We start from the raw sequence: 57,671 nt of genomic DNA, 5'->3' as shown, positions 1-57,671 counted from the left end.
GCGACTGGTCGCCAAGTCATCGGAGAGCGGCACCAGCGTGTGCGCGCTGCCGGCGTATACGACGATCGCGGTCTGCGCATCGCTGCGCGCCTGCAACAGGTCGAAGAGCTTGCGCCGCGCCTGTTCCAGTCGCGTCGGCGGCGAGTCGGTGGCGAGCATTTCCGGGGTCAGTTCCAGTACCACCACCAACGGATCGGCGGGCTTCTGGCTGGTCTGTTCGACCCGTTCCCAGCTAGGCCCGAGCAACGCCAGAACCGTCAGCAGCCAGGCCACGCCAAGGGCAACCCACGGCAGTTTGCTGTCGCGACCGCTACCGCCGCTGAGCAGGGTGGCATGAAACGCCGGCGGCAGAATCATCTGCCAGCGCCCGGCACGCTTCTGCCGGTGCCAGAGTTGCCAGATCAGCCAGCCGAGCAGCGGCAGCAACAGCAACCACCACGGACGGAACCAGTGCGGCCAGAGCGCGATCATCGGCGCCTCCGCAGACGCAGGCGCTTGAGACGCTCGCGCCAGTCAGGTAGCGGACTTTGCAGATACAGCTCCTTGCTGAACAGCCGTTGCAGCGGGTTGTCCGGCCACAATTCACGGGCGACCAGCAACAGGCTCAACCACAGCGCCAGCGCCAAAGGCCAGTGATACAAGGCTTGCGCCGGACGGGCCTGGGTCGGTTGTTGGGTCACCGGTTCGAGTTGATCGAGGGTGTCCTTGATGGCTTGCAGTTCCTTGCCATCGTGGGCTCGGAAATACTGGCCGCCGGTGACCTCGGCGATGGCTTTGAGCGCCGGTTCGTCGAGATCCAGACTCGGGTTGACCCCAAGCAGACCGGTCGAACCGCTGTCCTCGGGATTGGCGCCGATGCCGATCGGGTAGATTTTTACGCCTTCGCTCGCAGCGAGTTTTGCCGCCGTCAGCGGATTGATTTCGCCGCCATTGTTGGCGCCGTCAGTCACCAGAATCAGCACACGACTTTGCGCCGGACGCAGGCGCAGGCGTTTAAGCGCCAGACCGATCGCGTCGCCGATCGCAGTGTTCTTGCCGGCAATGCCGATCCGCGCCTCGTCGAGCCAGACGCGTACGGTGTGGCGATCAAAGGTCAGTGGCGCTTGCAGATACGCCTGACTGCCGAACAGGATCAGGCCGACCCGGTCACCATCACGGCTTTCGAGGAAGTCGCCGAGCAAATGCTGAACCAGCGACAGACGACTGACTTCTTCGTCCTGCCATTGCATATCGGGGAAGTCCATCGAACCGGACACGTCCACCGCCACCAGCAGATCACGCCCGCTGGCAGCAATCGGCAGCGGTTCGCCGAGCCATTGCGGGCGGGCGGCGGCGGTCAGCAGCAACAGCCACAACAGCATGAACGGCGCTTGCTGACGCCACGCCGGCAGATTGGCGCGGGCGCGACGGCGGGCGAGGCCTTCCAGATCGGCGAGGAAGCTGACTTTCAGGGCGGGCTCGCCACTGTCGGCCACCGGCAGCACCAGACGCATCAGCCACGGCAGCGGCAACAGCACAAAGATCCACGCCCAGGCGAACTCAAACATGTTTGCGAATCCACGTGTCGACCGCTTGGGTCAGGCCAGCGATGGCTTTGTCGTCGAGTTTGCATTCCGGTTTGTACGCGCCTTCAACCAGTACCATCCATCGCGTCAGGCCGGCCGCCGGGCAACGGTTGTCGAGAAAGGCCAGCCATTTACGCCCGTTGAGAGTGTGGCTCTGGCTGTAGGGGTAGTGGTTGCGGCACAGCCGTTTGAGCAGGCCGTTGAGTTGTTGCAGCCAGGCACCGGCCGGGGCGCCGTCGTAGGGTTTGGGCATCTGCGCCAGTTCGGCGAGCGCGGCGATACGCACGGGGTCCAGCGGTTGTTCGGCGCGCACGATCGGGCGTTTCTTCATCGGAATGAAACGCCGCAGCTTCCACACGGCGAAACCCAGCAGCGGCAACAATAGAAGCAGCAGCCACCAACCCGGCGCCGGTGGCCAGAAGGCAATCGGTGGCGGCGAGATCAGTGGTTGCAGTTGTTCGAGGCCGTTCATCGACCTTTCCCCGGACGCTGCGGATTGAGGAATTCGCGCATCTGCTCGACCATTTCACTCTGCGTGCTCAGCGGCATCAGCAGTACCCGCAGCTTTTGCGCGAGCAATTCCCAGCGAGCGATGCGTGCTTCGGCCTGGGCGCGGTAGGTCTGGCGCAGGTCGAAGTTGAGGGTGTCGAGTTCAAGCTGCGCGCCACGCTCGGCGAACCTGAGCAGGCCAGCGGCGGGGAGGGCGTGATCGAGTGGATCGGACAGCGGCAGCATCAGCAAATCGCAATGGCGCGAGAGCAGGCTCAGTTGCTGTTCGGCGCTGTCGGACAGCGCGCGTTCATCGCAAATCACAATCACCAGACTGCCAGGACGCAGCACTTCACGGGCGCGGCGCAGCGCCACGCCAAACGCATCGCGATCCGGTTCACGCTCGCTGTGCAGCGACTGATTGACCTTGACCAGACGATTGAGCAATTGCAGCAGGCTTTGTTTGCTGCGCCGTGGCTTGATTTCGTAGTGCTCGTTGTCGCCGAATACCAGTCCGCCAACCCGGTCGTTATGCCCGAGCGCAGCCCAGCCGATCAGCGCCGCTACTTGCGCTGCCAGTACCGATTTGAACATCAGCCCCGAGCCGAAAAACAGCCGTGTGCTTTGCTCGACCATGATGAAAATCGGCCGCTCGCGTTCTTCATGGAACAGCTTGGTGTGCGGCTCCTGCGTGCGCGCCGTGACGCGCCAGTCGATGGTGCGCACGTCGTCGCCAGCCTGATAGACCCGCACCTGATCGAAGTCGACGCCACGGCCACGGAATTTCGAGTGATGCAGGCCGATCAGCGGGCTGCGCTGGCTCGGCGTGGAAAACAGCTGCACCTCGCGCACGCGGTGACGCATCTCGATCAGCTCGGCGAGGCTGACGCGGATGCCCGGTTCGGACGGCAGGGGGGCGTTCATGGGGGTCAAGCGACGGCTACGACGTCGAGAATCCGCTGCACCACCCGATCCTGATCGATGCCGGCGGCTTCGGCTTCAAACGACAAAATGATGCGGTGACGCAACACATCGAATAGCACGGCCTGGATGTCTTCCGGGCTGACGAAGTCGCGGCCGGCCAGCCAGGCGTGGGCGCGTGCACAGCGGTCGAGGGCGATCGAGCCGCGCGGGCTGGCACCATAGGCGATCCACTCGGCCATTTCCGGGTCGAACTTGGCCGGGTTGCGCGTGGCCATGACCAGTTGCACCAGGTATTCCTCCACGGCGTCGGCCATGTACAGGCCGAGGATTTCCTTGCGTGCGGCGAAGATTGCCTGCTGGCTGACCCGGCGTTCGGGTTTGGTTTCACCGTTCAACGCTTCGCCACGGGCCTGCTGGAGGATGCGGCGTTCGACGGCGGCGTCCGGGAAACCGATTTTCACGTGCATCAGGAAGCGGTCGAGCTGGGCCTCCGGCAGCGGGTAAGTGCCTTCCTGCTCGATCGGGTTTTGCGTGGCCATCACCAGAAACAACGGCGACAGCTCATAAGTGCTGCGGCCAACACTGACCTGACGCTCGGCCATGGCTTCGAGCAGCGCCGATTGCACCTTGGCCGGGGCACGGTTGATTTCGTCCGCCAGCACCAGGTTGTGGAAGATCGGCCCTTGCTGGAACACGAAACTGCCGGTTTCCGGGCGATAGATCTCGGTGCCGGTGATGTCGGCTGGCAGCAGGTCCGGGGTGAACTGAATGCGATGGAACTGGGCTTCGATGCCCTCGGCGAGTTCTTTGATCGCTTTGGTCTTGGCCAGACCCGGAGCGCCCTCGACCAGCATGTGGCCGTCGGCGAGCAGGGCGATGAGCAAACGCTCGATGAGTTTTTCCTGGCCGAGAATCTGCGTTGAAAGAAAGGTTCGCAGCGCCAGCAGCGCTTCACGATGTTCCATCGGTGACTGTTCCTGGAAAGGGGTGGCCACAGGCGTTCGGATAACGCCGGGGCTGGGGGCGTTACTTTAATCCATCGCGGGGGGTGGCGACTAACGGCATTTTGCGCAAAGTGCGGGAAATGACTGGGGGAATTGTTGGGTTTTTGTAGTGGGGGAGTGTTGAGGTGGCTGTTCTGGCCTCATCGCTGGCAAGCCAGCTCCCACAGGTTCAGCGTTGTGCATGCGAATTGTGCAACACATCGATCACTGTGGGAGCTGGCTTGCCAGCGATGGGGCCAGCCCAGACGCGATCAAGCTTCGTTAATGAAGGTGCCAGTTCCATCAAGGATGTTCTTCAGGGTCTCGACCACCTCATCCAGATCAACCATATCCGGGTTAAAGCTGATCTCCAGCACATCATCCCCATTCAACGCATCGGCATCCGCCGCACCAATCTCGATCTTCAGCAGCGTCTTGCTCAGGGTGACTTTCACCCCGTCCAGCGTAGAAGGCTCGCCATCCAGAGTGATCTCCAGCTCATTCTCATCCGGATAGCGGCTCATCAGAAACATGTCGCCCTTGTCGCTGTGGCAGCAGAGCATGGCCATGTTGTCTTCTTCGTCATCGCATGGGTTGACGATCAGTAGGGCGGTGGTCATTTGCATGGTCAATTCCTGCCTCAAGGGGCGTATCGGTCGCTAATGGGCGCGATTCTGCCAGCCCTCGGGAATTTCTGCATGTGAGAGTGTCAGAGGATGTGTCGTGAACGCGACATGGGTCAACGGTCATTTCTGGCACGGATGTACCGTAAATCCGGGCATTCAGGCCGCCGTTTTCCGCCACGAGTGCTAGTGTTTAGCGGTGCGAAACCCTCGGTTTACGTGCCAATGACCGAATATGTCGCAGCACCGCAAGCAGACACATTGTCGCACCCTTTAAGCTGCGCAACGGATGAGCACCCGTAAAGGCATTGTCGGCACCGCTGGCAGTCGCTTTTGCAGATGCCCATTCAATGGAAGGTGAATGTGACCTGAGTGTCCCGTCCAGCTTCACCCACCTGTCACCCTGTTTCCTCTGCCCGAGAATCAGGAACAGGGCGACACAGGCCCCGAAAGGGGTGTTGCACGCGACGCTTTCCATCAATAACAAGCTTAAGCGGAGTACCACAGATGGCGTTCTTCACCGCAGCCAGCAAAGCCGACTTCCAGCACCAACTGCAAGCGGCACTGGCGCAGCACATCAGTGAACAGGCACTGCCACAAGTGGCGCTGTTCGCTGAACAATTCTTCGGCATCATTTCCCTGGACGAGCTGACTCAACGTCGCCTCTCCGACCTCGCTGGCTGTACTCTTTCCGCGTGGCGCCTGCTTGAGCGCTTCGATCACACGCAACCGCAGGTGCGCGTCTACAACCCTGATTACGAGCGTCATGGCTGGCAGTCGACCCACACCGCGGTCGAAGTGCTGCACCACGACCTGCCATTTCTGGTCGACTCGGTCCGCACCGAGCTGAATCGTCGCGGCTACAGCATCCACACCCTGCAGACCACCGTGCTCAGCGTGCGTCGTGGCAGCAAGGGCGAACTGCTGGAAATCCTGCCGAAGGGCAGCACCGGCGAAGGCGTGCTGCACGAGTCGCTGATGTACCTGGAAATCGACCGCTGCGCCAACGCGGCCGAACTGAATGTTCTGAGCAAAGAGCTGGAACAGGTTCTCGGTGAAGTCCGCGTTGCGGTCGCCGATTTCGAGCCAATGAAAGACAAGGTGCAGGAAATCCTCGCCAAGCTCGACAACAGCGCGTTTGCCATCGATGCCGACGAAAAGAACGAAATCAAAAGCTTCCTGGAATGGCTGGTGGGCAACCACTTCACCTTCCTCGGCTACGAAGAATTCGTGGTCACCGATCAGGCCGACGGCGGCCACATCGAATACGACCAGAACTCCTTCCTCGGCCTGACCAAACTGCTGCGCACCGGCCTGACCTACGAAGACCTGCGCATCGAAGACTACGCCGTTGCCTACTTGCGCGAACCGACCCTGCTGTCGTTCGCCAAAGCTGCGCACCCGAGTCGTGTACACCGTCCAGCCTACCCGGACTACGTGTCGATCCGTGAAATCGACGCCGACGGCAAAGTCATCAAGGAACACCGCTTCATGGGCCTGTACACCTCGTCGGTGTATGGCGAGAGCGTGCGGGTCATCCCGTTCATCCGCCGCAAGGTCGAAGAAATCGAGCGTCGCTCCGGCTTCCAGTCCAAGGCTCACCTGGGCAAGGAACTGGCGCAGGTTCTCGAAGTATTGCCGCGTGATGACCTGTTCCAGACCCCGGTCGACGAACTGTTCACCACCGTGATGTCGATCGTGCAGATCCAGGAACGCAACAAGATCCGCGTATTCCTGCGCAAAGACCCGTACGGTCGCTTCTGCTACTGCCTGGCCTACGTGCCGCGCGACATCTATTCCACCGAAGTTCGCCAGAAGATCCAGCAAGTGCTGATGGAGCGCCTGAAGGCCTCCGACTGCGAATTCTGGACCTTCTTCTCCGAGTCCGTGCTGGCCCGCGTGCAGTTGATTCTGCGTGTCGATCCGAAGAACCGCATCGACATCGACCCGGTTCTGCTGGAAAAAGAAGTCGTACAAGCGTGCCGCAGCTGGCAGGACGATTACGCCGCACTGACCGTCGAAAGCTTCGGCGAAGCCCACGGCACCAACGTGCTGGCCGACTTCCCGAAAGGCTTCCCGGCCGGCTACCGCGAGCGTTTCGCTGCGCATTCGGCCGTGGTCGATATGCAGCACCTGCTGAGCCTCAACGAAAAAAATCCGCTGGTGATGAGCTTCTATCAGCCGCTGGGCCAGGTCTCCGGCCAGCGCGAGCTGCATTGCAAGCTGTACCACGCCGACACCCCGCTGGCGCTGTCCGACGTGCTGCCGATTCTGGAAAACCTCGGCCTGCGCGTGCTGGGTGAATTCCCGTACCGTCTGCGTCACACCAATGGCCGCGAGTTCTGGATTCACGACTTCGCGTTCACTGCCGCTGAAGGCCTGGACCTCGACATCCAGCAACTCAACGACACCCTGCAGGACGCTTTCGTCCACATCGTTCGTGGCGAAGCCGAGAACGATGCGTTCAACCGTCTGGTCCTGACCGCCGGCCTGCCATGGCGCGACGTGGCGCTGCTGCGTGCTTACGCGCGTTATCTGAAGCAGATTCGTCTGGGCTTCGATCTGGGTTACATCGCCAGCACCCTGAACAACCACACCGACATCGCTCGCGAACTGACCCGGTTGTTCAAGACCCGCTTCTATCTGGCACGCAAACTCAGCGACGACGATCTGGAAGACAAGCAGCAGCGTCTGGAGCAAGCGATTCTGACTGCACTGGACGATGTTCAGGTGCTCAACGAAGACCGCATCCTGCGTCGTTACCTCGACCTGATCAAAGCCACGCTGCGCACCAACTTCTATCAGACTGACGCCAACGGCCAGAACAAGTCGTACTTCAGCTTCAAGTTCAACCCGCACGCGATCCCTGAACTGCCGAAGCCAGTGCCGAAGTTTGAAATCTTCGTTTACTCGCCACGGGTTGAAGGCGTACACCTGCGCTTCGGTAACGTTGCCCGTGGTGGTCTGCGCTGGTCCGACCGTGAAGAAGACTTCCGTACCGAAGTCCTCGGCCTGGTAAAAGCCCAGCAAGTGAAGAACTCGGTCATCGTGCCGGTGGGCGCGAAGGGCGGCTTCCTGCCGCGTCGTCTGCCACTGGGCGGCAGCCGTGACGAGATCGCGGCCGAGGGCATCGCCTGCTACCGCATCTTCATCTCGGGCCTGTTGGACATCACCGACAACCTGAAGGACGGCGCGCTGGTTCCGCCGGCCAACGTCGTGCGGCATGACGACGATGACCCGTACCTGGTAGTGGCAGCGGACAAGGGCACTGCAACCTTCTCCGACATCGCCAACGGCATCGCCATCGACTACGGCTTCTGGCTGGGTGACGCGTTTGCGTCCGGTGGTTCGGCTGGTTATGACCACAAGAAAATGGGCATTACCGCCAAAGGCGCGTGGGTTGGCGTACAACGTCACTTCCGCGAGCGCGGCATCAATGTTCAGGAAGACAGCATCACCGTAGTGGGCGTCGGTGACATGGCCGGTGACGTGTTCGGTAACGGCCTGTTGATGTCCGACAAGCTGCAACTGGTCGCGGCCTTCAACCACATGCACATCTTCATCGACCCGAACCCGAACCCGGCGACCAGCTTCGTCGAGCGTCAGCGCATGTTCGACCTGCCGCGTTCGGCCTGGACCGACTACGACACCAGCATCATGTCCGAAGGTGGCGGTATCTTCTCGCGCAGCGCGAAGAGCATCGCGATCTCCCCGCAGATGCAGGAACGCTTCGACATCAAGGCCGACAAGCTGACCCCGACCGAACTGCTGAACGCCTTGCTCAAGGCACCGGTGGATCTGCTGTGGAACGGCGGTATCGGTACTTACGTCAAGGCCAGCACTGAAAGCCATGCAGACGTCGGCGACAAAGCCAACGATGCACTGCGCGTGAACGGTAACGAGCTGCGCTGCAAAGTAGTGGGCGAAGGCGGTAACCTCGGCATGACCCAACTGGGTCGTGTGGAATTCGGCCTGAATGGCGGCGGTTCCAACACCGACTTCATCGACAACGCCGGTGGCGTGGACTGCTCCGACCACGAAGTGAACATCAAGATCCTGCTGAACGAAGTGGTTCAGGCCGGTGACATGACCGACAAGCAACGCAACCAGTTGCTGGCGAGCATGACCGACGAAGTCGGCAATCTGGTGCTGGGCAACAACTACAAGCAGACTCAGGCCCTGTCCCTGGCGGCGCGCCGTGCTTACGAGCGCATCGCTGAGTACAAGCGTCTGATGAGCGACCTGGAAGGCCGTGGCAAGCTGGACCGTGCCATCGAGTTCCTGCCGACCGAAGAGCAACTGGCCGAGCGTATTGCTGAAGGCCACGGTCTGACCCGTCCTGAACTGTCGGTGCTGATCTCGTACAGCAAGATAGACCTCAAAGAGCAGCTGTTGGGCTCCTTGGTGCCGGACGACGATTACCTGACCCGCGACATGGAAACGGCGTTCCCGCCGACCCTGGTCAGCAAGTTCTCCGAAGCCATGCGTCGTCACCGTCTGAAGCGCGAGATCGTCAGCACCCAGATCGCCAACGACCTGGTCAACCACATGGGCATCACCTTCGTGCAACGACTCAAAGAGTCGACCGGCATGAGCCCGGCGAACGTGGCTGGCGCTTACGTGATCGTGCGTGACATCTTCCACCTCCCGCACTGGTTCCGTCAGATCGAAGCGCTGGACTATCAGGTTTCCGCTGATGTGCAGCTGGAGCTGATGGACGAGCTGATGCGTCTGGGTCGCCGTGCCACGCGCTGGTTCCTGCGTGCCCGTCGCAACGAGCAGAACGCTGCCCGTGACGTCGCGCACTTCGGTCCGCACCTGAAAGAGCTGGGTCTGAAACTCGACGAACTGCTGAGCGGCGAAATCCGTGAAAACTGGCAGGCGCGTTATCAGGCGTACGTCGAAGCCGGTGTGCCGGAATTGCTGGCGCGTATGGTGGCGGGCACCTCGCACCTGTACACGCTGCTGCCGATCATCGAAGCTTCCGACGTGACTGGCCAGAACCCTGCCGAAGTGGCCAAGGCCTACTTCGCCGTGGGCAGTGCGCTGGATATCACCTGGTACCTGCAACAGATCAGCGCACTGCCGGTTGAAAACAACTGGCAAGCCCTGGCCCGTGAAGCGTTCCGTGATGACGTCGACTGGCAGCAACGTGCGATCACCATCTCCGTCCTGCAACAGGGCGACGGCACTCAGGACGTGGAAGCACGCCTGGCGCTGTGGATGGAACAGCACGAAAGCATGATCTCGCGCTGGCGCGCCATGCTGGTGGAAATCCGTGCGGCGAGCGGCACGGACTACGCCATGTATGCGGTGGCCAACCGTGAGCTGCTGGATCTGGCGTTGAGCGGGCAAGCGGTCGTGCCTGCAGTCGCTGCGAATGCCGAGCTTGAATTGGCGTAAGTAGTGGCTGAATGAAAAAGCCCCGGTGTCGTGAGATGCCGGGGCTTTTTTATGTCTGTTGCGGTCAACTTACTGGACGTATCGCAGTATTACGGAGGAGGGAGAACCGTTGTCTTGTGCCATCCTGCCGCCTGCGATAATGCGGCCATCCTTTTGTAGGATTACGAGCCTTCCAGTGCCCACGCTGGGGAAATAGCGGAAGCCGTTATTGCCAAAACCAATATCGAGCGTTCCATCTGGATGATAACGGGCTAACACACCGGCTTCACCCCACCGAGTGCCCACTACAATGACCTTTCCGTCTGCCTGAATGGCACCAGACATCCATTCACCTTGAAAGTCCGTCAGTACCGGATCACCGTTGTTGAACTCTATGTCTTGCGATCCGTGCGTATCAAGCCGCGTCAATACACCGTGCTCGGGAACCGGATCTCCCATCCAGGGTGATGGTCCCGTTCTTCCGACTACCCAAAACTTCTGATCCGGTAATGGGTGCAAATCCCAGACCTCGAGGCCGCCCTGTTCCTTGGCTGGTTTTTCCAGCACGCAATACCCGCCTTTACCGAAAGATCGGTCTGGAAGACCTTTGGAATCATAAGCGATCAAAAAACCCTGGCTGATGCGGGAGTCGTCTGGACGTAGAGCTGCACCGACGATAAGGCGTTCGCCTTTGATGACCCGCAAACAAGTCTGGTAAATCGCCTTGCCCTCATAAGCTAGCTGGACATACCCCTTACCGTTGAATGTCTTGTCCACTGCCCCGTTTTCTTCAAGTTTGAAGAGGTAAGGATTTTCTCCTTTATACAACGAGAGGATAAGCAAAATCTTGCCGTCACTGAGCACTGTACATGTGCCCGATTGCGAGTTTGCATTACTGGTTTGAGTACACTCGTTGGGATAGCGTTCGGCTGCGCGCTCTGGAGGTACTATGACTTCGCCGTCCTTACCAAATGTCTTGTCCGGTTTGCCGTCCGGCATGAAGCGTGCGAGGCAGACTCCGGTGCCAGTCCCGTACTGATCACCCGTAACCAGGATCCGGCCCTTCGGATCGATATTGATCGTCAAGGCTTGTGATTTGCTCGCGCCACCGAACGTGGATGAAATGTACCCGACGCCCGCAAAGCGTTTATCAAGCAGTCCATCGGGAGTGAGACGAGCCACATAATATTTATTGTCCAGCGTCCTTCCCGCGGCGTAGACGTTGTCATGCTCATCCGTTGTCAGTGCAAAAAAATAGTCGACGTCGGCAAAAGCGGTAGAGCCTTTTTTGCCGAATGTGGGATCGAGATCTCCTGCGTTGTACTCTTCAGTTTTCATTGTTTGCTCCCTGAGTTGACGCTCCGTCAGGCACCAGACCATTCGAGGAGCGGTCATGCATTAGGGGGCGGGTGAGCAGGGCTGTCTACTGTAAGACCTTACAGTAGACAGGGCGTGGATTACATGCTCGTAGCGTCGCCAATGGAGTGAGCCTGCTCGCGATGGCGTCCTTTATATCAATGCAACTTCTGATCTTGGTTGCTCTCGAGCATCGACACTTTGTCCGCAGACCGCGCGACTAAACAGCCATCAGTTTTTCAGCGGGATCAACACTTGCTCATCCGGGGCCAGCACCATGAACACCAGCAACTTCGCCGGTTTGCTCTGGCTGGCATTTTTCGACACCAGATGCTCGGACCCGGCCGGTTCGTACCAGAACTGGCCCTTCTTGTAGGTGATCGCTTGTTCACCTTTGACCTGGGAAATCACTTCACCTTCGAGCACGTATGCCATCGCCGTACCGTCATGTTTGTGAGCGATGGAGGACTGGCCGGGTTTGTAGTCGACTTCGATCATCATGGCTTTTTTGCCGGGGGCGTTTTTCAGCATCTGCTCTTGCAGGACGGTGACTTTTTCTGACGGATCGTGGGCGAAGGCGGCTGAGGTGCAAAAGCTCAGGGAGAGGGCGGCGGCGAAGCAGGGCAGGGCTTTCATGGCGGGTTACCTGTGATGATCGGGGGGTTGGACATCACAGTAGTCCGCAAGGCTAGGCATTCAAACGGCCAATATTCGGGAAGATCAGGTGACCAATTCGGGTGTTCCCAAAACCAAAAGATCGCAGCCTTCGGCAGCTCCTACACCGATCTCTGTAGGAGCTGCCGAAGGCTGCGATCTTTTGATCTTGCTTCTAAACGATGGGGAAACTGTTGAAGTCGACGCTATTGGCCAACCGACTATCGATCAAGTCAATAAACCCCTGCGCCTCGGGCCGGTTGAAATGCGCCTGCATCGCCGCTTCCGACTGCCAGCGGGCACTGACCGTCCAGCGGTGGCCGTCCTCGGGGCAGCGGTCGACCAGGTAGGAATCGCAGCCCGGCGTTTCGCGCAGGGTTTCGACGATCTTCTGCAGTTGCCTGCCCAGTTCATCCGAGCGGCCGGCCGCAGCCTGCACCTGGACCGTATTGATCACTTCGTTGGACATTGCTCACACTCCTGAATCAGGCCGGACGAATCCTGCTCATTGAGGGATAACGCCTGTGCAGAATAGGCCTGCACCTGTCGATCACCAATAACCAATCGGCAGTTAATCGCCCAGACCAATCATTCAGGCAACTTGTTGCAGAATGTCGCGCAGCCGATCCAAGGCGATATCAATGTCGAGGGTTTCGATGGCGCCAAAGCCGAAGTACAGCCCGTTTTTCGGCGTTTGCTGGTAATAGAAACCGTTGATCGCATACAGGCCGACTTCGACCTTTTTCGCCAGTTCGATCACCAGCGGCAGGTCGATCGGCACCTTGCAGAACACCGTCATGTGGAACCCGGCACTTGGTGGCACCGCTTGCAGCCACGGCGAAAGATCGTCGGCCATGCGCGCCAGAATGCGTTCGCGGCGCTGCGCGTAAATGGTGTGGCAGCGGCGGATATGCTTGAGCAGGCAACCTTCGGCGATGAACTTGGCCAGCGCCCACTGCGGCAGGGTCGAGGCGTGCAGGTCGGTGAGTTGCTTGGCGCGGATCACCGCTTCGAGAATCGCTGGCGGCAGAATCGCATAACCCAGGCGCAGCTCCGGCAGCAGGGTTTTCGAGAAGGTGCCGACGTAGGCGACGATGCCGCGCTGGTCGAGGTTGAACAGCGAATCGGTGGGCCGGCCCTCGTAGCGAAATTCACTGTCATAGTCGTCTTCGATGATGATCGCGCCCAACTCATGGGCGCGAGCCAGCAAGGCTTCGCGGCGTGCGTGGCTCATCGGCATGCCCAGCGGGAACTGGTGCGACGGCGTGACATAGATGAGCCGCGTGCCATCAGGAATGTGTTCAACCTGGATGCCCTCGGCATCCACCGGAATCCCGACCACCTCGGCGCCATGTGTACCGAACAACAGGCGCGCGGGCGGATAACCGGGATCTTCCATCGCCACCCGGCTGCCGGGGCTGATCAGCACGCGGGTGATCAAATCCAGCGCCTGTTGCGCGCCGTTGCACACCACGATGTCTTCATCCTGACAGTTGATCCCCCGGGAAAAAGCGATGTGCCGGGCAATCGCATTGCGCAGCGCCGGCAAGCCCTCGGGCAGGCTGTAGAAACCCTTGGACTGCGTCATCTGCCGCAACGCGTGGGAGACGCAGCGGCGCCAGTCATCCTGCGGGAACTGACCCTTGCTGGTGGCGCCACCGATAAAGTCATAACGCAACGAACCTTCCAGCGTCGGGTGACGCAGAAACACCGGCAGATTGCGCCAACGCTCGATCACCTCGGCGCCGGCCAGTTCGCTGTGGCTTTGTTTGCGCTGGATCTGCGCCGGACGTGCGTTGACGTAGGTGCCTTTGCCAATCACCCCGGAGAGGAAGTTTTCGTAGGTCAGTTGCGCGTAGGTGTCGGAAATGGTCTTGCGCGAGATGCCCAGTTGCTCGGCGAGCAGGCGGCTCGGGGGCAGTTGCGTGCCCGCCGCCAGACGTCCGGATTCGATGGCGCCGCGCAGCTGTTGGTACAACTGACCGGCCAGATCCTTGCGGCCGTTGATCACGACGTGAAGTTCCATACCGACGAGGCTCCCGAGGCTGTTTGACGTGCCCGCCAGATTACCGCTGTTGTTTGATTGGCAATAGTTGCCTACCCGAAAAACCCCAAATTGGCCCCAATCCCTGTAGGCGCTGCCGAAGGCTGCGATCTTTTGATCTGGCTTTTGTTTATAAAAACCAAAGTCAAAAGATCGCAGCCTTCGGCAGCTCCTACAGGGGGATTTATGTTTGGCAGGGGGGCAGTGGTGTAGCGGTTTTCCGTGCAATTGGGGCTGTAATGCATCGCTGTCGGGGTTTACGGTGAAGTCATTATTCCGTCTACAGAGACCTGCCCATGTCCCCGCGCCTGGATTACTACAACGCTTCGCCCAAAGCGATGAAAGCGATGATTGCCATGGAGGCGCTGACCGCCAACCTCAGTATCGAGCAGCCGCTGCTGCAACTGATCCGCATCCGTGCCTCACAGCTCAATGGCTGCGCATTCTGCACCGACATGCACTCGGTGGACGCGCGACGGGCTGGGGAGAGTGATCGACGTTTGTATGCGATTGCGGTGTGGCGCGACAGCAACTTCTTCAACCCGCGCGAACGTGCGGCGCTGGCCTGGGCGGAGGCGGTGACGCTTTTAGCGGAGAGCCGTGTGCCTGATGACGTTTATGAGCAAGCGCGCGAGCAATTCAGCGAAGGCGAACTGGTCGACCTGACCATGGCCGTGACCACCATCAACAGCTGGAATCGCCTTGCGGTGAGCTTCCGCCAAACCCCAAGCGATTGAAGATCAAAAGATCGCAGCCTTCGGCAGCTCCTGCAGGGAAACGCTCAAAATCCCATGTAGGAGCTGCCGAAGGCTGCGATCTTTTGATTTTGACGTTGCCCTAATTCGGCGGACGTTGCGGTTTCACCGAGGTGCCAAAGGTATTGCCCATCCGCGTGCTGGTCGCCGCCGGGGTCGCGAGGCCAACCTGATTCGGCGGCCGCTTATTCACCGGTACATTCAGCGCCTCCTGATTCTTTTCCGCCGCCGCCGCGCCTTCCGGGTTGTTGCCCATCTGCTGGCTCAAACAGTCGTAATTCGGCGCCCTGTAGCCGCCGACTGTCACCTCGACACAGCCCAAGGGTTCCTCGGCATAAGCGCCCGACAGCGCCATCAACAACAGCCCGCCAAGGCTGAATCGCCACAGTGTATTCATGCTCGCCTCCTGGCCGGCCCGGAAGGGCCGCGCTATGGCTTGAGTCTAGTGCAAGCCTTGCGCAATTCCCGTGATGGTTTTTTTGCACCGCCCGTCACACCAGATTCATAAACAGCCCTCAGGATGACGATTTCCAAGGATTCGTCAGCCGTGCAGCGAGGCAGTTCCAGGGACGGTTTTCAGCGTTCAACGAGGCTTGTACGCCGGATGTGTCTGGGGTGGCTGCTTGGCTGTGCGGCGGGCCACGCGATGGCCGATGCGATGCCGGCGGACCTGCGCATGACGCTGCACATTCCGGCACAGGATCTGGCGCACGCGCTGGACCAGTACAGCCACGCCACTGGCGTTGCGGTGCTGGTCGACAGCCAGTTGAGTCGCGGTCGTCGCTCGCTGGCGGTGGACGGTGAATACACCGCCGCCGATGCCCTGCGTCGATTGCTCGGCGGCAGTGGTTTGATGGCGCGTTATGCCCGCGACGATGCGTTTACCTTGCAAGTGGCGCAGGTCGAAGACGTGCCGGCGCCGCCACAAAAACAGACGCCCGAGAGCGTCGCGGTCAACCGCAGTTACGCCACGGCGGTGCAGGCGGCGATCGAGCGCAACCTGTGTCGCTCGCCGCTGACCCGTCCGGGCAGTTATCGCGCGGTGTTGCAGGTCTGGGTCGGCCGCGATGGCGTGGTGCAACACAACCGGTTGGTCACCTCGACCGGCGATGTACGGCGCGACAACGCGTTGGTGGAGAGCTTTCGCAATCTCAGGATCGACCGGCCGACGCCCAGTGCCTTGCGTCAGCCGGTCACGTTGCTGTTGTTACCGGAGTCGTCAGGGAAACGCATGGAATGCACCAAATGGGAAGGAGTTTCCGGGGGATGAAAGACACCGGACAAGGTTCGATGGTCCAACTGTTCCTGACGTCCTACGAGGACTTTCGGGTGCGCCTGCGCAGGCGTCTCGGTTCGGAAGATCTGGCCAACGACGTGCTGCACGAAACCTACCTGCGGGTCGACCGCATGGAGACGCCGCCGAATGTCCTGCGGCCCAATGCCTACCTCTATCGCATGGCCCTGAACATCGCCGCCGACCGCCGCCAGGCCGATGCGCGCCTGCTCACCGGCGAGGAAGTCGAGGAGCTGCTGCAAATCGGCGACGAAGCCCTCGATCCGGCGCGGGTGGTGGGTGGGCAAAAGGAAATCCAGTCGCTGCTCAGCGCCCTCTACGAACTGCCCGCACGGCGTCGCCGAATCTTCATCGCGGCGCGTCTGGAAGAGGCGCCGCACCTGGAGATTTCCCAGCGCTTCGGCATTTCCACGCGCATGGTCGAGAAGGAAATCAAAGCCGCGTTGGGCTTCTGCGCCGCGAAACTGGAAAGAAAAGTGTTTCAGCGGTTCGGTCGCGGGGCCGGAAAACCGTCTTCTGAATAGTGCCCGATCAATTCGTTGAGAATCTGCGCGTTTGAACATCTTTCGACTGACACCTGCCGAGCCCTCGGCGGCCGACAATCTGCACAGCGAAGCCCGCGACTGGCTGGTCTTGCTGACCTCCGGCCGCGCCACCGTGGCCGACGCCCGCGCCCTGCGCGAATGGTGCGCGCAGAGCGCCGAGCATGCCCGTGCGTTCGAAGAGGCCAAGCGGTTGTGGCAGCAGCTGCAACCGGCCATGGAGCAAATGCAGGCGCCACGGCGTTTCGGTCGCCGTGCCTTTCTCGGTGGGGCGATTGCCGCATCGGCGGCATTTTTGCTGGTGCGCGGGACGATTCCTGGTGGTTTTGAAGGGCTGGGCGCTGACTACATCACTGAGGTCGGTCAGCAGCGTCGTTTCGAACCGGCGCAGGGTGTGAGCCTGGAGCTGAACACGCAGACGCGGATCAATCAGCGTGCAGTGTCTGACGGTGTGCAGGGGTTTGAGCTGGTCAGTGGTGAAGTTGAGGTGCAGACGGCACGGTTGCCGCTGGCGATGCAGGCTGGGGGAGGGTGGTTGCGGGCCAGTCAGGGGCGTTTCAACTTGCGTAACACTGATCAGCAAGTTTGCGTGACTTGCCTTGATGGTGCGGTTGAAGTGGATGTTGAGGGTCGTAGCCTGCGTCTTGAACCGGGGCAGCAGGTGACCTATGACGCGCGGCAGGTTGGCAGTGTGCAGAGTGTCGACACGGCGGCGGTGATGAATTGGCGTCAGCAGGTGCTGGTGTTTAACGGCGCTACGCTGAGCCAGATGATTGATGAGATCAATCGGTATCGGCCGGGGATGTTGCTGTTGCTTAATCGTGAGCTTGGGCAGCGGCGGGTGCAGGCGCGTTTCAGCCTTGATCAACTTGCTGGCGTTGCATTGCTGATTCGTGACGCTTATGGCGTTAAGTGCACCGAGTTGCCGGGTGGTGTCGTTGTTTTGAGCTAGTGGGTTTGATTGGGTACATATCCGTTGCTGCGGTTATGGCTGCTTAGGGTTCCGCCCTTACGGCGGGTCACCTTTTCCAAACGCCGAAAAGGTAACCCAAAAGGCTTGCTCCTGCGTGCGGCCCGCTCGCTGAGGCTCGGGGTTCCTTCGCTGCGGGATCCATCCGGGCGCATCGCCTACGGTTTGCTTCGCTGCACCTCCTCTCGATGCATTTGGCTGCGCCAAACGGTCGCTGCGCTCCCACCCCCGGATGAATCCCTCCACTCAGCCTTCCGACGTCGCCCGTGGATCAAGATCAAAAGCTTTCGGCGAGCTGACACTCGGCCATTGAGTGGGGCGGCTTCGCCGCATGCTGTGCTCGCGAGTCGAAATTTTGGGAGCTGGCCTGCCAGCGATGGCGGCCTGTCAGCGGACCAATACTACCGGCTGCACTCAGTCTTTGTGGGAGCTGGCTTGCCAGCGATGGCGACCAACCAGACAACCAACCCCTGACTGACTTCACCCAATTCCTGTGGGAGCTGGCTTGCCAGCGATGACGGCCTGCCAGCCAACCACCCCCAACTGACTGCACCCAATCCCAATGTAGGAGCTGCCGGAGGCTGCGATCTTTTGATCTTCAAAGTCAAAAGATCGCAGCCTTCGGCAGCTCCTACACGGATATCCACATTGCAGCCAGTATCACTCCAGCGGTCCAATCACCTGCCGATACTTCTCCACCCCCTGCGCCGTTCCCCGACTCAACCGAATCTCCAACCCCAACGGATCCTCCCGCCGATTCCCGCTCAACTGCCGCCACCCCTTATCCACCTCCCAAACCCGCACCTGCACATCACTGACATCACTCAAAACAGCAACCCCATTCCCAGGCGCCGGCAACGGATACCGACTCCGCGCCTCAGCCACCGCCCGATACAACGTGTCGCCCTTGACCCACCAGCGCACCCGCTGCAAAGCCCCAGGCTGATCCGCCGCCGTGCGAATGATGTCCAGACGAAAACCCTTACTGTCGCTACTGCGCACAGTCAGAGCGGGCGGGGCGCTCGGCGGCTCATCATCCACGCCAACCTTCTTCGGCTCGGTCAACTCAATCCCCGCCCGCATCTCCACATCCCGCTGCAACTGATTCAGCGCCCGCAACAAACCGTCACTCTGCTCACTGCTCGCCTGCAAATGACTGTCCGCCCGCGTCACACTGTCCAGCCCCCGCCAGGCAATCAAACTCACCACCGCCATCAACAAAATCGCGACCATCACCTCAATCAGCGTAAACCCTTGTTGGCGCTTCATTGCAGGCTGATCCTTCCACTGCCATCACGCAGCACACTCAAGCGATTCAACCCATCCGACAACGTCAGTTGCAGCGGCGGATTGATCCACTCAGCGTTCAGCACAACCCTCTGTTTCGGCTCCACCCGCACCTCCATCTTCGGACTCTGCCAGGCACGCGGCCGCAACTGCGGGTCCTGCGCGAAATGATCAAACCCCTTGCCACTGTCACTGCGCCGACTAAAGCGAAACCCCTTGGCATCACTCACCCACACAATCGGCCGGCCATCCGCGCGGGCTTCCGCCTGCGCCACCTGCAGCAACTGCGCCACACGCTCGGCATCCTTGCGCAGCAACTGCAACGGATCGGGCTTGATACTCAAGCTGATCGCCGCACTGGCGATGCCGATGATCACCAGCACCACCATCAACTCGATCAGCGTAAAACCCTGTTGCCTGTTCATCGCGCGCGCTCCTTTGCGTCCTGCGCCATCGTGCACGGCCAACATGTAAGGCGTGTGAAATAAAACGGAGAGAATTGCCGCGTAGGCTGACAGCAGGGATAAAAAGGAGATTCAACCCATGACCTTCACCGCACGCGTTTCCCCACCCCAAATGGCCCAGGCCCTCGCGCTGCTCGCCGCGCTGGTCGGCGTGGCGACGTGGTCGTCGCTGCTGCTGACCTCCGCCGAATCCCACACCCCGGCAGCGGCCCCGCAATTGCTGGCCGCGCGCAGTGATAGCCCGGCGTTGCAGTGGTTTTCCAATCAAACGGCGCCGATGGACATCAAGGTGAGCGGGGTGATGGCGGGGAGTCGGGGGGCGGTGGCGATACTGAGCTTGAACGATGGGCCGCCGAGGAGTTTTTTGCAGGGGGAGAAGGTGGGGCCTGGGGTGAAGTTGGTGGCGGTGGAGGGGGATGGGGTGGTGATTGAGCAGGGTGGGGAGAGGGTAAGGTTGGGGGTGGAGAGGTTGGTGGAGGGGGTGGTGTTGCCTAGGTTGACTAGATAGAAATTGCAGAATTGAAGTGATTTTGCTTCGTCGTTTTAACTGGGGAAGACCTTACTAGAACACCGCTTTAAGCTCTCCGGCACTCAGAAAGAAACTGACTAAAATAATCGTTCGTGGGTGTCGAAGAGCAGGTGCCTTCTGTTGTCAATGCTTTGTGATCTCAACCGCAAATTTACTAAGCCGCGACCTTTCAAGCGATTTTTCAAAAGTGATTATTTAGTCATAAACCTCCGAGTTTTCTCACGTCCCTCGAGCCGCTTTTGCTTGGCAGCGTGGTCGCAAAAAGCGACCTGTTCCAATCTGTGTGCGCATAGCAGGGGCTCCTGTGTGAGAAGAAAAAAACCGCACGTCTGCAAATTGCGTGAGGGCGTAGACATTCGCTTCAACAAGGCAATACTATAATGCCATTACGGTGACAAATTTCGGTATATTTTGGTTGATTGAAAGTGAAGGATAGGAAATGGATTTCGTACTTTTTTCTCGCTGTACACACTCACTGTTCTCCCGACGCGCAGATTGGCATTTTCAAGCTGACACGAGCGTAGTCGTGATCAAATCCGACCATGGTGGAAACTAGGTGCCAGTTTAGAGCCCCAATTTTTCCTTAAAAACTTCATGATTTTTAAGTGTGGTGTTATATGGATATAAACAGGATTAAATCTCTTATCGCTTCATCCCCTCCTGCCTCCGCTTTGTTTACAGGTGTTAAAACCAATACGACCGGCAAAAGCATATCTTTTCAACTTTTGCATGGTTGGGATATTGCGTTGGCCAGTAAGTGTGATAAGGAATGGACCGCGAAAAATATTGAAATACTCCATTGTATAAAGAGTTCTGCGACATGCGAGGCGGAGCTTTTGCAAAAAATATCGGAATTACAGATGGAGGACGCTCACTGGCGATGGACGGCTAAAGCTATCCATCATAGTGCACAGGAGTATAATTGGTTTTTTTACTTGGCCGAGGATGCTGTTCAGGCTGCCTGCCTCATATATCACCCCAAGGACAGTATAATTGATGGTCAAGGGATCTTTTATATAGAGTATGTCGCGGTTGCACCATGGAATAGACCTAATCCGCTGAGTACTGCACGTTTTAAAGGTGTGGGATCTGATCTTATTAAATATGCGTCTAAATTTGCCACTGAAACCTTAGGCTTACGTCCAGGGTTTTCGTTGCATGCAGTGCCAAAAGCAGCCGCTTACTACAATAAAATCGGTATGACGTGTTTTCCAGAAAGAAAAAAAGAAAGCCTTGATTATTTCGAGATGGCTAAAGAAGCCGCTCAAAAATTCGGAGCTGCTGCTCATGGATGATAAAGATGAGTTCGAAGATTTTTTCGTCTCAACGTCTGACTGCTCTCCTGAAAGTCTTTTGGGTGCGCTTAAAGCCTACAACGAGATCGTAGATAAACTGGGCTCTGATGACCCCCTTATTTTTAAAGATTTACTTTCTGGGGTTGCGAGTAGTGCTCTTTTTCGTCGAAGTGGGACAGATAAAGAGACTGAAGTTTTTTTATGGCTTTCTCAGGTGCAGCGCTACGCTGAGATCGTGATTTCTAACGGGAAAGTTCAGAAGTTTAATGGTCTGTCCCGAGAGTCGCTAAAGGAGATCGCTAGATATTCTCTGGATGTGGAAAATATAACGAATATATCCAGTCTGCTTTGGCAATATGGTGTTGTACTTATCTATTTGCCACAGTCTGCCGGAATGAAGACTGACGGGGTTTTCTTTAAGCTCCCATGTGGAGCTCCGATAGTCGGTATGACACTGCGATATGATAGATATGATTATTTTTGGTTTACACTAATGCATGAGCTTGCTCATGTCTCAATTCATTATGATCAACTGGAAGAACCTCACTTTGATTGTCTCGAAGATGTCGGTGAAAATCTTATTGAACTCGAGGCGAACCAGCTAGCTAAAGAAACATTTATCAGTCGTAGCGATTGGCGATCTGCCTCTGTAAGGAGGCATCACAGTGCGCAGGATCTATTTAAGGATGCGGAGAAGCTGTCTATACACCCTGCAATCTTGGCAGGCTTCGTGAGGCATGATTTAGGGAATTATACTCTCTTCAATACTATTATTCATGAGATTAGCGTCAGAAGGATGATCAGCGCAAATGCATAAGTACATGCCGTTTCTTAAAGCTAAGGCCAATGAGTTTGGGGCGATTAAGTCTCTTAGCAAGGAAAGAAAAAAACTCGTGATTCCTTTTTTCGATCTTCCTATGAAAAAGGATATGGATGCCTCGACTTTAAAGCAAAGTATGGAGAAAGTCTCTCGAAAATTCTGCTTGAATATGAAGGGCGTACCTGAGTATTTTGTAGACGACTACGATATTCCAAACTCAATCCTCATCGGAGGGCGTCCGAGCTATGAATATTTTGCAGCATGCATGTTTGCTCAGGATCTTTGTTTTAATCCAGTTGTTGGTATAGATCGCACAACTGATCGAAATGCTTGTGTATTCACGCCTGCAATTACTGAAGTTGTAAAAAGTAGACGAATTGCTCTGCGTGTCTCAGGTGAAGATCTCATTAGCTACAATTTAATTCGATCAGATATTTTGCGTCTCTTAGCGATGGGGGATGGGATTTATGATAGATGGGTACTTGTCATAGATAATAGGGTCTGCAAGGGTGTTGATGCGATGGCTCGTTCTTTACAGATAAAAGCTTTTTGTACGGCGGCTCTTGCTGATTACGCATATGAATCAATTGTGATTACAGGTTCTACACTTCCTCCTGCGGCGGGTGATGTACTTTCAACTAATAGTGAAATACATTTGGTTCGCAACGAAATTGCTATCTATAACAATGCTATTTCAGCCTTTTCTGGTCGTCATGTGATTTTTGGTGATTATACTGTTGTAAGTCCTGATTACTCGGACTCTGATATTGATCCGCGTAATATGCTCAACGTGACTGCGCCTAAAGTGGTCTACTCCTACGAGGGCAAACACTATATTGTGCGCGGCGGTGGCATTAAGACGCATAAAAGAGGTTTCAAGCAATATAATGATATTGCTTCAATTATCATAGCAAAGCCTTTTTTTCGACACGGCAACTCTGCAGGGGATTTGTATTTGGTTGAAAAAGCAGCTGGGCTGGGATCGACGGTGATGCCTGGCAGTATTTTAAAACCTACAATCAACTCTCATATATCTTTCATGCTTGATCTTTTATAAGGCTTCTAAGTACAAGGGCTTTGCCTATTGTCAGGCTGAGCTCTTGTGCTCCGAAGGCCCGAGAAATCAGAGAGGATAAAGAGTCCCTATTTGTTTTGCTCTGAACTTTTTCTTCTAGTTCGAGTGCGATATCAAGCAGTTCGTTTCGCCATAGGGTTAACAACGCTATCTGCTTGTTAAATGCTGCACTCTTCTTGACTTGTCGTACTGATTTAAAAACAATTCTATTTGATGAGTTGCATTTCGCCTCAAGAATGCCCCAATGACTTGGGGCGATTTTAATGGCTTTTACTATGTGCTTTGAAGTGGTCACTAAGGTGACTTTTCGAAAAGCAAGATCGTAATATAAGCCTTGCTGAGCAATTCTTTCGATTTTGTCACCATCACCTTTGATCTCATAACAATGAGCTTCACTATGGATGGCGACTACGTCAGCAATAGCGTTGCCATTATGAACCCGCAATTCTTCAATAAGTGCTTTAGGCTTAGGGTGAGCGTTCCTTAGCCGAGTCAATAATGCAGCGCGGATTAATGAGTCATTTAACATGTTTGTTAGATGCTCCCATAAATTCTAAACTCAATTAAAAAAAACAAGTACAATATCCAATTCCCGTGTCGCGTGTAACGGTTAACCTCAAATGCTGCTCTAAGGTGCCGTTTGGTGGTAATTAACAGTTTGATCAATCCGCGCGACTTCATATATATGGCACAGACACCTCAGGCCGTGCTAGGTCGATTGTATCATTGACATCAAAAAATCGCTTCAGTGTCGCTAATGGAATCTCAGGTTCTGCGGCCGACAGGTCATCCCGGTGCTTTCTCGAGGTCTCAGCATTTTGGCGCAAAAAAAAGCCTAGTCATGAGCTAGTCAAGTCATGAAGTCGACTTGGAAAAGTGATCGCGTGTTTTTCCTGTGAATAAAGGGGACGGATCTATTTTGTTGAACGTGACGGAATGAAGCCTCGATAAACGCCAACGTTTAAAAAGACATCTCCAGTCACTCTCTGAGGCTACATATCCTTGCGCCTTTGCCTACAGCTACGCCAGAATCCGCCGGCTTGTGCGCTTTGTACCTGGTCTTTATCGTCTACGTGTCGCTGGCAACCCAGCGACCGGGTTTAGCGACCTGACCAGGTATAAGTACAACGACGCTCCAGTTTGTCGCAGACGTTTGCGACGACGATACGGTGGCTGTGCGTGGGAGACCTTCGGGTCTGCCGGGTCTTATACCTCTCGGTTCGCTAACCCGCGTACAGCTGCCACCCTTACTTGTTTAGCGACAGGTGTTGGTGGTTCCACCAGGTATAAATTTGGAGCTTCACCATGATCAAACCAACACCCAACCCGCCCGAAACCGCCTCGGTTTCCCCCTACGAATCCATCGATTCCAAAAAACTCCACGAAGCCGCCGACCGCGCGCTCGACCATTACCTCTGCCCACCCGGCTCCACGCCGCCTCCACGTAAAAACCGTGGGATGTACGCCGTGACGGCGGACAACAAAACCGAAGAACTGCTGGTCGATGCCAGTGCAACACTCGCTTCGGCCAAAACCATCGCCCAGAACGTCTCCAGCCTGTTGCCGGCATCGCAGCGCCATGCGCTGGCGGGGATTGCGCAGTTGATCATGCTCGGGGAGCTGGCTGTGAATCGGGCGTTGGATAATTTGCAGTTGCCGGAGTGATGCGGGTGTCGGGATCACCTGCTGATTGATCAGGTGTGAACTCTGGCGCCTTCGCGAGCAGGCTCGCTCCCACAGGGTTTTGTGCTGATTGCAGATGTTGTGTACGACGCTGACACCTGTGGGAGCAGTTGATTATTACCGTGCCATTTTCGTGTGGTTATTGAGGCGCTTCAGGACATTCGCGGGTCCATCGCGTCACCGTCATGTCATTGAACTGCTCTCCGATGGTATCGACGCGTAGGCAAGTTCCTTTCTTCGCGTAGTACAAGATGCAGCGCGAGCTATCAAACGAGCAGGTATCCAGTTCGAAGAACTTGCGTGTAGCCAGCTCCTTCTCCACACCACTGTATTCATAACCATCGCTGGTATGCATCCGCGTCGGCTTCCATCCTTGTTTGACTAGCTTGGACTTGGCCGCCACCAGAAGCTCACCGACGCCGATGCCTGCTGGCCCTCGCTGGTCGTTTGGCGCCTGTGAGGCATCGGCAAACGTTGCGCTGATACCCATGCAATAAAGTGTGGCGAGTATGAGAATCGAAATCTTCATTTGACTAAAAAATGGCACGGCTCTATTTACTTGAAAAAAATCCAACCCAAAGGTAGGTCTGCCAGCTGTTTGATAAGCCTTAATACCGACACGGTGCGCTATTGGAAGGTTATTTACTTGGCTGAAGGAGCATCGCCGCCAGAAAGCGCTTCTGTAAGCTTGCACAAGAATTTTGGCATTTGTCGCGTTGGCTTGCTGGCGGCGTTGTTCCTGACATCCATTTTTGTAAAAAGGTTAGGCTGTTGCATCTTGTTGCTGTGAGAGTGAAGGCAAGTGCACTGGGTCGGAGGTAAATTTCACAAGTGCTCTATCAACGGGAGGTAAGAATGAAGATTCTTTATGTATAGCTCGTTTGAGGATTGCATCCCCAAACTCCAGAAGTTTTTCACCAGTATCATCGAGCCTGTTTTTCACACCATGAACGATTTTCGAACGAAGTGTGTAGAGGTCTTTAAAGTCATTTATGATTCTGGTCCGTGCCTCATGGCTGTCAGCAAGTAAGAAAGCGCAACGATCAGAGAGCGATTTCGTCAGTCCCGTCGTGCAATCGTCGTCACCGAATATGGATTCCAGACCTATACAAACCTTAACCAGGCGCATGGCGGGTGAGGGGTCGGCCAATGAGTCGAGTCTCCATTCGCTTGCCGAGCGAATGGCTTTGGCGGCATCAATTTGGGCAAGTGCTATCTGCAAGTAAGACTGAAGAGGGATCGCGTAATCGCGAACTGACGGCTGCCGGGTGTAGCCTGCCGTAATCTTTTTTATCAGGGCACACAAGTCTTGCGGTAAATCTATTGAAAACTTCTTCTTGATCGTATGCTCTGCTTCATATTGGTGCACATATATGAGCGGGCGCAATTCTTTGAAGCTGCCCCACATGTCTAGTTTGTTTTTGAAGCGAAATACATCCATGGACAGGGCGCGTTCGACGAAATTTTTGACATTACCTTGAGCTTTCGTCACCGCTTCAGCCTGTGCCAAACTGCCATCTGGTGAAATGTAACCCTGCGTCAATGTGGAGAAAAACAAAGCTTTGTCTTCTTCACCTTCCCTCAAGCCCAATGTTGATTTTACGTCTGCAACGTTGAGGGTAGTAAATAAAGTGCTATTTGCGAGCTGCATGTTGAAACGTTGAGCTGAGTAGCCAAGATCAAACTCGAAGAAAACCCTGTAATCATAGGGAACTCCTTCGATCGCGCGGAATACTCTTTCCGAGGCTTCTGCAATATCTATACGCTCTGAAAGCATGCCTCCTTTTCGCTCAAGGATAGCCGGGTAGATTTCGTTTAAAGTATCTAGCAGTAAGGCACGTGCCGAGCTACTGTCCAACCATTCGCTTTTTTGCTTTTTGACTGCGGCTTCAAGTCCCTCTGGCGGCTGACTCCATCCCGTTCCCAATTCGGTTTCAGAAGGGAGAACAATGCTTTCTAACCAATGCTTTATTTGCTTTTTCATTGCGGCTGCCGCTTGCGGGTGCATTACACATCCACTCAAGATTTGTTGTATGGGGCAGTGACAATATGACCTTGGCGATTCTCATGCAAGGGCATAGCGCCTTCAAACAAGATCAAAAAATCGCTGCCTTCGGCAAGTCCTACAGTGGGCGGTTTAGCAGCGTTTCTAGGCGCGCGAGTGGTGGAGCATCCTGGTTGCGGTCAAATACCTGAATCCCAACCTTGAGCAATCGACCATTCTCTGCCGCTGCGATTACCTGTTCACAACGCAGCAATAGCCGCCCGTGATCACAATCCAGTGCTTTCATCCCCACCAGCAACTTTCCTTCCAACCGCAACTCCGCCATCCGACTCTGCGCCGCAATCATCGCCACCGACCGATCCCTCAAAACCCCGCTGCTCTGCGTCATCAACCCCGCCACCCGCACAGCCGCCGACATCGCCACGGCAATAATCGCCAGCGCCACCAGCACTTCAATCAACGTGAAACCCTCTTCCCGCAAACGCGCACGCATAAACGGCCCAAAGCCAAAACCCAGCCCTCGACGCTAACCCGCGTGCTTGACGGCTTGACGACGAAAACACCCGAGGATTTTCAACATCACTGACATATCTTCTTGCAACACTGCGCGTCGAATCGAATCAAGCCAGGGTATGTCGAGATGGATATCGCACCTTTCAAATCGCTTCAGCAACCGATGCGCACGCCGCGTGGGCAGCAGGGTTTTACCCTGATCGAGATTATGGTGGTCGTGGTGATTTTGGGGATTCTCGCGGCGATGGTGGTGCCCAAGGTGCTTGATCGGCCGGATCAGGCGCGGGCGACGGCGGCGAAGCAGGATATTGGTGGGTTGATGCAGGCATTGAAGTTGTATCGCCTCGACCACGGCACTTATCCGAGCATGAACCAAGGGCTGAAGGTGTTGGTGGAGCGGCCGGCGGATGCGAAGAACAGCAATTGGCGCTCGTACCTGGAGCGCTTGCCGAACGATCCGTGGGGTCGTCCTTATCAATATCTCAACCCCGGTGCCAATGGCGAGATCGACATCTTTTCCCTCGGTGCCGACGGTCAGCCTGACGGCGACGGCGTGAATGCCGATATCGGTTCCTGGCAGTTGTAAGGCCGGCCATGAACAGCCGCTCGCCTGAGGGGGCGAAGCAACAGGGCATGGCGATTATCAGCGCGTTGTTGATTGCGGCCGTGGTGGCGGTGATTGCGGCGGGCATGTTGACGCGCCAGAGCGTGTCGACCCGGGCGCTGGAGGCGGATCAGCAGCGTGTGCAGGGCCGTTGGCTGGTGCAGGGCGGGTTGGAGATCAGCCGTCAGTTGCTCTGGGATGCAAGTCAGCGCGACCCGTTGACCCGGCTCGATCAGCCGTGGGCGCAGCGGCTCTCCGCGCAAGGTTTTGAAGGACGACTGGAGGACGAGCAGGGCAAGTTCAACCTGCGCAATCTGGTCGCCAACGAGCGGGTTGATGAGGCACAGGTGGCGGCGTTTCAGCGCTTGTGCGAGTTGATCGGGGTCAGTGCCGGGTTGAGTCAGCGCATCAGTCAGCGGGTGATTGCTTCGTACCCGCGACTGCTGAATGCGCAGATGGCCGAGGCGCCGAAAAGTGGTTTCGACAGCGGTCGCGCCACCTCGCCCAACGCTTCACGCAAACCGCAGAACCCGACGTTGCCGATGCTGCGCAGCATCGATGATTTGCGCAGTGTCGACGGCGTGAGTGAGGCGGTGATGGGCAAACTCGCGCCGTACCTGACGGTGATTCCGGCGACCACTTGGCTCAACGGCAACACCGCCACCGCGCCGGTCTTGGCTGCGTATGTGCCGGGTCTGTCGCTGGAGCGCGCGAATGCGCTGATCGCTGAGCGCGATGCCGGGCATTGGTTTATCAACCGTGGCGATTTTGTTAACCGCTTGCGCATGCCGCAACTGGAGCTGACCAGCGTCAAGGTCGGCATCACCAGTGACTGGTTTCGCCTGCGCGGGCAGGCGCGGCGCGATCAGCGGCGGGTCAGTCTTGAAGCGTTGTTGCATCGCAGCCAGGACCGCTTGCCGCAAGTGATCTGGTCGCGGGTGGGTGTATGAGCCAGTTGAAGATTGCGTTGCCGCCCTTGGCGGAACTGGATCTGCACAGTGAATTGCACTGCGCCTGGCTGGATCGTCAGGGCCAGGTCACGCGGGAAGAACGCCGCAGTCTGAGCCAGTTGAGTCAGCAGGCGAAACTGCCGCCGCTGGTGTGTTTTCTGCACCCGGCTGACAGCCTGTTGGCGAGTCTCGATTTGCCGCCGCTGCCTGCGAACAAGATTGTCGCGGCGGTGCAGTGTGCGGCGCAGGCCTTGATGCTGGGCGACAGCAGCGAGATGCACATCGCGCACAGTTCGCGGGACGAGGCTGGGCAAGTGCAGATCGCCTGGGCGCCTCGGCAACAGTTGTTGGATTTTGGCCAGTTGCTGAAAAGCGCTGGGCTGAACCTGCGCGGTCTCTACCCGGCGCCGTACCGTTTGCCGGTGCTGCCCGGCACCGTCGCGTGCGTGCAGGACGGGCATTTGTTGCTGCGCGACAGTGTGCAAGCGGCGCGGGTGCAGCCGTTGTTCGATGACGGCCTCGGCAGTGTCGTGTGGGAGCCGGGCAGCACGTTGCACTGGATCGGCGATCAACCGCCGTCGGGCGCTGAACTGCCGATGGCGGATGCGCAGCGCTGGACCGGGCCGCTACCGGGGTGGGGACTGCATGGCGCAGTGCAACAGCAACACACCGAACATCGCGGCTGGGGCAGGGCGATCGCCCTCTCAGCGTTGGCCGTGGCCGTTTGGGTCATTGGTTTGAATCTGTATGCCGCCCGTGAGGCGAGTCAGGGCCAGCAGCTGAAAACCCAGATGAACCTGCGGGTAAAACACGCCTTCCCTGAGCTGCCGGTGATCCTCAACCCGTTGCAACAGGCCCGCCAGCAATTGGCGGCACGGCAGAAAGGTGCGGCGGATGATCCGGCGCAGACGTTCAATCGTCTGGTGTTGCAGGCCGGCAGCGGCATGCCGTCGATGGCCGGCAGTGTCGAGCGGCTGACGTTTGTCGACGGTGCCTTGCAACTGAGTCTGCTCAGCGATGCCCGTCGTGGCGGCAATGATGCGGAGTGGCAAAGCACGTTGGCGCAGGCCGGCATCAGCGTCACTGCCGACGACGAGGGCTGGACCTTGCGTCCGGCCACTGAGGCCACCCCAAGCGAGAGCGATGACAGCGGCGGAGCAGAAGAAGATGAATAAGGCTTCGTTCGCGGTTTACCGCGCCAAGTGGCAACGCGTTCGCGCTCAGCTGCAGGCGCGTTGGCAGCCGTTGGCACTGCGCGAAAAACGCATGGTCGCTGGCATGGCCATAGCGCTGATCGGCTTGCTGCTGTGGGTCGCGCTGATCCAGCCGCCGCTGAAGAAAATCGCTTATTGGCAAACCGAGACGCCAAAGCTGCGTGCGCAGACCGAAGCGCTGGAAGTGCTGCTGCGCGAAGTCAGCGTGCGCCCGGACGGCCAAAGCGTGGCGCAGTCGCTGGAGCGGACCCTGCAGGCCAGTGGTTTGGCTGGGCATTACCAATTACAGGAGGCACAGGGCACCTGGCAGTTGACCTTCGATGCCGCACCGGCCGACGCCGTGCTCGACTGGCTGTTGAGCAACCCGGCACAACTTTCTCTGCAAGTGGTCGAGGCCCGTTTGCAACGCGCAGACAACCCCTCGACCGAAGTCACCGCCGGCACTTTGTCAGGCACCGTTCGCATGGATCAGGCGCTGGGCGCTAAGGAAGCTTCATGAAGGGGTCAGGATCCAAACCGGCACGTCTGGCGTTGCCGATGCTGCTGATGGCGTTGAGCGCGTGCAGCAACACCAGCACGCCGCAGAATCAGCCGCCGTTGCTGGTCGACAGTGAACTGGGCCGGCCGCTGGCCAACACACAGCGCAGCGGCGACGCGGTGCTCGACCGCGAGCGCGCGCAGGCGCAGGCGCGACCTGTGCCGAAGCAATTGCACAACATCACCAAGAGTGCGCGCAGCGGCGCGGCGGCGTCGGGCATTGCCTTGCCGAGCAACCCTTTGGGTGATCAACCGGTGACGCTGAATTTTGTCGACGCGGATATTCAAGCGGTGGTGCGCGCGTTGTCGCGTTCCACCGGGCAGCAGTTTCTCGTCGACCCTCGGGTGAAGGGCACGTTGACGCTGGTCTCGGAAGGTCAGGTGCCGGCGCGGCAGGCTTACGACATGTTGCTGGCGGCGTTGCGCATGCAGGGTTTTAGCGTGGTCGATGTTGGCGGTGTGGCGCAGGTGGTGCCGGAGGCGGATGCGAAGTTGCTTGGCGGGCCGATTTACAGCGCCGACAAACCGGCGGGCAACGGCATGCTCACGCGCACATTTCGTCTGCAATACGAAAACGCGGTGAACCTGATTCCGGTGCTGCGGCCGATCGTTTCGCCGAATAACCCGATCAACGCCTATCCGGGCAATAACACCATCGTCATCACCGATTACGCCGAGAACCTGACCCGCGTTGCGCAGTTGATCGCGAGCATTGATTCACCGAGTGCGATCGACACTGATGTGGTGCAGATCCAGAACGGCATTGCCGCTGACATTGCGCCGATGGTCGCGGATCTGCTCGATGCGCCGGGTAATGATCCGACGCAGAAAATTGCGGTGATTGGTGATCCGCGTTCCAACACCATCATCATTCGCGCCGGCAGCCCGGAGCGTACGGAACTGGCGCGCAACCTGATCTACAAACTCGACAATGCGCAGAGCAATCCGAGCAATCTGCATGTGGTTTATCTGCGCAACGCGCAAGCGGCGAAACTGGCGCAGGCCTTGCGCGGTTTGCTCACCGGCGAGAGTGACAGCGGCACCAGCGACAGTGCGCGTTCGGTGCTCAGCGCCATGGGTGCAAGTACTGGCGGCAGCGCTGGGCAGAACGGCCAGAGCGGCACGCAAACCAGCGGCAGCACGTCGACCACTAACAGCAGCGGCAGCACGGGCGGCAGTTACGCCCAGGGCAGCAGTGGCAGCGCAACCGGCAGCGGCGGTGCGCAAAACAGCGAGCAGAACGTCGCCTTCAGTGCCGGCGGCGTGACCATTCAGGCCGATGCCACCACCAACACCTTGCTGATTTCCGCGCCGGAGCCGTTGTACCGCAACCTGCGCGAGGTGATCGATCTGCTCGACCAGCGCCGTGCGCAAGTGGTGATCGAGAGCCTGATCGTCGAAGTCGGCGAGGACGATGCCAGTGAATTCGGTGTGCAGTGGCAGACCGGCAATCTGGGTGGCAAAGGCGTGATCGGTGGCGCGAACCTGGGTGGTTCGGGGATCAACACCAACGGCAAGACCAGCATCGATGTGTTGCCGCAGGGTTTGAACCTGGGCTATGTCAACGGCACCGTGGACATTCCCGGGATCGGCAAGATTCTTGACCTGAAAGTGCTGGCCCGGGCGTTGAAGAGCAAGGGCGGTACCAACGTGCTGTCGACGCCGAATCTGCTGACGCTGGACAACGAAGCGGCGAGTATTTTTGTCGGCCAGACCATTCCGTTTGTCAGCGGCAGTTACGTGACTGGCGGTGGCGGCACCAGCAACAACCCGTTCCAGACCGTGACCCGCGAAGAGGTCGGTTTGAAGCTCAATGTGCGTCCGCAGATTTCCGAGGGCGGCACGGTCAAGCTCGATATCTATCAGGAAGTCAGCAGCATTGATGAGCGGGCTTCGGCCAGTGCCAATTCGGCGGGGATTGTCACCAATAAACGGGCGATCGACACCAGTATCCTGCTCGATGACGGGCAGATCATGGTCCTTGGCGGTTTGCTGCAGGATGGCTATAGCCAGAGCAATGACGCGGTGCCATGGCTGGGCAGCCTGCCGGGGATCGGCGCGCTGTTTCGCAACGAACGCCGGGCGATCACCAAGACCAACCTGATGGTGTTTCTGCGCCCGTACATCATCCGCGACAGCGAAGCGGGGCGCAGCATCACGCTGAATCGCTACGACTTCATGCGCCGCGCCCAGGGTGGTTTGCAGCCGGAACGCAGCTGGGCGATGCCGGACATGCAGGCGCCGCAGTTGCCGACGGCGGCGCAAGGGGTGCCGGCGGTGTTACCGAGCTCCGGCCCACGCGCAACCATCAAAGCGGTGCCCATCCAATGACGCCGACATCGCCCCTTGATCTGGAAAACGGACCTGTAGGAGCTGCCGAAGGCTGCGATCTTTTGATCTTGCTCTTCGACGGACCCAAACGACCAAAGATCAAAAGATCGCAGCCTTCGGCAGCTCCTACAGGGATTGGGGAGGGCATGAGATGAGTTCGCTCCCCTACGCGTGGGCCAAGGCGCAGCGCATTCTTTTGTGCGATGGCGTGCTAACGGTGTGCCCGTCGACGCCCGGCTGGTCGATCAGCGAGGCGCGGCGGCAGTTCGGCGCGACGACGATTCAGCGCGTGCGCGATGACGAACTCGACGGCTTGCTCGCCGCTGCCTATGCCGACACCGGCAGCGCGGCGGCGGTGGTCGGGGCGGCGGAAAACGAAGTCGACCTTGATCGCCTGATGCAGGACATGCCGGAAATCACCGACCTGCTCGACACCCAGGACGGCGCGCCGGTAATCCGCATGATCAACGCGCTGCTGACCCAGGCTGCGCGCGACGAGGCCAGCGACATTCACATCGAACCGTTCGAAACCCATTCGGTGGTGCGCTACCGCGTCGACGGCACGCTGCGCGACGTGGTCTCGCCGCGCAAGGCGCTGCACGGTGCGCTGGTATCGCGGATCAAGATCATGGCTCAGCTCGACATCGCCGAAAAACGCTTGCCGCAGGACGGTCGTATCGCGTTGCGCGTGGCCGGGCGGCCGATCGACATTCGTGTTTCAACGGTGCCGACCGGGCATGGTGAACGGGTGGTGATGCGTCTGCTCGACAAACAGGCCGGGCGTCTGCATCTGGAAACCCTCGGCATGGACGCGCAGGTGTTGGCCAAACTCGATCAGCTGATCCGCCAGCCCCACGGCATCGTGCTGGTCACCGGGCCTACCGGCAGCGGCAAAACCACCAGCCTCTACGCCGCACTGGCTCGGCTCGATGCCAGCACAAGCAACATTCTCACCGTGGAAGACCCGGTGGAATACGATCTGCCGGGGATCAGCCAGATTCAGGTGAATGCCAAAATCGACATGACCTTCGCTTTGGCGCTCAGGGCGATCCTACGGCAAGACCCGGACATCATCATGATCGGCGAGATCCGCGATCTCGAAACCGCACAAATCGCCGTGCAGGCATCGCTGACCGGTCACCTGGTGCTGGCGACGCTGCACACCAACGACGCGGTGTCGGCGGTCAATCGCTTGATCGACATGGGCGTCGAACCCTTTCTGCTGGCCTCGTCGATGCTCGGTGTGCTCGCGCAACGCTTGGTGCGACGCCTGTGCAATCAGTGCAAACAGGAAGATCCGGCGGCGCCGGGGACGTGGCGCCCGGTCGGATGCCCAGCGTGTAATCAAACCGGCTACAGCGGCCGTACCGGCATCCACGAATTGTTCTGCATCGATGACGACATCCGCACCCTGATCCACCAAGGGGCAGGGGAGCAGGCCTTGCGCGCATCCGCCGCGAAAGCCGGCATGTTCAGCCTGCGTGAGGACGGTGAGCGCTGGATCCGCAGCGGCGCCACCGCCCCTGAAGAAATCCTCCGTGTGACACGGGACGCCTGATGAATCGCTATCGTTTTGAAGCTGCCGATGCGACCGGCAAGATCGAATCCGGGCACCTTGAGGCGGACAGCCAGGCTGCCGCGTTCACAACTTTACGCGGGCGCGGTTTGACCGCGTTGTCGGTGCACAAGGAAAGCAACGTCGCCCAGCACGGCGGCGGTGGATTGTTCAGCGCCAAACTCTCGGACAACGATCTGGCCTGGGCCACGCGGCAATTGGCGAGTCTGCTCGGTGCCAGTCTGCCGTTGGAAGCCGCGCTGAGCGCCACGGTGGAGCAAGCCGAAAAAAAGCACATCGCCCACACCCTCAGCGCCGTGCGCGCCGATGTGCGCAGTGGCATGCGTCTGGCCGAATCGCTGGCGGCGCGGCCACGGGATTTTCCGGAGATTTACCGGGCGCTGATTGCCGCCGGGGAGGAGTCCGGTGATCTGGCCCAGGTCATGGAGCGGTTGGCCGACTACATCGAGGAGCGCAACAACCTGCGCGGCAAGATTCTCACCGCGTTCATCTATCCGGGTGTGGTTGGACTGGTGTCGATCGGTATCGTGATTTTCTTGCTCAGTTATGTGGTGCCGCAGGTGGTCAGTGCGTTTTCCCAGGCGCGGCAGGACTTGCCGGGGCTGACCCTGGCGATGCTCAACGCGAGTGATTTCATCCGCAGTTGGGGCTGGCTGTGTGCAGGGATCATGGCCGCAAGCTTCTGGAGTTGGCGCTTGTATCTGCGCAATCCGGCTGCGCGTTTGAGTTGGCATCACCGGGTGCTGAAGTTGCCGTTGTTCGGGCGTTTCATCCTCGGTCTGAACACCGCACGGTTTGCCTCGACGCTGGCGATTCTCGGTGGCGCCGGGGTGCCGTTGTTGCGTGCATTGGAAGCGGCGCGGCAGACCTTGTCCAACGACCGCTTGAGTTTGAGCGTCACTGAGGCCACGGCCAAGGTGCGCGAAGGCGTCAACCTCGCTGCTGCGTTGCGCGTAGAAAACGTCTTCCCACCGGTGTTGATCCACCTGATCGCCAGCGGTGAAAAAACCGGGTCGTTGCCTCCGATGCTTGAGCGCGCGGCGCAGACGTTGTCGCGGGATATCGAACGGCGGGCGATGGGCATGACTGCGTTGCTGGAGCCGCTGATGATTGTGGTGATGGGCGGGGTGGTGCTGGTCATTGTGATGGCGGTGTTGTTGCCGATCATTGAGATCAACCAACTGGTGCAGTAGTGGCGTCTCTGAAATATTGATGGTGACTGGGCCGGCCTCATCGCTGGCAAGCCAGCTCCCACAGGGAACAGTGTTGTTAATACGATTTACGACACAACACAAAAACCTGTGGGAGCTGGCTTGCCAGCGATGAGGCCAGTCAGGCCAATAGATAATTCAAAGTTTTTGCAAAAGATTCTCCATCACCCGAGCCATGTTTCCCCGATCCTCGGGTTCTCCTTTCTGTCATCTGCAACCACCCGCCAACGCCTCCAGCCCGATTCAGCCAAACCCCTGATCCAGACGCTGCGCAGCATCCGACAAACACCCGAGAAAATCCCTTCAGAAACACCGCGCAGCTCCCGAGGTTTTTTCCTTTATCTGTCACCGGAAGCTGCGAATTTCTCAGTGCGACTTAACCAAGGCCAACGCTAGCGAGGGCCCCGGTGAGTCCTCCCAGTGTCATGCAAGTCACCCGAAAACCTGTGTTCCCAAACCTAGTTGAAAAGGAGATTCTTCATGTTCAAGCGCACTCTGATCGCAGCTTCCCTGACCGTCGCCGCTCTGGCTTCCGCTCAAGCCATGGCCGTTACCGGTGGTGGTGCAACTCTGCCTGCCGCTCTGTACAAAGGTTCTGCCGACAGCATCCTGCCAGCCAACTTCTCCTACGCCGCCATCGGTAGCGGCGGTGGCAAAACTGCCTTCCTGACCAACAACCCGGCCGGCTTCAGCACCACCGGCACTGTGCACTTCGCCGGTAGCGACTCGATCCTCAGCGCTTCGGAAATCAGCACCTACAACACCAACTTCGGCGCTTCGTTTGGCCCGCTGATCCAACTGCCTTCGGTGGCCACTTCGGTTGCCATCCCTTACAAAAAAGCCGGTCAGACTGCTCTGAACCTGACCAGCGCTCAGTTGTGCGATGCGTTCTCCGGTGCCAAAACCACTTGGGGCCAGTTGCTCGGCACGACCGACACCACGCCGATCCGCGTTGTTTATCGCAACGTTTCCAGCGGCACTTCGGAAATCCTCAGCCGTCACTTGAACTCGGTCTGCCCGACTCAGTTCGCCACCAGCTCCACCTTCACCAACGCTCGTCTGCCTGCCGGTTCGGCGCTGCCGTCGAACTGGGTCGGCGTCGCCAACACTTCCGATGTCGCCACTACCGTGAACGCGGTTGACGGTTCGATCGGTTATGTCGGTCCGGACGGCGTTGACGCTACCAGCAATGCTGTCGTTGCTCGCGTCAACGGTGTTCAGCCTACTTCGCTGAACGTCACTCTGGCCCTGTCGTCGGTGTCGGCTCCTTCGACTCCAGCCCAGGCTGCCAACCCTGCCAACTGGTCGCCAGTGGTGGCTAACCCGGCTTCCGGTTACAAACTGGCGGCCTACACCAACTTCATCTTCGGTCAGTGCTACAAGGATGCAGCCGTGGCCGCCGACGTCAAAGCTTTCCTGACCAAGCACTACAGCAACCCGGGCAACAACACCGCGACTCAGGCTCACAAATTCGTCGCGGTGCCTAACGCCTGGAAAACCGCTGTCACCGCCAACTTCATCACCAACTCTTCGGGCAACAACCTGGACATCAACAACGCCAGCGTCTGCAACGCTATCGGTCGTCCTTTGTAAGTCAGTCGTTCAAGTCAGCGTTACGGATGGCAGCCCTTCGGGGCTGCCATTTTTTTTGCGCCAATTACTCCCCGAACATGAAGTTTGTGTGACATCCGTTCGGTCGCGCCCCTCGCCAACTGCCTATGTCGTAACAGCAGGTTTTTGTATGCCTGCGGCCATGTGTGGCAATCAAAAAAGGATCTCGTAGTGATGCTCGCTCGCCCGTTCCGTCGTCGTACCCACGTTCCGTTCTCCAAGCGTGCAGCCATGGAGCCGACGCTGTGGCTGCTCAAGCCGTTGGCGCAAGCGGTGGCGTTGTGTCTGGTGGCGGGCAGTGCGCACGCGCAGACGGCGTTCAGTTCGAGCTGGTTTGCCGCCAAGGGCGCTGCGCAGCAAGCGGCGGCGGCAAGGCCGAGCGTGGGCGGATTACCGGGGATGACGCCGCCACTGGCCCAGCAGCAGAAGGCCAATCAACAGTTGCAGCGTTCAATCCAGACCTTGAACAACACCGTCGCGGCGATTGCCGCGCAACAAGCGGCGCAGGCGGCCGGACGTGCAGCGGCGCTGGGCACGGTGCAGTTTGTGCCGGATGGTCTGGGCGAGGGCGGCTTGAAAGTCGATAACAGCCTGGCCCAGGGCTGGCAGAACGCCAAAGGCCCGCAACAGACCCAGGCCGACGGCAAGACCACGGTGAAGATCGAGCAGACCGCCGACAAGGCGATCCTCAACTGGGAAACCTTCAACGTCGGGCGCAACACCACGGTTGAATTCGCCCAGCAGTCGAACTGGGCGGTGCTCAACCGGGTCAATGACCCGAGCGCGCGGGCCAGCCAGATTCAGGGCCAGATCAAGGGCGACGGCACGGTGATGCTGATCAACCGCAACGGCATCGTCTTCAGCGGCAGCAGTCAGGTCAACGTGCGCAACCTGGTGGCAGCGGCGGCCAACATCACCGACATCCAGTTCCGCGATCGTGGCCTGTATTTCGACAGCACCGGCACGCAGCCGACGTTCACCGATGCCGCCGGCAAGGTATTGGTGGAACGTGGTGCTGCCATCGCAACCCACCAGCCGGCGTCGTCTACCGATGCCGGCGGCTATGCGTTGCTGCTCGGCAACGAAGTGCAGAACGACGGCAGCATCAGCACCGCTAAAGGCCAGACCGTGCTGGCCGCCGGTGACCGTTTCTACATCCGCAAAGGTTCGGGCACCGAGGGTAATGCACTGTCCACCACCTTCGGTAACGAAGTCATTCCCGGCTTCAAGGCCGGCGCGGTGACGGGTAAAGTCACCAACAACGGCTTGATCCAGTCCGCCACCGGCGACATCACCCTGACCGGCCATGAGGTGCTGCAGAACGGTGTGTTGCTCGCCAGCACTTCCGTGGCTACGCGCGGCACGATTCACCTGACCAACCCCAGCACCGACAGCACTGGCAGCGTCACGCTTGGGCAGGGCAGCGCCACGGCCATCATGCTCGACAGCAGTGATCTCAGCGCCCTCGACAGCCAGCGCGACGCGAGCCTGACCAATGTCAGCGCGAACAACCGGATCCGTGGCGACCAGTCACGCATCGAGCTGCAGAGCGGCGGCACCGTCGAGTTCCAGAGCGGCTCGATCACCCTGGCCACTGGCGGCCAGGTCGCGGTCAGTGCACAACGCCGCAGCCTGGTGCGTGACGGCGCGATGATCGACGTTTCCGGTGCCCTCGGCGTCAAAGTGGTGATGGAAAACAACAGCATCAAGATCAACGTGCAAGGTAACGAGCAGCGCGATGCCTCGGTCAACCGCGAGAAAGGCTCGCTCAACAGCAATGACATCTGGGTCGATGTGCGCGAGCTGGTTTACGTGCCGGCAGGCACCAACGGTTATGCCACCGATCGCTGGTACACGGCGGGCGGCTTGCTCGAAGTCGGCGGTTACCTCGGCACGCAGGCCCACAGCGTTGGCGAGTGGATGGCCCAGGGCGGCACGGTGAGTTTTGCCGGCAACGACGTGGTCACGGAAAAAGGTTCGTTGATCAATCTGTCCGGCGGCACGCTGGATGTGCAGAGCGGCGAGATCCGCCAGAGCTGGCTGCGCGGCGCCGACGGCAAGTTGTATGAAGTGTCCCGTGCGCCGGGGGATCTGCTCTACACCGGGCTGTACAAAGGCTATGAGGACAACAGCGAACGCTGGGGCCAGACGAGCTATTTCTACAATCCGCTGATCGCGCCGCGTTCACGCTTCGAGTCGGGTTACACCGTCGGCCGCGACGCCGGGCAACTGGTGATCGCCACGGCCAATGCGGTACTCGACGGGCAAATGATCGGCGAGGTGTATCAGGGCGAACGGCAGAATCAGGCAGCGAAACCGGTGCTTGATGGCTATGAACAGAGTCAGACCGCACTGGCGCGCCGCGCGCAGTTGATCGTCGGCAGTTATGACCCGACCTATGTCGCCGCCGCGAGTGGCTTGTTGTACTCGCTCAATCCGACGCTCGACCAAGTGCAGATTGGCGGCGTGCGGCCAGTCGCTGGCAGTGATCTGGACCTGAGCGGTGCGGTGTCCGATGCGCGCAAGGGCACGTTGTATCTCGATAACGATCAACTCAATGGCTTCCGGCTCGGTGCGCTCAAGGTCGCGGCCAGAGATCAGGTTGTTGTTGACGGTGCGCTGACGGTCGATAGCGGTGGCGACATCACCTTGTATTCCCCGGACGTGAAGATCGGTGCCGACCTGAGCGCGCGCGGCGGTAGCCTGCGCCTGGGCAACGTGCTCAATCAGTTCCTCAGCAGCGACACTGCCGACACTCGGCTCACGGCGAAGGTCGATAAGGCGACGCAGGTAAAAGTGGCCGACGGTGTGCGACTCGATACCCGTGGCGTGTGGAGCAACCTGCGCACCAACCCGGACGATGGCGCCAGCCTCGCGTATTTGAATGGCGGTCTGCTGTCGATCCGCAGCAGTGGCGATATCGACATTGGCGCGGGCAGCCTGCTCGATGTTTCTTCCGGCGGCGCTGTACTGGCCAACGGCAAGACCCGTGGCGGCAAGGGCGGTGACTTGACGCTGGAATCCAGTGCGATTTCGGCGCCCGGTAAAACCCACCTGAACCTTGCGGGCGATGTGCGTGGCTACGGTGTCACGGGCGGCGGCACGCTGACGGTGCAGGCCAACAAAATACTCGTCGGTCAGACCGACAAGGTGCTGGCAGACAACACCCTGCAACTGTCTGGCGATCTGTTCAACAAGGGCTTTTCCGCTTACAACCTCATCGGCTTGAGCGGTCTGGACGTTGCCGAAGGTGCGGCGATTGATGTGAACATGCCGGTGTACCGTTTCGCTGATGCCGCGCCGAATCAGGTCAGTGGTGTCGACCCGCAAACGGCGTTGGAGTTGTGGACGCCGTCGCTGTTCCAGGAAAACCCGAGCAAGGGCTTGCTGACCCAGCGCGCTGGCGCCAGCCTGACGTTGCAGGGCGGGGCCAGTCTGATCGGTTTGATCGATGCCGCTAACAGCACGTTGACGCTGGGTCGCGGTTCGCGCATCAGCGTCGATCCGGGGCAGAGCATCAAACTGCGTGGTGCCGGGCAGATCACCGTTGCAGGTGAACTCAATGCCTGGGGCGGCACGATTGATATTCGTCAGCAGCAGTTCGGTACGAACAAGCCGGCGACCGCCATTATCGTGGCCGATCCGAACGCCCATGACCGGTCGATCTGGATCGGTGAGCAGGCTGTCCTCGATGTCGCCGGGCGCGCCAACACGGCGATCGATGCGCTGGGCCGCACTTACGGTCAGGTTGGCAAGGGTGGCAGCATCATCATCGGCGGCGAAATCGATTCGAAACTGGCCACTGCGACGGCCGCCGATGCCTACGTGATCGTGCGTCAGGGCGCCCGGCTGGACGCCTCTGGCGCCGAAGCCATGCTCGATATCGCCGGCCAGGGCCTGACCCGCGTTGCGACGGATGGCGGGCGCATCAGCCTGAGTGCTTACAACGGTCTGTTCCTTGATGGCAACTTGCGTGCAGCGGCGGGCGGTGTCGGCGCAGCTGGCGGTCGTCTGGACATCGCCCTGGAAACGCCGCTGTATGCTGACTCGGCAAGCAATGCAGTACGCGCACCGAGAGAGATGATCATTGGCCAGGGGGCGGGCGACCAGCCGCTCGCGCAGGATTTGCGGCCGGGCGAGGGCGCCGATGGCCTGCGTTTCGGTCAGACGCGCTTGAGTGCAGACAGCTTGATGGCGGGCGGCTTCGATAACCTCAGCCTGTTGAGCAACGGTTTGCTGTCCTTTGACGGCGACGTCAATCTGCACATGAACCAGAGCCTGACGATGTACGCCGGGGCGTTGTCTCTGGCGCAAACCTCCGAGAGCACGAGTCGCGTCGATTTGAGCGCGCCGTACCTGCGCTTGTCCGGCGTGGGCACTTACCACGCTGGTTTCGGCCTGATACGGCCGCGAATGACCCTTAATCCGACGACTGAACTGTCAGACGCGACCTTCAATGCATCGGCGAACCTGCTGGACGTGGGCAATGGCCTGTCGTTCGGTACGCAGGGTTCGATCCTGCAACTCAATGCGCCGGCGGTTGCGTATAGCCGACGGGCATTTGGTCTGGTGAACCTCGATAGCAGCGGCGATCTGCGTTTCCTCGCGCCCAATGATGGCGCCGAGAAAACCCGGCTGTGGACGCCGGGTGACTTGAACCTGGGCGCTGCACAAATCTATCCCGCCAGTGATGTCCAGGCTGAAGTGCGCGTTGGCTATCAGGGCGCCGTTGCGGTATCCGACCATACGCTGCGGATCAGCGGCCACGGCGCGGCGCCCGCTGCGGTGCCGTACTCGGTCTTTGGCAATCTGGGTTTTTCCGCTGCGTACATCGAGCAGGGCGGTGTGTTGCGAGCCCCGCTGGGCAAGATTGTTCTGGGCGACGATTTGCTGACCACCAGTCATGAGGTGCGACTGCTGTCAGGCAGCACCACGTCGGTCAGTGGCGCCGGGCTGGTCATGCCATACGGTGGCACCACGGACGGCATCGACTATCTCTACAACGGTAAATCGGTGGTGTTGAACGGCATCACGGGCGAAAAAAACGGTGTGGCAATCGGTGGGCAATACATCGAGGTGCAGGACGGTGCGCTGATCGATCTGTCCGGCGGTGGCGATCTTCGCGGCGCCGGGTTCATCTCCGGGCGCGGCGGCTCTACCGATGCGCGCTTCAACCCGCTGGTGCGCAATGCCACTGATGGCTCCTTCAGTCTGCCGGGGCTGGCGAGCAACCCGGTCTACGCCATCGTCCCGGGCAATCAGGGCAGCTACGCGCCGATGCTGGCCGAAGCCGGCGCGGTCGATCCGCGCATCGGCCAGCAAGTCACAATCGGTGCCGGCGTGCCGGGGCTGGCGGCGGGTACTTACACGCTGCTGCCGTCGACCTTTGCCTTGTTGCCGGGAGCGTTCCGGGTCGAGGTCAACGGCCAGGGGACGCCGGGCGCGACGACGGCAGCGTTGCAGCTGCGCAATGGTTCGTGGACCAGCAGCGGGCAGATGTCGATTGCCAACACCGGTCTGCGCGACAGCCTGGCCAGTCAGGTGATCCTGACGTCGGCGGACGTGTTGCGCCGTTACTCGCAGTACAACGAAACGACCTTCACCCAGTTCATCCGCAGCGATGCCGCCCGGCGCGGCGTGCCCCGTGCGTTGGCGCCAATGGACGGCAAGGTTCTCGATCTGCGCCTGAGCACGGGTGGCAAGCAAGACACCGCGTTGCAGTTCGCCGGGCGAGCGCTGTTTGATGCCGCCGAAGGCGGCCTGGTCGGCACGGCGGCGGTACGCGGTGGTTATGCCGGCGCTGAGTTCGAAGTGCTCGGTACGGGGCATGCGCCGACGCAGGGTTTCAGTGGCGTATCGGTGTACGCCGACACGCTGAATAACCTCAATGCCGGACGCCTGACGCTCGGCGCGCTGCCGGAGGTGATTTACAGCACGACCGGCAACATCATCAAGTTCGTGGGAACCTCCGACAACATCACGCTGCGCGAAGGGGCCATCCTGTCAGCGCCGGAAGTCGTGTTGCGCACCACCTCGACCACCGGTGGCATCACGCTTGAAGCGGGTGCCGGGATCAACACCCTGGGGCGTGGCAATATGGCCTCCGATTCAACGTCCGGCTACCTCTACCAGCCGGAAGCCTCAAGCCTGTTGGTGGTGTCCAACGGCTGGACCAATGTGCTGGCGCCGGCAGCGGCCAGTGGCATCAGCGGCGCTGGCAGCATCCGGATTGGTGTATGTGTCACGTCAGCCTGCAACGATCCGGCGCTGCTGTATTCGAGCGGTAGCATCACGGCGGCGACGGACAATCAGTTCGAACTGGGTGAAGCGGTGCGTTTCGGCACACGCCATCTGGCGCTGGCGGTGGGTTCGGTCAACGCTGGCAGCGCCGCCGCGCTGGCGCAGGCCGGCAGTCGTGTACCGGCTGGTTTGAGCCTTAACCAGAACGTGCTCGACCGATTGCTGCGCGGCGACACCCAATATGGCGCCCCAGCGCTGGAAACCCTGAGCCTGACCACCCGCGACGCCTTCAATTTTTACGGCAGCGTGAGCCTCGACACCCTCGATCCGCAGACCGGCCGAAGCAGGCTGCAGAATCTGGTGCTCGTCACCCCGGCCATTTATGGCTTGGGCGATGCCAACGATGTGGCGAGCATCCGCACCGCCAACCTGATCTGGAACGGCGCCACACAAAGCCCCGCCAGCGTGATCACCGGTGGCGCCGGCACGGGCAGCGGTACGCTGGACATCCAGGCACAGCGCATCGAACTGGGTTACGGCCCGATGCCGCAAGCGAGCGGGCTGGATCAGAACAATCGTCTGGCGCTGGGTTTTGCCAATGTCGATCTCACCGCCAGCGAGCGCATCACCGCCAACCACAAAGGCAGCCTGGCGGTGTATCAGGAACAGGGCGCGTACGACCCGCTCAAGGGCTACAGCTACAGCGGCGGTAACCTGAATCTGCGTACGCCGTTGCTCACCGGTGAAGCGGCGTCGGTGAATGTGCTCAAGGCCGGCAATAACCTGACGCTCAGCGGTGGTGGCGCTTCCGGGGTCGCGGAGGCGTTGGGTGCAGAACTCAATCTTGAGGCGCGCAACATCGTGCTCGACAGCCGTATCGCCTTGGCCAGCGGCAAACTGACGGTGAAGTCCGAAGGCGATTTGACCCTGGGCAGTGCGGCCGTGCTGGACATGGCCGGGCGCACGCTGCCGTTCAACGATGTAAACAAATACAGCTGGGGCGGCGATGTGTCGCTGTACAGCGCCAACGGCAATATCCGTCAAGCGGCGGGCTCGCGGATTGATCTGTCGGCGAAGAACAATCAGGCCGGTAACCTCAGCGCCATTGCGTTGGCCGAGGCGGCCGGGACAGTCGATTTGCAGGGTGAAATCCTTGGCGGCAGCAGCGGTTATTACGATGCCGGCGGCACGCTGGTGCCGTACAAGGCCGGCGGCGTGGACATCCGTGCTCAGCGCCTGGGCGGTGATGCCTCGGAACAATTTGCCGCGCTCAATCAGCGCCTGAACGCCGGGCAAGTGTTCGGCAGCCGCAGCTTGCAGCTCAAGCAAGGCAATCTTGTGATCGGCGATGGCCTCAAGGCCAGTGACATCAATGTCTCGGTGGACAGCGGCAGCCTGACAGTGACCGGTTTGGTCGACGCCAGTGGCGAGCGCGTCGGCAACATTCGTCTTTCGGCGAAAAACGGTCTGGCGCTGGCTGGCAACAGCCTGCTCGACGCTCATGGTCGAGTCCTGCGCGTCGACAGCTACGGCAAGATCATCGACGCGCCGAACCGCGCCACGGTGGAACTCAATTCCGGTGAGGGTGTACTCACGCTGGCGTCCGGCGCGCGGATCGACCTGCGTCACGGCACCGATTCGCTGCCCGGTTTCCTTGCAGGACAAAACGATGGAATGCTGCGCGGCACGCTTGAACTCAACGCGCCGCGTCTGGGCAGCAATGACATCGCCATCGACGCCAGCGGTGCGTTGACCATTCAGGGTGCTCGTTCCATTGGCCTCAACGGTACACGCCGCTACACCGATGCCCGCGATGGCGTCGATCAGGCGGTCAGTGGCCGACCGTATCAAGTCATCGATCAAGCCATGCTCGAGCGCATTCACGCTGACAGCAACATCTTTATCAACGCCGCGCTGGGCAACAGCGATCTGCTGCAACGCAAACTTGCCGGGCTGAACAACGCCACTTACGCCGACGCTTTCCATCTGCGCCCAGGGGTGGAAATCGCCAGCAAGACGGCTGATGGCGACCTGGTGGTGGAGGGCGATCTGGACTTGTCCGGTTACCGTTACGCCAGCCTGAATCCACACACGCGCCTGAATCCGTCGATCTACGGGTCAGGGGAGGCTGGCAGTCTGGTGATCCGCGCCGGCGGCAACCTCGACATTTACGGCAGTATCAACGACGGCTTCGCGCCGCCGCCAGAAACCCAGGATGACGCTGGCTGGAAACTGATCGCCGGTGTGCAGCCGTTCGGTGGCGACCTGATCGTGCCGGGCACCGGTGTGTCGCTGGCCGAAGGTACGCAGTTCCCGATAGGCGCCACACTCAATTACGACGTGACCCTCCAGGGGGCGGTATTGGCCAGCGGCACGTTGTTGCCGACTCAGGCGGTGCTGGGGGAGGCGTACACCTTCAGTGCGGGCACCGTGCTGTCGGGGGCGATTCACGACCAGAACGGTAGCCTGTTGTACGCCGCCGGCACGCTGCTCAGCGACAGTGTGACGCTGCCTGCCGAAACACGTCTGGGTGCCGGTATTCGCTTGAACAAGGCCACCGCCCTGCAAGCGATGAACTGGCCCAAGGGCGTGCCGTTGCCAAGCGTTTACGATGCAGATCTGACGACCTTCTCCGGCGTGAAGTTAAAGGGCGAGCTGGCCTTGCTGCGCGGTTCGCTGATTCCGTCGATGACCGATGTGAAGCTCGCCGAAGGCACGACGGTGATTGAACTGCGTCCGCTCAACGGCACGCAGCAAGGTAAAAACTGGGCTGTGGCGAGCATGCTGCCGTCGGGTAGTGCGTCGTGGTCGATGCGCGCGGTCGCCGGGGCCGATCTTCTGGCGGCCGACAGCCGTGCCGTGAAACCGGTGACAGCGGATGGCAACTTGCGACTGGCTGACGCTCATTACGGTGTGACGATCACACAGAGCGCCGGTCAACTTGTTTGGGCTGCGGATAATCCCTATGACCTTCCGGCGTATTACCCGGTGCCCGATGACCAACTGGGGGTATGTGACCAGGTTCCGGGACTCTGTGTACCGATGGCACGCTGGGTCTGGGCACCGGGGAACGGTCAGGGACCTGACTACGAACCGGTCACCGAGGAGTATCAAGTCCTTTGCGAGCTCTATCCGGAGCTCTGTATCGCCAATAATCCCGGCACCACCGCCAAAGCCCATACGCAGATGTTCAGCGTCCTGCGCACCGGTACTGGCGACCTCGATCTGATGGCTGCCGGCAACCTGAGCATGGACTCGCCTTTCGGCGTCTACACCGCCGGTACACAGTCATCGAATGTCGACCCGTTGTACAACCAGAAACGCGGGCATCTCTCGGACAATAATTCGGTATTGGGCAGCGCCGGTGCTGATTATGAAAAGTGGGTCAGTGGTGGCGCCGACAGTCTTTATCAGGCCTGGTATCCGCAGATGGGGGGGAACCTGACAATCAGTGCCGGTGGCTCGGTCTCCGGTGATTCGGTCGGGACGAAAGCCCAATCGACAGCGGGCGGGTTCCGCGAGCAGATGGCCAGTGTGGCAGTGGGCAACTGGCTGTGGCGCCAAGGCACGGGAAATCCGGATGTGCCCACGGCCTGGTGGATCAACTTCGGCAGTTATGCGACGCAGTTGATGACACCTGACGGTAATACCGAACCGTACCTGATGGGCTTCACCGGATTCGGCACCCTGGGCGGCGGTAACATCAGTCTGCGTGCCGGTGGCGACGCCGGCATGCTCAGACCGTTGGGCGATGCTGGCAATTATCCGCGCAGCCAAGGGCTAATCGTTGCCGTGGGCAGCACCGGTCGGGTCGCCAGCGATGGCAGTGTGCAGATGACTGGCGGCGGCGATATGGACATTCGCATCGGCGGCGCCCTCAACCCATCGCTGCAAGCGCGGGCCGCAGACAACGGGACCGGACAGCCCAGACATGACCTGCAAGGCGCACTGATCAATTTGCGTGGTGCGGCGCAATTGACGGGAGGAGCACTGGGTGGCATCAACCTGCAATACGGTGCCTTTTCCCGGTTGCATGATGTCCGCGAAACCCGACCGCTGGATCCGTTCACCTCGACGACCAGCAACGCCTCCGGTGGTCTGGTGCTGATTCCCGGCGACTCGGGCATGAGTCTCAGCACCCGTGGTGACCTGGTGCTGGGCGGCGCGGGCGATCCCGGTCGCGTGGGCCTGTTCAATGCCACGCCCCTGCTTGATGACAACGGCAATATCCGTACTGGCGGCATCCTGAGCGGCTTCTCGCTATGGACCGATCACACCGCCATCGATCTCTTTTCCGCCGGGGGCAATCTCACTCCGAGCACTCAATTGGCCGAGGCCGATGCGAATCTTGTCCCTGTGAGCGGCGCCAATTCGTCGCCCACCGATGGACGTTTTGTGTACCCGTCGATACTTCGGGCTGTGGCTGCTCAGGGGTCGATTTATGCCGGGCCATCGGCGGCGTACAGCGAGCGCGACTTGTCGCGAACAACTGCTTATTCACTGTTATTGGCCCCTTCGACATCCGGACAACTCGAACTGTTGGCTGGCGACTCTATCTATGCCGGCGGCTACGCGATCAATCAGTCGGGTGCCAGCCCGCTCGCCATCGCCACGCCGTTCAGGCCGTCATTCCTCGCCTTTTCCAGCAATAACCCCAACACGCCACTCAATAGCAACTACGGCAGTGACGGCGTCAAACCGGACGGTAATTCGCGTTATCCGTTGTTCGCCTTTGGCCCCGACAGCTATTCCGGTTTGAATGATGTGCAGGGGCCGGCACGGTTCTATGCCTTGACCGGTGATCTGGTAGGGATACGCAGTGGCGAGACGTTGAGTTTCGCCACGTCCAAACGTACCTGGTACGAAGCCGCCGGCCCTGTCTGGATGATTGCCGGCCGCGACATCGTGGCATCCGGGACCAACCTGGGCCGACCGACAGCCGTGCAGCCCGACGAAATGGGCGTCGGTCGGGACATCATCACCTCGACCGGCAACCTGTTCGTTCACAACGACCCGCGAGATCTATCACGGGTGTCGGCCGGCCGCGACATTCTCTACAGCAGCTTCGATATCGCCGGCCCTGGCACTCTGGACATCAATGCCGGGCGCAACATCCTGATGGAAGACCGCGCCGGTATCACCAGTCTGGGCTCGTTGGTCGCGGGGGATAACCGCCCGGGCGCCAGTCTGGTGCTGCAGGCGGGGGTGGGGGCACAAGGCGCGGATTATTCACGATTCGTCGCTCGCTATCTCAATCCGCAAAATCTGGCCAATCCGGATACCTCGTTGAGCGCGCAACCGGGCAAAGTGGTGAAGACTTACCTCGACGAGTTGCAGAGCTGGCTAACCCTCGGCTACGGCTTCAGCGGCAACGCGGAACAGGCGCAAGCGTTTTACGCCGCATTGCCGAGTGCCGAGCAGGCGATCTTCGCGCGGCAGGTGTACTTCGCCGAACTGCGTGCCGGCGGCCTGGAATACAACGATGTCGACGGTCCGCGCCAAGGCAGTTATCTGCGTGGTCGCAACGCCATCGCTGCGTTGTTCCCGACCACTGATGTGGCCGGTAATCCGATCCGTTACGACGGCGACATCACGCTGTACGGTGGGGCAGGGGTCAAGACCTTGTTCGGCGGCGACATCCAGATGCTTACGCCGGGCGGCGGTCAGGTATTCGGCATCGAAGGCGCGGCGCCACCGTCGACAGCGGGGATCATCACTCAGGGTTCGGGCAACATTCAGCTCTATTCGCAGGGCAGTATCTTGCTCGGCCAGAGCCGGATCATGACTACGTTTGGCGGCTCGATTCTCGGCTGGTCGGCCGAGGGCGACATCAACGCCGGTCGTGGCTCGAAAACCACTGTGGTCTACACCCCGCCGAAACGGGTTTACGACAGCTGGGGCAACGTGACCCTGTCGCCATCGGTGCCGAGCACCGGCGCCGGTATCGCCACGCTCAACCCGATCGCCGAAGTGGCACCGGGCGACATCGACCTGATCGCGCCGCTGGGCACCATCGATGCCGGTGAGGCGGGGATTCGTGTGTCGGGCAACGTCAACATCGCCGCGCTGACGGTGGTCAACGCCGCGAACATTTCGGTGCAGGGCAAGGCGACGGGTGTGCCGGTGGTGTCGGCGGTGAATACCGGGGCGATTACTTCGGCCAGTTCGGCCGCATCGTCGGCCACGCAAGCGGCGGAGGATGTTGCACGTCAGCAGCAGGCGGCGGCGCGACAGAATCAGGCTTCGGTGTTCACCGTGCAGGTGTTGAGTTTCGGCAACGAACAGCTTGCGCCGTCCCGCGATGGCGCCAGCCGTGCACCGGCCCCGGGTTACAACCCGAACAGCCCGGTGCAGGTATTGGGCGCCGGGGCGCTGGATGAACAGGCGAAACAGCAGTTGACCGAGGAGGAGCGTGGGCAACTGACGTTGTAAAAGACTCTCGTGTAGTACGTTTGGGCGACCGGTTGGTCGCCCTTTTTTTTAGCAATCATTCACCAACGCGCTGAAACCCCTGTGGGAGCGAGCAGGCTCGCTCCCACATTGGATTGGGGTGGGTTTCAAAAAGCGTAAGGAATGCTGATTTTTGCCCAGAGCATTTCGCCTTCGGGCCGGTTCTCCACGTCAAATTCCCTGGCCCAGCGAATCTCCGCACTGGCGTACTTGAGGAAGGTGAAGTGCAGCGCCGGACCAATCGCGAAGACCTTGCCGCGCACGCCGTCATCGACGTCCTGTCCAGCGAACTGCACGGTGTGGCCAAACTGTTTGTCGTCGCTGGTTTGCTTGAGGAAGTAGCCGTTGACGCCGAGCATCAGGTCGTCGGTGATCTTGTAGCTGGCCGAGTAATCGAAGTGGAAGATCTGCCCGGACTTGTAGTCGGTGTCCTTGTTCTTCTCGTTGAAGCTGTAAGTGGTCTTCATCGAGACTTCGGTGCGTTCAGTCGGCAGCCAGGTGAAGGAGAAGAGTGGCTTGTAGGTGTAGAAATTGTTGCTGGTGTTGGCCAGTCGATCGACGCTGTATTCGCCGGTGGGCACGGTGATTTCCACGGCGGCGCCGAGGGTCAGGTTTTTGCCCATGTCCCACAGAATGATCGGCGCGAAGGTGGTATCGCCCATGCCTTCGCGGGTGTCGCTCAAGCCGAACACCGAAACTTCCTGCTTCAGCCACGGCTGGGCGATGTAACCGGCCAGACGCCCGCCGAATAGCCGCACCGGGCTTAGATAATCGATGCGCGGAATCACCGCGGTGGACTCGATTTCGACATTCGGCACCTTGCCGCCGAACGAGCTGATGTTGAGCTTTCGCGCCTTGTAATGGTTGTAGTAGAGGTTGAACGCGACCATGTTCTGCGGAAGGCTGTCGACTTCCAGCGGCAGCATGAAGAAGCCGTCGGTGCCGGTGCCGATGTTGTCGACGCCGGCTTCGGTGGCCAGGGCGGGCAATGTCAGCGCGCAACCGGTGATGAAAAGAGCGCGGGGCAAGAAGGATGTCGCGCGGTTCGGGCTCATAGCTGTCCTCATTATTATTGTGATCGGGACTGGCACCGGTCGCATGGGGCGCCGGTACGCTAGAAATAAGCGTTTGGCGTACGTTGGGGCAGGGTATTGGCGGACACCGAGGGGGGCATCTGCGGACAGCCCGTAAACCTTGTGCTAACTTCCATCGACACAACCGGTTACAAAAATAACAATCAAGCGTGATCCGGAATGTCAGCCCCCATGAACGTAAAAGTCCAAGACCCGACCTTCGAACTGGCGCTGGTCTCGCCGTTCCTCCTGCAAACCCTCGCCGAAGTTGTGCAGAACAAGGGCATCGATCCCCAGAGCCTGTGCCGTGGGCTGGGCTTCACCCTTGAAGATCTGCAGGATCCGGCGCAGCGGATTTCCTATCGCCAGGCCGTGGCGATGATTCAGCGCGCACTCAAAGTGCTGCCCAATCAGGGTTTGGGGCTGTGGGTCGGGGCGCAGAATGTACTTGGTACGCTGGGCCTGCTCGGGCATGTGTTATCGCTGTGCAAGACCTTGCGCGATGCCTTCGCCCTCGGCATTCGGCACCAGCACACCTCGGGCGGCATCGTCGTGTCCAGCGTCGATGTGGTCGGCGGGAAGGTGCATCTCGACGCCGAATGCCGCCTACCGTTTGCCGACGTGCAGGTGTTTGCGGTCGAAGAGTTTTTCGCCAGTTTGCTGGTGTATGGCCGCGCGCTGGTGGGGGCTGAGTTCAAGGCGATTGCCGTGGAATTTGTGCATGCCGCCCCGGATTACCTCAGTGAATACCAGCGCCTGCTGGGGCCGGATGTGTGCTTCGGCTGCCTGCACAATCGCATGTTGATCGATGCGCAGTGGCTGGACGTGAACCTGCCCAATCATCATTCGCTGGCACTGCGTCAGGCCGTTGCATTACTGGAGCTGGAAGCGGCGCAGGTGCATCAGAAACTTGATCTGATTCAGGCTGTGGAGCGGGCGATTGCCCGGGATCTGAGCAGCGGCAGTCACATTGAAAAGATTGCCGGGGATTTGAACATGAGCAGTCGCACCTTGCGTCGGCGTTTGACTGAGCATGCACTGACGTTCGAGGCGTTGCTGGAGCAGGTTCGCCAGGCGCGGACTATGAGTTTGCTGGCGAATCCCGATATGCCGATCGAGCGGATTACCGAGGAAGTGGGCTACAGCGATGTACGCAGTTTTCGCCGGGCGTTCAAGCGCTGGACGGGAATGAGCCCTAGCGCCTGGCGTCACGACGCCAACCCTCTCCCAGAGGGAGAGGGGGCCGACCGCGGTGTCTTTTGTCAAACATCGACCTGAAAGATTTTTGTCGATTATGGATTCACAGCTAAACGTTCAGGTCGGTGTCTTACCTCTATTATCCCCTCACCCCAGCCCTCTCCCGGAGGGATAGGGAGCCGACGGAGGTGTCTTGCGAGTTACATCGACGCGTCGATTATGGACTTGAGAGATTGGGGCCGACCGAAGTGTCTTTCGTCATGTTGTCGATTATGGATTCGGTACAGCACTTTCAAGTCGGCGTATCTCCACAGCATCCCCCAATCAGTTCCCTCTCCCTCCGGGAGAGGGCTAGGGTGAGGGGCTTTTGACTTCCATCCAAACCCACACAAATCCTCCGGCCACAGGTAAACTCCCGCGCACTTTCCCAAGGAGTTCACATGAGTTACTACCAGCCGGGCATTCTCGCCACCCCCGTTCCTGCGCAAGCACGTCACCTGTTTTTCGCCCTTGAGTCGGTTGAAGCCCTGCCGCAGGCGCTCGACAACCTGCTGAATCAGGTGGACGGCAAGTCGGCAGTCGTCGGTTTTGGTGAATCCCTGGTCAAGGCTCTCAACGTGCAGATTGACGGCCTGCGCAGCTTCCCGGCACTGACCGGCGTTGGCGTCGAGAACCCGTCGACCCAGCACGCGCTGTGGGTCTGGTTGCACGGCGTCGACCGTGGTGAACTGCTCAACCGTTGCCACGCCCTCGAAGCCGCACTGGCCCCGGCCCTGCGACTGGTCGAGATGCAGGAAGCCTTCCGCCACAAGGACGGGCACGACCTGACCGGCTACGAAGACGGCACCGAAAACCCGCACGACGAAGCCGCCATCGCCGCCGCCCTGCAAAGTGCAGGCGCTGACGGCATGGTCGGTGGCAGCTTCGCCGCGATCCAGCAGTGGCAGCACGACCTCAAGGGTTTCCACAAACTGTCCGCCGAGGACAAAGACAACATCATGGGCCGTCGCCTCAGCGACAACGAAGAGATCGACGATGCGCCGGTCTCCGCCCACGTCAAACGCACCGCGCAGGAAAGTTTTGCGCCGGAAGCGTTCGTCGTGCGGCGCTCGATGCCGTGGATCGAAGGTGATCGCGCCGGTTTGATGTTCCTCGCCTTCGGTTTCTCGCTGGATGCCTTCGAAGCGCAACTGCGGCGCATGAGCGGTCTGGAAGACGGCATCCCCGATGGCCTCTATCGCATCAGCCGCCCAATCACTGGCGGCTACTACTGGTGCCCGCCGCTGAAGGACGGCCACCTCGATCTGCGCGCCTTGCGCATCGGCTGAGGACTGAGCATGAACGTGGTGCGCTGGGGCATGATCGGTTGTGGCAGCGTCGCCGAGCGCAAGAGCGGCCCGGCCTTCTACAAGGCGCCCGGTTCGGCGTTGGTGGCGGTGATGGGCCGACGCCTCGAAGCCGTGACCGACTACGCCGCGCGCCACGGCATCGAGCGGGTCTACACCGACGTCGATGCGCTGATCAACGATCCCGAGGTGGACGCGGTGTACATCGCCACGCCACCCGACAGCCATCACGCCTACAGCCTGAAAGTCGCCGCCGCCGGCAAGCATTGCTGCGTGGAAAAACCCATGGCACTGAATGCCGGGCAAAGCCGCGAGATGCAGCAGGCCTTCGCCGAGGCTGGTTTGCACTTGTTCGTTTCCTACTACCGCCGTTCATTGCCGCGTTTTGCGCAGGTGCGGCAATGGCTGGAGGAGGGGCGCATTGGCGAGGTGCGGCACTTGAGCTGGACGCTGACCAAAGCGCCTTCGTCGGCGGATCTGGACGGTCGCGACAATTGGCGCACCGATCCGGCGGTGGCCGGTGGCGGTTATTTTGCCGATCTGGCCAGTCATGGCTTTGACCTGTTCCAGTATTTGCTCGGTGACATTGTCGAGGTCGCCGGATTCACTGCGCGTCAGGCCGGTTTATATGCAGCGGAAGATGCGGTCAGCGCCAGTTGGCGGTTTGCCTCCGGGGCGCTGGGCATGGGCTGCTGGAGTTTTGTCGCGGATCGGCGTGAGGATCGGGTCGAGATCATTGGCAGCCTCGGACGGATCAGTTTTTCCGTATTCGATGAGCATCCCGTGCAGTTGCATGCCGATGAGCACCTCAGCCTGGAAATCCCCCATCACGAGCACATTCAGTGGCATCACGTGCAGGGCATGAATGCGCATATTCTTGGTGATTCACAACATCCCGCCGTCGCCGAGCAAGCGCTCAAGACTGACTGGGTCATGGATCAAATCCTCAAACGCCACTGATCCTCCATGCGTACACCGTCCCCACAGGGTTTTGCAGTGTCTGCGGGTTATTGCGCAGCCGTCATCGCCGGCCGGCAGCCATGAAAAATATCCAGCCCCGGTTGATACAGCGACGTCTTCACCTCAAACAACCCCAGCACCGAGTGGAACAGGTTGTCATGGCTCAGATCTGCCTGCCCGGTCTTGCCCTGTAGACACCCTCGATCAATCCCTTCGCTGGCCAGCGTGCCATTGCCGAACCACATCACCATTGGCACATGGGTCTGCGCTTCAGGTGCCAGCGCATACGGCGCCGCGTGCAGGTACAAACCGTTCTCGCCCAACGATTCGCCGTGGTCGGAGACATACACCATCGAGGTGTCCAGTGAGTCCTGATTGCGCTTGAGCAGTTCGATGACCTTGGCGAGGAAATGATCGGTGTAGAGAATCGTGTTGTCGTACACGTTCACCAGTTCATCGCGGCTGCAACTGCCCAACTGATTGGTGTGGCAGATCGGTTTGAAGCGCTCCATGTCTTTTGGATAGCGTTCGTAGTATTCCGGGCCGTGACTGCCGTCGGCGTGCAGGACAATGATCGCGTGGCCCTTGAGGCTGTCGATGTAGCTTTGCAGGTCTTGCAACAGCGCTTCGTCGAGGCAGTTGTTGCCGTCGCAGAACGGCCCCGGCTGATGCCTGGAAATATCGCGATGTGGCACGCGCAGGCAGGTGCCTTTGCAGTCGCTGTTGTTGTCCAGCCACAGCACTTGCACGCCGGCACGCTGGAGGATGTCGAGCAGGCCTTCGTAGGTTTTGCCTTTCTTGTCGCTGTAATCCTCACGCCGGAACTTCGAGAACATGCACGGCACCGAGACCGCTGTCGATGTGCCGCAGGAATGCACGTGGGTGAAATTGAGGATGTCGAGTCTGCTCAGTTCCGGATTGGTCTCGCGCTCATAACCGTTCAGCGAAAAGTGATCGGCGCGGGCGGTTTCACCGACCACAAACACCATCAGCGATTTCTTTTCGCGGCTGGCAACGTTGGCGCTCATCACCGCGTCTTCGCCGATGGCCTGCACCACGAATTGCTTTTTGATGCCCAGGCGTTGCTGGGTGTACTTGCTGATCGCGTAGATGTAGTTGGTCGGGTTGATGAAGTGAGTGAGCTTGTCTTCTTCGCGAAAGATCGGCGCGTAGGTCGAATAGAACGCGCCCACTGAAGCGGCAATTACCAGCACGCAGGCGATGATCACCAGCACTTTGTTGAGCAAACCGCGAAAGAACGGCCGATAACTCACCGGCCAACGCCAGATCAACGCCGCCGGCAACACACCGAGCAGCAGCACGTAAGCCAGTAGCTTATCGTTGAACAGCGCGGTGGCTTCGGCGGGGTTGGTTTCGAAGACGTTCTGGATCATCACCGTGTCGATGGTGATGCCGTATTCGTTCATGAAATACGCAGCGCACGCCGAGAGCAGCGCGACCACGGTGAGGGCCGGTTTCAGCGTCCAGCGGAACGACACCAGAGTCAGCAACAGGGTGATCGCCGCCCACAAAAACAGCCCGAACGAGGCGAAAAACGCCAGTTTGTGCGCGCCTTGCAAGGTGATCAGCGTGCCCAGCGCCTTCCAGGTCGCCAGGTTGTACAACGCCACCAACGCCAGGGAAAACAGCAGCACCAGTCGAGTAGAAGTGATGGACGGTAAACGCAGTCCGTTGCCCAAAGCCATGTCAAACATTCCTCTACATAAATGGAAAACCACGCGGTTGCGCGGGTAACTGTAGAAGAACATTGGTAAAAAATTCGTAAACATCTTGTAACAAGTCTGCACGCCATTCCTGTAGGCGCTGCCGAAGGCTGCGATCGTTTGATCTAAAAAACAAAATCAAAAGATCGCAGCCTTCGGCAGCTCCTGCGTCGGCCCAGGCCGACTGGCGGCGCTTGTCAGGAAAATCCTACAGGAGTACAAATGTACTCCATGACGAACCTGACTCCCCGCCGCACCGCCATCCTGACGTTTATCCGCGATCGAATCGCCGAACACGGTCAGCCCCCAAGCCTCGCTGAAATCAGCGAGGCTTTTGGTTTTGCCTCGCGCAGCGTGGCGCGCAAGCACGTGCTCGCGCTCACCGAAGCCGGGTTTATCGAGGTCAATCCGCATCAGGCCCGGGGCATTCGCCTGCTCGGGCAACCGGCGCGTCCGGAACTGCTCGACATTCCCGTGCTCGGCCGCGTCGCTGCCGGTGCGCCGATTGGCGCCGATGCCGACATCCATAGCCGCTTGCTGCTCGACCCGGCGCTGTTCTCCCGCACGCCCGATTACATGCTGCGGGTGCAGGGCGATTCGATGATCGAGGACGGCATTCTCGACGGCGATCTGGTCGGCGTGCGGCGCAATCCCGAGGCGCTCAACGGCCAGATCGTCGTGGCGCGGCTCGACGGCGAAGTCACCATCAAACGCTTCGAACGGCTGGGCGATGAAGTGCGGCTGTTGCCGCGCAACCCGGCGTACCAGCCGATTGTCGTGCGCGACGATCAGGACCTGGCCATCGAAGGGGTGTTCTGCGGTCTGGTGAGGCAAGGCTGATGGGCGCCGTCGTTGCGTTGGACACGCTGTTCAATGGCGGCCAGGTCTGGAAGGGCCGGCCTGCGCCACCGGCCGCCAGTCCACAACCGACCGGTCACGCCGCGCTGGACGCGGCACTGCCCAGCGGTGGCTGGCCGGAAGCGGCGTTGAGCGAAATCCTCCTGGCCGGCCCCGGTGTCGGCGAACTGCAATTGGTCTGGCCGACGCTGGCGCGGTTGTCGGCGGCGGGCGAGCGCATCGTGCTGGTGGCGCCGCCATTCGTGCCGTATCCGCAGGCGTGGGCAAACGCCGGGGTCGATCTGCGCCAGTTGTCGGTGATCCAGGCCAGCGAACGCGATGCCTTGTGGGCGGCGGAACAGTGCTTGCGTTCGGGCAGTTGCGGCGCGGTGCTGTGTTGGCCGCACAAGGCTGATGATCGTGCGTTGCGCCGTTTGCAGGTGGCGGCGGAAACCGGTCAGACCCTGGCGTTTGCCTGGCGGCCGTTGAGCGAAGCGATCAACCCGTCACCGGCGGCGCTGCGTATTGCCATCGACGCCAAACCTGCACAGTTGCGCG

General features: G+C 59.5%; 43 protein-coding genes (2 of these 43 running past the window's edge). 24 read left to right on the top strand and 19 right to left on the bottom strand.

Annotated features, from left to right (window positions below):
• From M9827_RS10690 to M9827_RS10665, 6 genes are all read right to left on the bottom strand, one after another.
• Positions 1-471 carry the 5' portion of a tetratricopeptide repeat protein gene (locus tag M9827_RS10690; RefSeq protein WP_250605407.1) on the bottom strand. Its footprint begins 1,269 nt before the window's first position, so the window shows 471 of its 1,740 coding nt (coding positions 1-471); the start codon lies at positions 469-471; the stop codon falls past the left edge of the window.
• Entirely contained in the window at positions 468-1,547 is a 1,080-nt protein-coding gene (locus M9827_RS10685; protein WP_250605406.1) for a vWA domain-containing protein, read from the bottom strand. The genes M9827_RS10690 and M9827_RS10685 overlap by 4 nt, the downstream gene beginning before the upstream one ends.
• Complete coding sequence (locus M9827_RS10680) at positions 1,540-2,037, bottom strand: DUF4381 domain-containing protein (RefSeq protein ID WP_038369283.1); 498 nt, start codon at positions 2,035-2,037, stop codon at positions 1,540-1,542. The genes M9827_RS10685 and M9827_RS10680 overlap by 8 nt, the downstream gene beginning before the upstream one ends.
• Complete coding sequence (locus tag M9827_RS10675; RefSeq protein WP_093437905.1) at positions 2,034-2,978, bottom strand: DUF58 domain-containing protein; 945 nt, start codon at positions 2,976-2,978, stop codon at positions 2,034-2,036. The genes M9827_RS10680 and M9827_RS10675 overlap by 4 nt, the downstream gene beginning before the upstream one ends.
• A gap of 5 nt (positions 2,979-2,983) precedes the next feature.
• A complete protein-coding gene (locus M9827_RS10670) occupies positions 2,984-3,943 on the bottom strand; it encodes an AAA family ATPase (RefSeq protein ID WP_007913915.1) in 960 nt (319 codons plus the stop codon).
• Between the two features lie 290 nt (positions 3,944-4,233).
• On the bottom strand, positions 4,234-4,587 hold the full coding sequence (locus M9827_RS10665) for a hypothetical protein (RefSeq protein ID WP_250605404.1): 354 nt from the start codon (positions 4,585-4,587) through the stop codon (positions 4,234-4,236).
• A gap of 504 nt (positions 4,588-5,091) precedes the next feature.
• On the opposite strand from M9827_RS10665, the gene M9827_RS10660 reads away from it, so the two are divergent.
• Positions 5,092-9,987 (top strand): NAD-glutamate dehydrogenase, encoded by a 4,896-nt coding sequence (locus tag M9827_RS10660; RefSeq protein WP_250605403.1) that lies wholly within the window; start codon positions 5,092-5,094, stop codon positions 9,985-9,987.
• Between the two features lie 69 nt (positions 9,988-10,056).
• Here M9827_RS10660 and M9827_RS10655 read toward each other — a convergent pair whose 3' ends face one another.
• The 4 genes from M9827_RS10655 to pdxR all read right to left on the bottom strand — a co-directional run bounded on the left by M9827_RS10655 (position 10,057) and on the right by pdxR (position 14,002).
• The gene (locus M9827_RS10655) at positions 10,057-11,304 is read right to left on the bottom strand and encodes an NHL repeat-containing protein (protein ID WP_250605402.1); all 1,248 of its coding nucleotides are present in this window, start codon (positions 11,302-11,304) and stop codon (positions 10,057-10,059) included.
• A gap of 249 nt (positions 11,305-11,553) precedes the next feature.
• Positions 11,554-11,958 (bottom strand): cupin domain-containing protein, encoded by a 405-nt coding sequence (locus tag M9827_RS10650; protein ID WP_250605401.1) that lies wholly within the window; start codon positions 11,956-11,958, stop codon positions 11,554-11,556.
• Between the two features lie 193 nt (positions 11,959-12,151).
• Positions 12,152-12,445 carry a putative quinol monooxygenase gene (locus tag M9827_RS10645; RefSeq protein ID WP_093437926.1) on the bottom strand — a complete coding sequence of 98 codons (294 nt, stop codon included), beginning with the start codon at positions 12,443-12,445 and terminating at the stop codon, positions 12,152-12,154.
• Positions 12,446-12,568: 123 nt separating this feature from the next.
• On the bottom strand, positions 12,569-14,002 hold the full coding sequence (pdxR, locus tag M9827_RS10640) for a MocR-like pyridoxine biosynthesis transcription factor PdxR (protein WP_250605400.1): 1,434 nt from the start codon (positions 14,000-14,002) through the stop codon (positions 12,569-12,571).
• A gap of 314 nt (positions 14,003-14,316) precedes the next feature.
• On the opposite strand from pdxR, the gene M9827_RS10635 reads away from it, so the two are divergent.
• Positions 14,317-14,757 (top strand): carboxymuconolactone decarboxylase family protein, encoded by a 441-nt coding sequence (locus M9827_RS10635; protein ID WP_122599514.1) that lies wholly within the window; start codon positions 14,317-14,319, stop codon positions 14,755-14,757.
• A 100-nt stretch (positions 14,758-14,857) separates the two neighbouring features.
• Here M9827_RS10635 and M9827_RS10630 read toward each other — a convergent pair whose 3' ends face one another.
• Complete coding sequence (locus M9827_RS10630; protein ID WP_250605399.1) at positions 14,858-15,172, bottom strand: hypothetical protein; 315 nt, start codon at positions 15,170-15,172, stop codon at positions 14,858-14,860.
• A 207-nt stretch (positions 15,173-15,379) separates the two neighbouring features.
• Between M9827_RS10630 and M9827_RS10625 the strand changes: the two genes are divergently transcribed.
• Genes M9827_RS10625 through M9827_RS10615 form a run of 3 tightly spaced genes read left to right on the top strand, consistent with a single transcriptional unit; the run spans position 15,380 to position 17,563 of the window.
• Positions 15,380-16,045, top strand: coding sequence for a secretin and TonB N-terminal domain-containing protein (locus M9827_RS10625; protein WP_250605398.1), 666 nt, complete (start codon positions 15,380-15,382; stop codon positions 16,043-16,045).
• Positions 16,042-16,593, top strand: a complete 552-nt coding sequence (locus tag M9827_RS10620; RefSeq protein WP_064119825.1) for an RNA polymerase sigma factor — start codon at positions 16,042-16,044, stop codon at positions 16,591-16,593. The genes M9827_RS10625 and M9827_RS10620 overlap by 4 nt, the downstream gene beginning before the upstream one ends.
• A 31-nt stretch (positions 16,594-16,624) precedes the next feature.
• On the top strand, positions 16,625-17,563 hold the full coding sequence (locus M9827_RS10615; protein WP_250605397.1) for a FecR family protein: 939 nt from the start codon (positions 16,625-16,627) through the stop codon (positions 17,561-17,563).
• Between the two features lie 678 nt (positions 17,564-18,241).
• Here M9827_RS10615 and M9827_RS10610 read toward each other — a convergent pair.
• Positions 18,242-18,850 carry a type II secretion system protein GspJ gene (locus M9827_RS10610; RefSeq protein WP_007913938.1) on the bottom strand — a complete coding sequence of 203 codons (609 nt, stop codon included), beginning with the start codon at positions 18,848-18,850 and terminating at the stop codon, positions 18,242-18,244.
• Positions 18,847-19,293: a type II secretion system minor pseudopilin GspH gene (gspH, locus tag M9827_RS10605; protein WP_008087980.1), complete on the bottom strand. Its 447-nt coding sequence runs from the start codon at positions 19,291-19,293 to the stop codon at positions 18,847-18,849. Before gspH ends, M9827_RS10610 begins: the two co-directional genes overlap by 4 nt.
• Before the next feature lie 118 nt (positions 19,294-19,411).
• On the opposite strand from gspH, the gene M9827_RS10600 reads away from it, so the two are divergent.
• The 4 genes from M9827_RS10600 (at position 19,412) to M9827_RS10585 (ending at position 23,033) form a co-directional block, all read left to right on the top strand.
• Positions 19,412-19,840, top strand: a complete 429-nt coding sequence (locus M9827_RS10600) for a type II secretion system protein N (RefSeq protein ID WP_250605396.1) — start codon at positions 19,412-19,414, stop codon at positions 19,838-19,840.
• Between the two features lie 638 nt (positions 19,841-20,478).
• Positions 20,479-21,156 carry a GNAT family N-acetyltransferase gene (locus M9827_RS10595; protein ID WP_250605395.1) on the top strand — a complete coding sequence of 226 codons (678 nt, stop codon included), beginning with the start codon at positions 20,479-20,481 and terminating at the stop codon, positions 21,154-21,156.
• Positions 21,149-21,973, top strand: coding sequence for an ImmA/IrrE family metallo-endopeptidase (locus M9827_RS10590; protein ID WP_250605394.1), 825 nt, complete (start codon positions 21,149-21,151; stop codon positions 21,971-21,973). The genes M9827_RS10595 and M9827_RS10590 overlap by 8 nt, the downstream gene beginning before the upstream one ends.
• Entirely contained in the window at positions 21,966-23,033 is a 1,068-nt protein-coding gene (locus M9827_RS10585) for a beta family protein (RefSeq protein WP_250605393.1), read from the top strand. Before M9827_RS10590 ends, M9827_RS10585 begins: the two co-directional genes overlap by 8 nt.
• On the opposite strand, the gene M9827_RS10580 is transcribed toward M9827_RS10585, so the two are convergent.
• A complete protein-coding gene (locus M9827_RS10580; RefSeq protein ID WP_250605392.1) occupies positions 23,014-23,580 on the bottom strand; it encodes a sce7726 family protein in 567 nt (188 codons plus the stop codon). The genes M9827_RS10585 and M9827_RS10580 overlap by 20 nt on opposite strands.
• A gap of 776 nt (positions 23,581-24,356) precedes the next feature.
• On the opposite strand from M9827_RS10580, the gene M9827_RS10575 reads away from it, so the two are divergent.
• Positions 24,357-24,716, top strand: a complete 360-nt coding sequence (locus M9827_RS10575; RefSeq protein ID WP_008087957.1) for a DUF6124 family protein — start codon at positions 24,357-24,359, stop codon at positions 24,714-24,716.
• Positions 24,717-24,873: 157 nt separating this feature from the next.
• On the opposite strand, the gene M9827_RS10570 is transcribed toward M9827_RS10575, so the two are convergent.
• The 3 genes from M9827_RS10570 to gspI all read right to left on the bottom strand — a co-directional run bounded on the left by M9827_RS10570 (position 24,874) and on the right by gspI (position 27,232).
• Positions 24,874-25,281, bottom strand: coding sequence for a hypothetical protein (locus M9827_RS10570; RefSeq protein ID WP_250605391.1), 408 nt, complete (start codon positions 25,279-25,281; stop codon positions 24,874-24,876).
• A 216-nt stretch (positions 25,282-25,497) separates the two neighbouring features.
• The gene (locus M9827_RS10565; protein WP_250605390.1) at positions 25,498-26,742 is read right to left on the bottom strand and encodes a HEPN domain-containing protein; all 1,245 of its coding nucleotides are present in this window, start codon (positions 26,740-26,742) and stop codon (positions 25,498-25,500) included.
• Between the two features lie 115 nt (positions 26,743-26,857).
• Positions 26,858-27,232, bottom strand: coding sequence for a type II secretion system minor pseudopilin GspI (gspI, locus tag M9827_RS10560; RefSeq protein WP_250605389.1), 375 nt, complete (start codon positions 27,230-27,232; stop codon positions 26,858-26,860).
• 147 nt (positions 27,233-27,379) lie between these two features.
• Between gspI and gspG the strand changes: the two genes are divergently transcribed.
• From gspG to M9827_RS10515, 9 genes are all read left to right on the top strand, one after another.
• The gene (gene gspG, locus M9827_RS10555; RefSeq protein WP_038368790.1) at positions 27,380-27,838 is read left to right on the top strand and encodes a type II secretion system major pseudopilin GspG; all 459 of its coding nucleotides are present in this window, start codon (positions 27,380-27,382) and stop codon (positions 27,836-27,838) included.
• An 8-nt stretch (positions 27,839-27,846) separates the two neighbouring features.
• Positions 27,847-28,806: a type II secretion system minor pseudopilin GspK gene (gene gspK / locus M9827_RS10550; protein WP_250605388.1), complete on the top strand. Its 960-nt coding sequence runs from the start codon at positions 27,847-27,849 to the stop codon at positions 28,804-28,806.
• Positions 28,803-29,981 carry a type II secretion system protein GspL gene (gene gspL / locus M9827_RS10545; protein ID WP_250605387.1) on the top strand — a complete coding sequence of 393 codons (1,179 nt, stop codon included), beginning with the start codon at positions 28,803-28,805 and terminating at the stop codon, positions 29,979-29,981. The genes gspK and gspL overlap by 4 nt, the downstream gene beginning before the upstream one ends.
• On the top strand, positions 29,974-30,519 hold the full coding sequence (gspM, locus tag M9827_RS10540) for a type II secretion system protein GspM (RefSeq protein WP_250605386.1): 546 nt from the start codon (positions 29,974-29,976) through the stop codon (positions 30,517-30,519). The genes gspL and gspM overlap by 8 nt, the downstream gene beginning before the upstream one ends.
• Complete coding sequence (gene gspD / locus M9827_RS10535) at positions 30,516-32,888, top strand: type II secretion system secretin GspD (protein WP_250605385.1); 2,373 nt, start codon at positions 30,516-30,518, stop codon at positions 32,886-32,888. The genes gspM and gspD overlap by 4 nt, the downstream gene beginning before the upstream one ends.
• 151 nt (positions 32,889-33,039) lie before the next feature.
• Positions 33,040-34,446 (top strand): type II secretion system ATPase GspE, encoded by a 1,407-nt coding sequence (gene gspE / locus M9827_RS10530; protein WP_250605384.1) that lies wholly within the window; start codon positions 33,040-33,042, stop codon positions 34,444-34,446.
• Positions 34,446-35,657, top strand: coding sequence for a type II secretion system inner membrane protein GspF (gspF, locus tag M9827_RS10525; protein ID WP_038364747.1), 1,212 nt, complete (start codon positions 34,446-34,448; stop codon positions 35,655-35,657). Before gspE ends, gspF begins: the two co-directional genes overlap by 1 nt.
• A gap of 498 nt (positions 35,658-36,155) precedes the next feature.
• Positions 36,156-37,268, top strand: coding sequence for a substrate-binding domain-containing protein (locus M9827_RS10520; protein WP_250605383.1), 1,113 nt, complete (start codon positions 36,156-36,158; stop codon positions 37,266-37,268).
• Positions 37,269-37,460: 192 nt separating this feature from the next.
• Entirely contained in the window at positions 37,461-49,958 is a 12,498-nt protein-coding gene (locus M9827_RS10515; RefSeq protein ID WP_250605382.1) for a filamentous hemagglutinin family protein, read from the top strand.
• A 125-nt stretch (positions 49,959-50,083) separates the two neighbouring features.
• Here M9827_RS10515 and M9827_RS10510 read toward each other — a convergent pair whose 3' ends face one another.
• Entirely contained in the window at positions 50,084-51,031 is a 948-nt protein-coding gene (locus tag M9827_RS10510) for a SphA family protein (RefSeq protein ID WP_250605381.1), read from the bottom strand.
• Positions 51,032-51,241: 210 nt separating this feature from the next.
• On the opposite strand from M9827_RS10510, the gene M9827_RS10505 reads away from it, so the two are divergent.
• The 3 genes from M9827_RS10505 (at position 51,242) to M9827_RS10495 (ending at position 54,552) form a co-directional block, all read left to right on the top strand.
• Positions 51,242-52,327 carry an AraC family transcriptional regulator gene (locus M9827_RS10505; protein ID WP_250605380.1) on the top strand — a complete coding sequence of 362 codons (1,086 nt, stop codon included), beginning with the start codon at positions 51,242-51,244 and terminating at the stop codon, positions 52,325-52,327.
• A gap of 359 nt (positions 52,328-52,686) precedes the next feature.
• The gene (locus tag M9827_RS10500; protein WP_250605379.1) at positions 52,687-53,574 is read left to right on the top strand and encodes a Dyp-type peroxidase; all 888 of its coding nucleotides are present in this window, start codon (positions 52,687-52,689) and stop codon (positions 53,572-53,574) included.
• 9 nt (positions 53,575-53,583) lie between these two features.
• Positions 53,584-54,552, top strand: a complete 969-nt coding sequence (locus M9827_RS10495) for a Gfo/Idh/MocA family protein (protein WP_250605378.1) — start codon at positions 53,584-53,586, stop codon at positions 54,550-54,552.
• Positions 54,553-54,599: 47 nt separating this feature from the next.
• Here M9827_RS10495 and M9827_RS10490 read toward each other — a convergent pair whose 3' ends face one another.
• The gene (locus M9827_RS10490; RefSeq protein ID WP_250605377.1) at positions 54,600-56,258 is read right to left on the bottom strand and encodes a phosphoethanolamine transferase; all 1,659 of its coding nucleotides are present in this window, start codon (positions 56,256-56,258) and stop codon (positions 54,600-54,602) included.
• A 240-nt stretch (positions 56,259-56,498) separates the two neighbouring features.
• Here M9827_RS10490 and lexA point away from each other — a divergent pair, with 240 nt between their 5' ends.
• Positions 56,499-57,116 carry a transcriptional repressor LexA gene (gene lexA, locus M9827_RS10485; RefSeq protein WP_201225320.1) on the top strand — a complete coding sequence of 206 codons (618 nt, stop codon included), beginning with the start codon at positions 56,499-56,501 and terminating at the stop codon, positions 57,114-57,116.
• On the top strand, positions 57,116-57,671 hold the 5' portion of the coding sequence (gene imuA / locus M9827_RS10480) for a translesion DNA synthesis-associated protein ImuA (RefSeq protein ID WP_250605376.1). 62 nt of this gene lie beyond the right edge of the window; 556 of the gene's 618 nt are visible here — the first part of the coding sequence; it begins with the start codon at positions 57,116-57,118; its stop codon lies off the right edge, out of view. Before lexA ends, imuA begins: the two co-directional genes overlap by 1 nt.

The organism is Pseudomonas sp. AKS31 (assembly GCF_023634765.1).
Lineage (GTDB): Bacteria > Pseudomonadota > Gammaproteobacteria > Pseudomonadales > Pseudomonadaceae > Aquipseudomonas.
This window is presented reverse-complemented; position numbering and strand designations above follow the sequence as displayed.

Bases quoted from the DNA above. Each gene is read 5' to 3' on its own strand.
- M9827_RS10675 (WP_093437905.1), bottom strand. From the start codon at position 2,978: ATGAACGCCCCCCTGCCGTCCGAACCGGGCATCCGCGTCAGCCTCGCC.
- pdxR (WP_250605400.1), bottom strand. From the start codon at position 14,002: ATGGAACTTCACGTCGTGATCAACGGCCGCAAGGATCTGGCCGGTCAG.
- gspD (WP_250605385.1), top strand. From the start codon at position 30,516: ATGAAGGGGTCAGGATCCAAACCGGCACGTCTGGCGTTGCCGATGCTG.
- M9827_RS10670 (WP_007913915.1), bottom strand. From the start codon at position 3,943: ATGGAACATCGTGAAGCGCTGCTGGCGCTGCGAACCTTTCTTTCAACG.
- gspK (WP_250605388.1), top strand. From the start codon at position 27,847: ATGAACAGCCGCTCGCCTGAGGGGGCGAAGCAACAGGGCATGGCGATT.
- M9827_RS10590 (WP_250605394.1), top strand. From the start codon at position 21,149: ATGGATGATAAAGATGAGTTCGAAGATTTTTTCGTCTCAACGTCTGAC.
- M9827_RS10515 (WP_250605382.1), top strand. From the start codon at position 37,461: ATGCTCGCTCGCCCGTTCCGTCGTCGTACCCACGTTCCGTTCTCCAAG.
- M9827_RS10505 (WP_250605380.1), top strand. From the start codon at position 51,242: ATGAACGTAAAAGTCCAAGACCCGACCTTCGAACTGGCGCTGGTCTCG.
- M9827_RS10680 (WP_038369283.1), bottom strand. From the start codon at position 2,037: ATGAACGGCCTCGAACAACTGCAACCACTGATCTCGCCGCCACCGATT.
- M9827_RS10580 (WP_250605392.1), bottom strand. From the start codon at position 23,580: ATGTTAAATGACTCATTAATCCGCGCTGCATTATTGACTCGGCTAAGG.
- gspE (WP_250605384.1), top strand. From the start codon at position 33,040: ATGAGTTCGCTCCCCTACGCGTGGGCCAAGGCGCAGCGCATTCTTTTG.
- M9827_RS10610 (WP_007913938.1), bottom strand. From the start codon at position 18,850: ATGAAGCGCCAACAAGGGTTTACGCTGATTGAGGTGATGGTCGCGATT.
- M9827_RS10630 (WP_250605399.1), bottom strand. From the start codon at position 15,172: ATGAATACACTGTGGCGATTCAGCCTTGGCGGGCTGTTGTTGATGGCG.
- M9827_RS10620 (WP_064119825.1), top strand. From the start codon at position 16,042: ATGAAAGACACCGGACAAGGTTCGATGGTCCAACTGTTCCTGACGTCC.
- M9827_RS10585 (WP_250605393.1), top strand. From the start codon at position 21,966: ATGCATAAGTACATGCCGTTTCTTAAAGCTAAGGCCAATGAGTTTGGG.
- gspF (WP_038364747.1), top strand. From the start codon at position 34,446: ATGAATCGCTATCGTTTTGAAGCTGCCGATGCGACCGGCAAGATCGAA.
- M9827_RS10495 (WP_250605378.1), top strand. From the start codon at position 53,584: ATGAACGTGGTGCGCTGGGGCATGATCGGTTGTGGCAGCGTCGCCGAG.
- M9827_RS10565 (WP_250605390.1), bottom strand. From the start codon at position 26,742: ATGCACCCGCAAGCGGCAGCCGCAATGAAAAAGCAAATAAAGCATTGG.
- M9827_RS10655 (WP_250605402.1), bottom strand. From the start codon at position 11,304: ATGAAAACTGAAGAGTACAACGCAGGAGATCTCGATCCCACATTCGGC.
- M9827_RS10575 (WP_008087957.1), top strand. From the start codon at position 24,357: ATGATCAAACCAACACCCAACCCGCCCGAAACCGCCTCGGTTTCCCCC.
- M9827_RS10490 (WP_250605377.1), bottom strand. From the start codon at position 56,258: ATGGCTTTGGGCAACGGACTGCGTTTACCGTCCATCACTTCTACTCGA.
- M9827_RS10645 (WP_093437926.1), bottom strand. From the start codon at position 12,445: ATGTCCAACGAAGTGATCAATACGGTCCAGGTGCAGGCTGCGGCCGGC.
- gspI (WP_250605389.1), bottom strand. From the start codon at position 27,232: ATGCGTGCGCGTTTGCGGGAAGAGGGTTTCACGTTGATTGAAGTGCTG.
- lexA (WP_201225320.1), top strand. From the start codon at position 56,499: ATGTACTCCATGACGAACCTGACTCCCCGCCGCACCGCCATCCTGACG.
- M9827_RS10635 (WP_122599514.1), top strand. From the start codon at position 14,317: ATGTCCCCGCGCCTGGATTACTACAACGCTTCGCCCAAAGCGATGAAA.
- M9827_RS10650 (WP_250605401.1), bottom strand. From the start codon at position 11,958: ATGAAAGCCCTGCCCTGCTTCGCCGCCGCCCTCTCCCTGAGCTTTTGC.
- M9827_RS10520 (WP_250605383.1), top strand. From the start codon at position 36,156: ATGTTCAAGCGCACTCTGATCGCAGCTTCCCTGACCGTCGCCGCTCTG.
- M9827_RS10660 (WP_250605403.1), top strand. From the start codon at position 5,092: ATGGCGTTCTTCACCGCAGCCAGCAAAGCCGACTTCCAGCACCAACTG.
- M9827_RS10595 (WP_250605395.1), top strand. From the start codon at position 20,479: ATGGATATAAACAGGATTAAATCTCTTATCGCTTCATCCCCTCCTGCC.
- gspL (WP_250605387.1), top strand. From the start codon at position 28,803: ATGAGCCAGTTGAAGATTGCGTTGCCGCCCTTGGCGGAACTGGATCTG.
- gspH (WP_008087980.1), bottom strand. From the start codon at position 19,293: ATGAACAGGCAACAGGGTTTTACGCTGATCGAGTTGATGGTGGTGCTG.
- M9827_RS10665 (WP_250605404.1), bottom strand. From the start codon at position 4,587: ATGCAAATGACCACCGCCCTACTGATCGTCAACCCATGCGATGACGAA.
- gspG (WP_038368790.1), top strand. From the start codon at position 27,380: ATGGATATCGCACCTTTCAAATCGCTTCAGCAACCGATGCGCACGCCG.
- M9827_RS10685 (WP_250605406.1), bottom strand. From the start codon at position 1,547: ATGTTTGAGTTCGCCTGGGCGTGGATCTTTGTGCTGTTGCCGCTGCCG.
- M9827_RS10500 (WP_250605379.1), top strand. From the start codon at position 52,687: ATGAGTTACTACCAGCCGGGCATTCTCGCCACCCCCGTTCCTGCGCAA.
- gspM (WP_250605386.1), top strand. From the start codon at position 29,974: ATGAATAAGGCTTCGTTCGCGGTTTACCGCGCCAAGTGGCAACGCGTT.
- M9827_RS10510 (WP_250605381.1), bottom strand. From the start codon at position 51,031: ATGAGCCCGAACCGCGCGACATCCTTCTTGCCCCGCGCTCTTTTCATC.
- M9827_RS10600 (WP_250605396.1), top strand. From the start codon at position 19,412: ATGACCTTCACCGCACGCGTTTCCCCACCCCAAATGGCCCAGGCCCTC.
- M9827_RS10625 (WP_250605398.1), top strand. From the start codon at position 15,380: ATGTGTCTGGGGTGGCTGCTTGGCTGTGCGGCGGGCCACGCGATGGCC.